This window comes from Streptomyces sp. NPDC002125, assembly GCF_053593715.1.
The window spans coordinates 1-46,969 of the sequence record NZ_JBSFDD010000028.1 but is presented as its reverse complement, the minus strand read 5'-3'; the positions used below and the strand labels follow the sequence as shown (position 1 = coordinate 46,969).

Genomic DNA, 46,969 nt, shown 5'->3' with positions numbered 1-46,969 from the left:
CAAGCCCCGACCGGGCCGTACCGTCAGCCGCGCATGGCCTGCACTCGCAGTGGTGCCCCGGCCGGTGACGGGGCGTACCGCCGCCGCGCGTGGCCCGAAGGCTGAACGACCGCCGGGGCCCGGGACGGCGTACGGTCGGCCGCACACGACACGCCGAAGCTTCAGGCTGCCGCCAGGGCCCGGGGCAGGGCGCCCCGTGGACGGCAGCACGGCCCCGACGCCGGAAAGCCCGCCAAAGGTCGGCAGGCCAGGGCGTGCCGTCAGCCGCGTGCGGCGGCTGTCCGGCGGCGCATCCTCACCACTCCCCCGGCCACTGCCCCGGCGAGCAGCACACTCCCCACGGCGAGCTGTGTGCTTCCGCCGGTGGAGACTCCGAAGCCGGCGTCGACGCCACCGCTGGGTGCGCGGTCGACGATCTGGTACGTGTCAATGATCTTGATCCGTGGCGGGCACTTCACGGTGACGGTATCGGTGCCGGGCTCCGTACCCTTCGGGATCTCGAAGATGCCGACGAGTACGCCCTTGCGGTCGCCCTCGAAGAGGTGGAAGGCGCCTCCTGCCTCCGATGTGCCCTTGCCGTAGGTCTCCTTGCCGCAGGCTCTGGTGGTGACGGTGACCTGTGTGCCCGGCGAGGCCTTCGCCGGGCTGATCCTGATGGTCTGTTCAGGGGCTGGTTCGGCTACCGCGCCCGCGGCCGGAGCCGAGAGCGCGAGAAGCCCTACGGCCAGACAGATACCCGCACCGATGCGTGTGTTGCGCATGTGGTTCCTCCAACAGGAGCAGGGTCCGGCCGGTCTGCGCGGCACCTCTGCTGTGCTCCGATCCCGAGGCAACCGACACCCCGTCACCCCCGCAACACGAGGCGTCCCCCGGCCCTTCACCCGGCCGGTCCCGGGGACGGGCCTTCCGCCGATCGTTTACGCAGGTCACCCGATTCGGAGGCGGATCTGAGGAGGAATCATGTGTGGACGGCGAACGGGTTACGGCGGCTGTGCTCCGCCCGGTGGTCCGTCAGGCGGCAGCAGGCCGACCGGAACCCGTCGGTCCCCCGTCCCCGGGGAGCGGGAGCGGGGGGACCAGATCCCCTCCCTCATCGCCGGTCGCGGCGCGGGACGCGTCGAGCGGACCGAAGGCGGGCTGCTCTCCAGGGAGTTCGGGAGGAACGCGCGAGCAGGCCCCGGTCACTGCGGACGGGGGCCTGCACGCGTGCGAACCGGCGCCGGCCGGGGACTGTCAGGCCTCGGCCCGGCATGGCGGCGGTGCTCAGGAGTACGTGTCGCGCAGCTCTCTCTTGAGGATCTTCCCGCTGGCGTTGCGCGGCAGTTCGCCGACGAACAGGACCTTCTTCGGGGCCTTGAAGTGGGGCAGTTTCTCGCGGGCGTGCGCGATCAGTTCGGCCTCGGACGCCTCGCCACGCAGCACCACGATCGCGGTGACGGCCTCGATCCAGCGTTCGTCCGGCAGCCCCACCACGGCCGTCTCGGCGACCGCCGGATGGGTGTACAGGGCGTCCTCCACCTGCCGGGAGGCGACGAGTACGCCGCCCGAGTTGATGACGTCCTTGACCCTGTCGACGACCGTGAAGTAGCCGTCGGCGTCGCGTACGGCGAGGTCGCCGGAGTGGAACCATCCGTCACGGAAGGCCTCGGCGCTCTCCTCGGGCTTGTCCCAGTAGCCCTGGCAGAGCTGAGGGGAGCGGTAGACCACTTCGCCCGCCGTACCGTCGGGCACGTCCTGGCCGTTCTCGTCCACCACCTTCGCCTCGACGAAGAGCACCGGACGCCCGCAGGAGTCCATGCGGCCCTCGTGCTCGTCGGGGCCGAGGACGAGGGCGAGCGGGCCGATCTCGCTCTGCCCGAAGCAGTTGTAGAACGCCAGCTCCGGCAGCCGCTCGCGCAGGCGTTCCAGCACCGGCACGGGCATGATCGACGCGCCGTAGTACGCCTTGCGCAGGCCGCCGAGCTCACGGGTGGCGAAGTCGGGGTGGTTGGCGAGGCCGATCCAGACCGTGGGCGGCGCGAAGAGGCTGTCCGCCTCGCCGGCCTCGACCAGGTCGAAGATCCGTCCGGCGTCCGGGGCGTCGAGGATGGTGTTCTCGGCGCCCACCGCGAGGTACGGCAGAAGGAACACGTGCATCTGAGCGGAGTGGTAGAGGGGCAGCGAGTGCACCGGGCGGTCGGTGGCGCGCAGGTCGAGGGCGGCGATGGCGCTGACGTACTCGTGGACCAGCGCTCCGTGCGTCATCATCGCGCCCTTGGGCTGGGCGGTGGTGCCCGAGGTGTAGAGCAGCTGGACCAGGTCGTCGGCCCCGGGTTCACGCTCGGGCGTGAAGGGGCGCGGGGTGTCCAGTGCGCCGAGGAGGGAGTCCGGTGCGTCGCGCAGCGCCCGTACAGCGTGCCCCTCGGGGACACGGCCGGCGATGCCGGGGTCGGTGAGCACCAGGGCGCTCCCGGACTGCCTGAGGATGTACGCCAGGTCCTCGCCGGTCAGGTTCTGGTTGACCGGCACATGGACGAGGCCCGCACGCGCGCAGGCAAGGTAGGCGATCAGGTACGCGTCCGAGTTGTGGGCGTAGGACGCCACCCGGTCTCCGGGGCGCAGCCCGTGCTCCCCGGTCAGCACGGCGGCCGCTGTGCTGACCGCGGTGTCCAGGGCGGCGTAGGTCCAGGACCGTTCCGCGTACCGCACGGCGGTGCGCCCGGGGGTGCGCCGCGCGCTGCGCGCCACGACGCCGTCTACTGTGCTGCTGCGTACACCTGTCATGGCGTGATCCTGTGCGGCCGGACGTCGGGGGTCAAGAGTCTGGAATCGCGGTGTCGCCACCCGCGCCAGGCGAACCCTCCCCCGCCGTGACATGGCCCGCCTCGCGTCGCGACACGGCCCGCCTCGGGCCCTTCGACTCGCGCCGGAGCGCATCTCGTCGCGCCAGGCCCCTCGTACGGCGCCTTGCCCTTGCCCTCCGGCGCCTCTGCCCCGGCGCCCTCGCTGATGGGGCGTCAGATTCTTTGTTGTGCGAGAGGCCCACGGGAGGGCTGCGCCGACAGTATCCTCCGCTTCGGCAGGAAGTTTCATCACCGTACGAGAATTCGAAAGTTACTTTCACGCGGGTGCTTTCGACGTGAGGGGAAGGGGTTCCGGATGGCCGGGGACGTGTCGGGCAGGGGAATGAGCCGTCGGAGGCTGGGCGGCGGGATACTGGCGCTGGGCGGAGGGCTCGCTCTCGCTCCGATTCCCTTCGCGGGGGTCGCGGGAGCGGCAGCCGGCGCCGGGCGGGGCACGGAGGCCGCGAGCGGCGTAGCACCATCGGGAACCGGGACGGGTATGGGATCAGGGCGCGGCCGACCGACACTGCGCCGCGGCTCGGCCGCGCGGGCCGGGCTGCTGCCGGACCAGCTCGACCAGCTGGTCGCCGACGCGGAGGCGTTCCTCGCCGACTCCCCCAAGCACCCCTGGTACGCAGGCGCGGTGCTGCTCGCGGGCCGCGGTGACACCGTGGCCCTGCACCGGCCGATCGGGCGGGCGGTGCGCTACGCGGCGTACGACGAGAAGACCGACTCCGGGGTGGAATTCCCCCCGGAGCAGCAGATCGCCATGGCCGAGGACACGGTCTTCGACCTGGCCTCGGTGTCCAAGCTGTTCACCTCGATCCTGGCCGTCCAGCATATCGAGCGGGGCGCGCTGGAGCTCGAGGCCACGGTCGCCTCCTACCTCCCCGACTTCGCGGGCGGCGGCAAGCAGGACATCACGGTCCGTCAGCTGCTCACGCACACGTCGGGTTTCCGTGCCTGGATCCCGCTCTACAAGGAGCCGACCCGCGAGGGGAAGCTCCGTCTGATCTGGGACGAGGTTCCGGCGTCGGCCCCCGGCACGAAGTACCTCTACTCCGACCTCAATCTGATCTCGTTGCAGCTGATCCTCGAAGAGATCACCGGCCGCACTCAGGATGTCCTGCTCCACGAGGAGATCACCGCTCCGCTCGGGATGCACCGCACTCGCTACAACCCGCCCGCCTCCTGGAAGCCTGAGATCGCCGCCACCGAGGACGCGCGGCTCCCCTGGTCGGGACTGGACCGCGGGCTGGTCTGGGGTGAGGTCCACGACGAGAACGCGTTCAGCCTGGGCGGGGTGGCCGGCCACGCGGGGGTCTTCTCGTGCGCCTGGGATCTGGCGGTGCTGGCCCGCACCCTGCTCAACGGGGGCTCCTACGGCAGGGCCCGGATTCTGTCCGAGGAGTCCGTGGAACTGCTGTTCACCGACTTCAACACCGCCTTCCCCGGCGACGAGCACGGCCTGGGCTTCGAGCTCTACCAGCACTGGTACATGGGCGCGATGGCGACCCCGCGCACCGCGGGCCACACGGGCTTCACCGGCACGAGCCTGGTCCTCGACCCGACGACGGACTCGTTCCTGATCGTGCTGGGCAACTCCGTCCACCCCGTGCGCAGCTGGCGTTCGGGCAGCGCGCCCCGGGTCGCCGCCGCCAACCGGATGGCCCGCGCGGTTCCGGTCCGCCCCGTCCGGGGCGGCACCTCCTGGTTCTCGGGCATGGCGAGCGCGGCGAACGCGACACTCGCCCTGCCCGCCCTGCGCCTCACCTCCGCACGCACCGTGCTGAACTGCGCCCTCTGGTGGGACACCGAACCGGCCTCGGACTTCCTCCGCCTGGAGGTGTCCTCGGACTCCGGGGCGAGCTGGCAGCCCGTCCCCTTCACCACCGTGCCGACGCAGGGAGAGCGGCCCCGGGAGCCCCTGCCGCACCCGGACGGCTCGGTCTCCGGCTGGTCGGGGCGTCTCTGGCACCGCGTGGAGGCGGACCTGAGCGGGCGACAGGGCACGGACGTGCGACTGCGCTGGCGTTACACCACGGACCAGTTGTACGTCGGGCGCGGTGTGTACGTCGACGGCATCCGTGTGGAGGGCGGCGGCCGGACACTCTTCGACGGGAACAGGCCGGGTGACGCGGGCCGCGTCGAGGCGACGGGGTGGACGCTCTCCGCGAACTGATGCCCGGCCCGGGCTGGTTGGATGACACCATGAATGGAACCCAGTCCATAGACACCCCGTGGGGCGTGTCGGTGTTCGGAGCGGCGAGCGTGGACGCCGCACCGGACCTGGCACGCCTCCGTGTCGCGATATCGCGGATCGAGAGCAAGCCGGGCGCGGCCTTCGCCGCCACACGGAGCGGGGTCAACCGCATCCGGGAGGTCCTGCGCGGGCATGCGGTGCCCGAGGCCGCCGTCTCCGCATCGAGGCTGAATCTGTCGTCCAAGTGGACCTACGGCGTTGAGCGCACGTTCCTCGGATACGAGTGCACCGCCTCGTTCGTGATCGAACTGCGCGCGCTGGACACGCTGGAGACCGTGCTCGTCGACGTCGTCGACGCGGGGGCGAACGAGGTCAGGGCCGTCGAATTCGACGTACGGGCCAAGAAGGAACTCCGCGCCCGGGCCCGCACGGCGGCCGTGACCGCTGCGCGCGAGAAGGCCGCCCTCTACGCCGAGGCGGCGGGGGCACGGCTCGGGCCCGTCATCCACATCAAGGATGTGGACTCCGAGCAGGTGGAGAGCTACCGAAGTCACAGCAGCAGCCAGAGCGGTGGCGACGACGGCGATCTGACGCCCGGCAAGGTGACCGTGTCGGCGGCAGTCGTACTGGGCCTCGCCCTGATCAGCGGCTGAGGCCGCCGACTCGTCCCGACGCGGGCGCGCGGGCCGTCACCCCAGGCGGCCCGTACGGCGTCCAGCACCTCAAGCCCGCGCCACCCACGCCCGCTCACGGCACCCCGCCCGCCCTGCCCACGCCCGGCCACCGCCGCCCGCCCTGCCCACGCCCGGCCACCGCCGCCCGCACCACCCACGCCCGGCCCGCCGCCGCCCTGCTTCCACACCACCCGCGCACCGCCCTTCGATGCCCTCGACGAGCATCCGAAACTTTCGCCCTTCACCATGAATGTGTTTCGACCAGCTTGAGCCAGAGCCCCGGAAGCGTCGCCAGCCGAGCACGCCCCACCTGCGAAGGCTCGCCATCTACGCAGTTAGAGTCATCAACTCCCTTCAGATGAGCGGGTGTTCGCTCGTAAACATTTCGGAAATACAGCGTTGACCTGACTTCCCGTTGCGCGCATACTCTCCCTCGCTCCCCTTGTTCCACAGCTCGTCTTCCCGTCGGCCACGCCCCTCCGAACGCGTCCGCCGGCGGCTGCACAGCACCTCGAACGGTCCGAACCCCCTGTCCGGGCTCCCCTGTTCGTACGCCCGGCAACCGGAAGAAGAGGCTGGAAAACGTGATGGCCCAGATACCACCCGGCGCAACCCCCACCCGCCCGCATCTGCCGGCCCGTGCCAGACGGGCGCTGTCCCTCGTCACCGCGGGCGTCCTCGCGGCGGCCGGTGTCGTCGCGCTCGCCGGCAGCGCGGAGGCCGTCGGTGCGCTCGGTGACGCCGCGGCCGCCAAGGGCCGCTACTTCGGTACGGCGGTGGCCGCCAACCACCTCGGCGAAGCGGCGTACGCCTCCACGCTGGACGCCCAGTTCGACTCGGTCACGCCCGAGAACGAGATGAAGTGGGACGCCCTCGAAGGCACCCGCAACTCGTTCAACTTCACCGCGGCGGACCAGATCGTCAGCCACGCGCAGAGCAAGGGGATGAAGGTCAGGGGTCACACGCTCGTGTGGCACTCGCAGCTTCCCGGCTGGGTGAGCGGTCTGGCCGCCACCGATCTGCGCTCGGCGATGAACAACCACATCACCCAGGTGATGACGCACTACAAGGGAAAGATCCACTCCTGGGACGTGGTGAACGAGGCCTTCCAGGACGGCAGCACCGGGGCGCGGCGCAGCTCGCCGTTCCAGGACAAGCTCGGGGACGGCTTCATCGAGGAGGCCTTCCGTACCGCCCGGGCGGTCGATGCTGATGCCAAGCTCTGCTACAACGACTACAACACCGATGGCCAGAACGCGAAGAGCAACGCGGTCTACGCGATGGTGAAGGACTTCAAGCAGCGCGGAGTCCCGATCGACTGCGTCGGCTTCCAGTCGCACTTCAACAGCAACTCGCCGGTTCCCTCCGACTTCCAGGCCAATCTGCAGCGCTTCGCCGATCTCGGTGTCGACGTACAGATCACCGAGCTGGACATCGAGGGCTCGGGTTCGGCCCAGGCCGCGAACTACACCAAGGTGGTGAACGCCTGCCTGGCGGTCACCGGCTGCAAGGGCCTCACCGTCTGGGGTGTCACGGACAAGTACTCGTGGCGCAGCAGCGGTACGCCGCTGCTCTTCGACGGCGACTACAACAAGAAGCCGGCGTACGACGCGGTGCTCGCCGCGCTCGGCGGGTCGAGCGGAGGCGGCGACGGCGGTGGTGACGGCGGCACCGGCGCCTGCACGGCGACGTACACCAGGACGGCGTCCTGGGGCGGCGGGTACAACGGGGAGGTGACCATCAAGGCCGGCGGGTCGGGCATCACCACCTGGGCGGTTCCGGTGACCATCCCGTCGCCCCAGACGGTCTCCGCCGTCTGGAACGGCACACCCACGACCTCGGGTGGCGTGATGACGGTGAAGCCCACCTGGAACGGGACCCTGGCGGCCGGTGCGTCGACCAGCTTCGGGTTCACCGTGACGACGAACGGCAGCACCGCGGCGCCCGTCGTCGGCGCCTGCACCGCCTCCTGACGGAGCGGCCACCCGGCCGGAACGGGGCGCGGCGAAGCCCGCACTCGTCCCGTCCCGTTCCTCTGCTCCGCCCCGTCCGGTCGCCGACCGGACGGGGCGGAGCGCTGTCCGGCCACCGTCGGCCCGCGCTCAGCCGGCGGCGGGACGGCCGGCTCCCGTCGAGGCGAGCGCCGGGGCGGAGGCACTCCGGCCCGGTGCGGACGCCGTCGATTCGCGTACCACCAGTCGGGGTCTGATCAGCAGCGACCGGCCGGCCGAGGGAGCGGAGTCGATCCGCGCTCTCAACTGCTGGAACGTCTCGGCGGCCATCTCCGGGAGGGGCTGGCGGACCGTGGTGAGCGGCGGTTCGAAGAGGTCGGCGAGCAGGATGTCGTCGAAGCCGACCACCGAGACGTCCCGTCCCGCGCTGTGCCCGGCGTCCTTGGCTCCCCGGCAGATCCCGATCGCGCACATGTCGTTGATCGCGACGAAGCCCGTGGGAGGGCTCGGCCGCGAGAGGAGCTCCCTGGCCGCGTTCCGGCCGAGCTCGGCCGCGTCCTTGTCCCCGAACTCGGTGGTGTCCGCGCCCGGCCAGACGATCGCCTCCGCCGGGTCGAGCCCGGCAGCCTCCAGGGCGGACCGGAAGCCTCGCAACCGCTCCCGGCGGTTGACGCTGTTGACGGAGCCGGAGACGAAGGCGAGCCTGCGGTGGCCCAGTTCGATCAGATGACGGGTGGCGAGCTCGGCGCCCATCGCGTTGTCCACGCTGATGCTGGCCAGTGACGACGGGTCGCCCGCCTGCGCGGTCCTGTCGAAGGCCACCATCTTCAGCCCGCGGCTCAGCAGCGGCGTCATGTGTTCGAGCGAGGGCAGCGAGGAGCAGAGGACCACACCGCTCACCCCGTCGGCGAGCAGCTCCTCCCCGTACTTCAGCTCACGGGCGGGGTCACGCTCGCTGTTGCAGAGCAGTACGTGATAGCCCTCGGCCAGGGCGATGGCCTCCAGCTCCCTGGCGAGCGCCCCCCAGAAGGGGTTGGCCACGGACGGCACGATCAGGCCGATGACCTTGATCCGCCCGGTGCGCAGCATGCGGGCCGCCCGGTTGGGCCGGTAGTTGAGCTGCTCGATCACCTGCTCCACACGGGCCAGGGTGGCCGCCTGCATACGGTCCGTACGCCCGTTGAGGACGTTGGAGACCGTACTCGCGGAGACCCCTGCGGCCTCCGCGACCTGATGGATCGTTACCCCGCTCATGCCACCTCCGGTTCGGAACGCACTGCCGACGCTAGTGTACCGATTTACTGAACTGGCTCTACCGGTACACCCGTTAACTTCCCTGAAAAATATTGTGCACCAGCTGTTGACGCCACTCTCACGGCGTTCCTAGCATCACTGCATCGATTTACCAGCGTTTCCCAGCCATGGCCGGGACGTCCCCGCTGGATCGATCCACCGACTCCACCTCAAGAGGGGTGTCCCATGGAACTCAACAGACGGTCCGTGCTCACTGCCATCGGCGCGGGCACCGCCGCCGCCGCTCTCGCCGGATGCGGCGCCGGCGGCGCGTCGTCCGCCGGCGCGGCCGACGGCCCCGCCGAGGGCGAGATCACGCTGCTCACGCCGATCTACGAAGGCGCCGACGGGAAGACGCTGTTGGAGCAGAAGATCCTCGGCGGGTTCCGGAAGAAGTACCCGGACGTCAAGGTGAACGTGGACTACACCACGTACGCCCAGCTCAACGAGAAGATCACCACCGGCCTCGCGGGCGGGCTGCTCCCCGACGTGCTGATGATGGGCGTCGGCTGGATACCGCCGTTCGCCGCCAAGCAGGCGATCGCGGAGCTGCCGGAGAAGCTCGCGTCGGCGCACGACTACGAGGAGCGGGTGCTGGAGCCCTCGCGCTACGAGGGCAAGCTCTACGCCCTGCCCGTCGTGCTCGACACACGCATCGTCGTCTACCGCAAGGACCACTTCGCCGAGGCCGGGATCAAGAAGACACCGGCCAACTGGGCCGAGCTGCGCGCCGTGGCGAAGCAGCTGACCAAGGGCGGCCGCGTCGGCTTCGACCCGTTCTCCATCGATCTGCGCCAGTGCTGGGAGACCTTCCTCTTCGCCAACGGCGGTCAGCTGTTCAGCGCGGACGGCAAGAAGGTGCTGTTCACCGACTCCCGCGGGGTCGAGGCGCTGCAGTTCTTCAAGGACCTGATCAAGGACGGTTCGGCGGACTACGCCAAGAAGACGGACGCCGGGGCCCCTTCGAACGTCCAGACGGGCAACGCGTCGATGATGATGACGACCAGCGCCCTGTGGGAGCAGGTCAAGGACCAGAACCCCGACCTCATCGAGGACGGCAAGCTCGGCTCCTTCGTGCTCGCCAACCGCAGGCCGGCGATGCTCCAGGGCGGGACGCTCGTCACCCAGGCCGCGCGTTCCAAGCACCCGGCGGCGGCCCGCGCACTCGTCGAGTACCTCGCGACTCCCGACTCGATCCTCGGGGCGGCCGAGCAGCGCGGGTCGGTCCCGGGTCTGCGCGACCTCGACGACACGAGCTACGTCAAGGAGAACCAGTTCGTCGACCTCTCCCTCCAGAACCTCGAGCACGCCGTCTCCGAGGGCGGAACGGCCGCCTGGATGGAGATCCGCGAAAAGATCAAGCCGACGCTGGAGCCCGCGATCGTGGGCGGTCAGTCCGCGAAGGACGCCATCGCGGAGCTCGGCCGCCTCGCCGAGGCCGCCATCGGCCGGATGTGAAAGGCCCGTCACCATGGGAGCGACAACCGTAGTGAAGGCGAGGCCGGCCCGGCCGCCTTCCCCTCGTCAGACCCCGGCGCCGCGGCGTACCCGCCGCGTGCCCACCGGCCCGGGACGCCGTCGGCGCCGGGCGGGCATGCTCATGGTGGCGCCCGCGCTGCTGCACGCCTCGCTGTGGATCGGTCTTCCGGTCGTGGTCTCGGTGGTCCTGGCCTTCACGAAGTACGACGTGCTGACCGCACCGGAGTTCGTGGGTCTGGCCAACTTCCGGGACATGCTGGACGACGCGGTCTTCCGCAAGTCCATCGTCAACACCCTCCTCTACACCTTCTTCACCGTGCCGTTCGGAATGGCGCTGGGCCTGCTGGTGGCCCTCGCCCTGCACACGGGGCTCAAGGCGCGCGGCATCTTCCGTACCGCCGTCTTCCTGCCCCAGGTCACCGCGACCGTCGCGATCGCGCTGGTCTGGCTGTGGATCTACAACCCGGGCAACGGCCTGCTCAACGCCCTGCTGTCGTTCCTCGGCATCGACGGCCCCGCGTGGCTCTCCTCCACCACCTGGGCGCTCCCCTCGGTGATCCTCGTCGGCATCTGGCAGGGCATCGGCATGAAGATGCTGATCTATCTGGCCGCGCTCCAGTCGCTGCCGAGGGAGCTCTACGAGGCGGCGTCGGTGGACGGGGCCTCCAAGGTCAGGCAGTTCTTCTCGATCACCCTGCCGCTGCTGAAGCCCGCGACGTTCTTCGTGCTCATCACCTCGATGATCAGCGCGTTCCAGTCGTTCGACCAGATCTACATCCTGACCGACGGCGGCCCCGCCAACAGCACCACGATGATGACGTACGAGATCTACAAGTCCGCCTTCCGGGAATTCCGCGTCGGCTACGCGAGCGCGCAGTCCCTGGTGCTCTTCGTGCTGCTAATGGGCTTCACCCTGGTCAACAAGCGGATCATGGGAGGCACCCGTGGCCACAACTGAGCTGCTGAAGCCGGCTCCCGCGCCGCGTGCACGGACCAGGGCGCGGACCGTGTCCGCCGGCCGGATCGCGCTCTATGCGACGCTGTCCGTCGTCTCCCTGCTGATGGTGGTGCCGTTCGTCTGGATGGTGCTCACCTCGCTGAAGACGCCGGTGGAGATCGCGTCGCAGGACGCCGGACTCCTCCCCGAGCACTGGCAGTTCGGGAACTACCTGGACGCGCTGAAGGCGGCGCCCTTCGCGACGTACGCGCGCAACAGCTTCATCATCGCGATCAGCCACACCGTGCTCAACGTGCTGATCGCCTCGATGGCCGGGTACGCGCTGGCGCGCATCAAGTTCCGCGGCAGCGAGATGATCTTCTATCTCTTCATCGCCGCGCTGATGATCCCCACCTACACCAAGGTGCTCCCGGAGTTCCTGATCGTCCGCTTCATGCCGCTGGCCGGGGGGAACGACATCCTCGGCCAGGGCGGCAGCGGCTGGCTGGACAGCTGGTGGGCGCTCATCATCCCGGGTGCCGTCACCCCGTTCGCGGTCTTCCTCTTCCGGCAGTTCTACCTGGATCTCCCTGTGGAGCTGGAGGAGGCGGCCCGGCTCGACGGGCTCGGCGAGTTCCGGATCTACGCCCGGATCATGTCGCCCCAGGTCAAGCCCGCGTTCATCACGGTGGCGCTGCTGACCTTCGAATCCTCCTGGAACAACTTCCTCTGGCCGCTGCTGGTGACCCATACGGACAGCCTGCGGGTGATCCAGGTGGGCCTCTCCGTCTTCAAGACGGAGAACGGCACCCAGTGGCACTTCCTCATGGCCGGCACCACGCTCGCCACCCTGCCCATGGTCGTCCTCTTCCTCATCGGCCAGCGCTACTTCGTGCAGGGCTTCGCAACCGCCGGTCTCAAGTGACCGGTTCCGGCCCCTCGCGGGCCGGTCACCGAAAGGGCTTCACCCATGTCTGCTGATCTCAACGGTTCCCGCGCGCTCGTCACGGGGGCGGGGCACGGCATCGGCCGCGCCATCGCCGTCGCCCTGGCCGAGGCCGGCGCAGATGTCGCCGTCCATTACCACTCCTCCGCCGACGAGGCGGCGAAGACCGTCTCCGCCATCGAGGCACTGGGCCGCAGGGCAAAGGCGTTCAGGGCCGACGCGACGCTGTCGGACGAGGTGGACCTGCTGGTCGAGGAGGCCACAGGCTTCCTCGGCGGCCTGGACGTCCTCGTCTGCAACGCGGGACACCTCATCGGCCGCGAGAAGATCGCGGACATGTCCGACGACCACTTCGAGCGGGTCGTCTCCACCAATCTGACCTCCGCCTTCAGGACCGTGCGGGCCGCCCTGCCACATCTGACGCAGTCGTCCGCCGGACGGATCATCACGATGTCCTCGCTGGCCGCGCACAACGGCGGCGGCCCCGGCTCGGTGGCGTACGCCGCCGCCAAGGCGGGTGTACGGGGCTTCACCAAGGGCCTGGCGAAGGAGCTCGCGGGCACGGGCATCACGGTCAACACCGTCGCTCCCGGCTTCATCAAGGGCACCGCCTTCCACGACACGTTCACCGCCGCCCCCGCCCAGGAGGCGATGGAGGCCGGCATTCCGGTCGGCCGGGCGGGCACGCCCGAGGACGTCGCGCACGCCGTCGTCCATCTGGCCTCGCCCGCCTCCGGGTTCCTCACCGCCACCACGGTGGACATCGACGGTGGCGTATGGCCGCGTTGAGGCGCATCCCCCGGGAGCGGGGCGGCTGGTGGCACGCGTACGTCTGCCCGGCGCACGGCGCGGAGCTCGACCACGGCGACGTGCTCGCCGGGGTCTTCCCGGACGGCGGGGCCCGCTGCGCCCACGGCTGCCGGGTGGACACCCCGGCGGTCCGCGGCGCGTGGGTGGTGCTCTCGCACCAGGCGTGGGCCCGGCATCTGCGGGTGCTGGCCCACCGGGGCGAGCGGGCCGAGGCGGTGGCGCGGCTCACCGAGTACGCCGGGCTGTACGCGTCGCTCGCCACGGAGCGGCACGGCGAGGCGCAGGGCTGGATGCTGCGCGGCCGGCTCTTCCACCAGGCGCTGACCGACGCCATCTGGGCGGTGAACATCGGACACGCCGTGATCACGCTGGCCGAGGACGGCACGGACGGCCTGGCGCCGGTCCTGCCGTTGCTGGAGGAGCTGGAGCAGGCGGCGGCGGAGGCCCGCGGGGTGCTGACCGGCCGGGGCGACCTGGCGTCCAACTACACGGCCTGGCTGAACGCCGCGGGTGCTTCCGCGAGCCGCGCGGCCTCGGCCGCCCGGGGCCTGGAGTGGGACGGCGCGAAGCAGTGGCTGGAGGGCGAGTCCGGGCTGTACGCCCACCTCCGGGTCGCGGTCGCCGAGGACGGCTGGGAGTGGGAGGGCAGCACCTACTACCACGGGTTCGTGCTGCGGGCGGCGCTGCTGGCGCTGCGCTCCGCCGATCCGGCCGCGATCCCCGCGGACGTGGCCGGGGTGCTGGCCGGGATGACGGACGTACTGGCGGCCGTCGCGACTCCCGGCGGAGTGCTGCCGGCCCTGCACGACGGGCCGTACCTCCGGAATCCGCTCGCCCTGGAGTGGCTCGAACTGGTGGCGCTGGCGCAGCAGCTGGTGCCGTCGGACCGGCTGGACGCGGTGGCGGAGCGGGCCCGGGCCGAGCTGGGTACCCACGACGACGGGCTGGACCGCGAGCTGTCCGGATGGTTCGCCGGGCCGCCGCTGCCCCGGCGCCCGGCGCCGGAGGCGGTCACCGTGTTCCCGGTGGCCGGTTACGCGGTGGTGCGGACGGCCGGTATCCACGCCCTGCTCGACTACGGCCCGCACGGCGGTTCGCACGGGCACCGCGACAAGCTGTCGCTGTACCTGTACGGGGACACCACGCCCTGGCAGCCCGATCCCGGCCAGGTGCCGTACGCGCACGCGGAGTTCAGGGAGCTGTACGCGTCGTCCGAGGCGCATCCCGCGTTCCGGGTGGACGGCGCGGAGCAGGCCGAGTGCGCGGGCGTGCTCCTGGCCTCGGACCCCGTCTCGGTGACCGCGGAGGTCACCACCGCGTACGAGGGTGTCCGCGCGGTGCGCAGGGTGGTGGCGGGCGACTGCTGTCTGGTGGATCTGCTGACCGTGACGGGCCGTCAGGCGCGGCGCGTCACGGCCCAGCTGCGCCCGGGGACCGCCCTGGACATCCAGCAGCAGGCCGCCGGTCCCGTGCGCACCACGTGGTACGGCGACGAGACCCTGCACGGCTGGCACACGCACACCCCGGGGGTGGACGTGCGTCCGTTCTCGCGGCCGGGTCCGGGTCCCGCCGACGACCCCCAGCGCACGCGTACCCGGGTCGACTTCGGCGCCGAGGCGGAGCGGATCACCTTCGCCTCGGTGTACCAGGCGGCGTCCGCGGGCCCCGCGGTGACCCGTGTCCGGATCGAGGGCGAGGAGCTGACGGTGGAACTGGCGGACGGTACGGTCACGCGCTTCGGAACGGAGAGCTGACCCGTGCTCCTCTCCGCCACCGCGCCGCCGGGCCCCCGCCCCGCGCAGGAGCTCCGGCTGCGGGAGGAGGCCGCCCGCCACCGCGGCCTCACCCCGCCCCGCACCCATCCCCTGGCCAGCGTCACCTGGCTCGGGCCCGCGGCCTCCAACCCCGCGCTGGCGTACCGCACCACGGGGGACCGCGCGCATCTGGACGAGAGCCGGCGCTGGATCGAGGCCGCGGTGCGGCTGCCGCACTGGGGCCGGGCCCATATGCCGGACCACGATCTGGACGCGGGCTGGCTGCTGCACCATCTCTCGCTCGCCTACCGGTGGATCGGTGACGACCTCCCGGACGAGGTGCGGGCGCTGCTGCGGTACAAGCTGCTGCTCCAGGGCCGCCGGATGTACGAGTTCGCGGTGGCGAGCGAGGGCAGCTGGTGGTCGTCCTCGTACTGGCAGAACCACAACTGGATCTGCTACGCGGGCCTGGCGACGGCGGGCTACGTGCTGGGCAAGGAGGAGTGGACCGACCGGGCCAGGGACAACCTCGGCACGGTCCTGGACCTGATGCCGCCGGACGGTTCGCACGCCGAGGGCGTCGTGTACTGGCGCTACGGGGTGCCGTTCCTGGCGATCCATCTGGATCTGCTCCAGGAGGCCGAGGGCATCGACTGGTGGGGGCGCGGCGGCTTCCTCTCCTCGACGTTCCGCTACCGGCTCCACCAGACCGCGCCCGGCTTCGCCCTCAACGTCGACCATGGGGACTGCCACGACCGGCGCAGCGGCCACAGCGCCGGGCTGTACTACCGGCTCGCGGCCCAGTACGGCATTCCGGAGGCCCAGTGGATGGGCGATCTGGCCTCGGGCGAACTGCTGTGGCAGGAGGCCGCGGAGAGCGGTGTGCGGCCGGGAATCCTGCCGGAGGCGTACCTGGAGTACCTCTGGTACGACCCGTCCGTGGCGGCGGCGCGGCCTTCGGAGACCCATGCCTACTTCCCGGACCTCGGGCTGCTCACGGCCCGTACCGGCTGGGACGACGACGCCACGCTGGTGTCGTTCAAGGCGAGTCCGGGCGGCGGCCGTACGGCGTGGGAGACCTCGGCGAAGCACCGGGCGGAGCTGGGCTGGGAGACCCTGAACCAGGGGCACCACCATCCGGACTCCGGGTCGTTCGTGCTGGTGTCGCAGGGCGCCTTCCTCGCCGTGGACGAGGGCTACAGCAACCGCAAGCGCGCCGCGCACCACAACCTGCTGCTGGTGGACGGGCAGGGGTACGCGGACGAGGACCGCTACCACGTCTACCAGGGCATCCCGTACGAGCGTCAGGCCGGGCAGCGCGACGTGCTCGTGGACGGTGAGGGCGGCTGGGCGCACGCCACCGCGGAGATCGCCGCGATGTACGATCCGGCGCTCGGCGTGCGGCGCCTGGACCGGACCCTGGTGTCCACGCCGTCCGGACGGCTCGTCCTGCTCGACCTCGCACAGGCGCGGGAGGAGCGCGCGTGGACGTTCCTGCTCCAGACCGACCGTCCGACGGAGCCGCTGCCCGACGGATCGAGGCTGATCAGGTCAGGGGCGGCCACCGCCCTCGTGCGGCGGTTCGCACCGCCCGGCGGGCCGGCCGTCCACGAGGCCGCCGCGGTCACCGAGGTCGAGGCCAATCCGACCTCCAGCACGCCCGGACTGCGCCTGACCCGCACGCTGCACACCCTGCGGGCGACGACGACGCCGGTCCGTGACGCTCTCTTCCTGACCGCGATCGCCCCGGGCGGAACGCCGGGCGGCGAACGGGTCCCGTGCGAGCACGGCCACGGGGTCGCCTTCGCGGAGGCCGGGGAGACCGTGCTCCTCTCCCCCGTCGCCCGCCGCATCCGTCACGACGCCCTCGACGCGGACGCCGCCGCCGTCCTGCTCGGCGCCGACGGCACACCGTACGTCGTGCGGTGCACGCGGCTGGAGCTCGGCGGGCGCGTGCTCCTCGACACGACGGAGCCCTACACGGGAAAGGTCGGCTGACCATGCAGGCAATCCTTCCGTCCGGCGGGGCGGCGCTGCTGCGCCGTCTGGAGTTCATCGCCTTCCCGGCCGCCGCGGGCGCCGCGGGCAGCGTGCTGTCACTGGGCGTCGTGACCTGGCTGCCCGCACTCGCGGCGATGGGTCATGCCCTTCAGCTCTGGCGCCGCGACGGGGACGGCCGCGTCTTCGCCAACACCTTCGCGGAGTTCCCCCGCTACTGGCGGGCCCTGTGGCGGCACGGGCTGCTGTCCACGGCGGCGGCGGTCGTCCTCCTCGCGAACATCGCGTATCTGCTGGGCCGTTCCGAGCCCTGGACCTTCGTGCTGCTCGCCGCCCAGGCGGGCATCGGCGCCGCGTTCGTCATCCACCACGTCGCCCTCGCGGCCGAGGCCGGGCGGACCGTTGGGGGGTCGGTCCGGACCTGGTCGGCGGGCGCGCTGGCGCTCGGCTTCGGCTCCCCGGCCAGGGGCACGGCGCTGCTCGGCGCCGTGGTCTCCGCCGTACTGCTCTCCCTCGTCGTACCGCTGGGCCCGCTGCTTCTGGGTCCCAGCGTTCCCGTACTGCTCGCACTGTCCTTCGCCGATCCCAGGAGGCACACCTCATGAGCCGTTTACTGCGTTCCGCCCTCGTCGCCGCGCTCGCCGCCGGCACCCCGCTGCTGCTCTCCCCGCCGTCCTCGGCCGCCGTGGCGGCCACCGCGTACTACGTCTCGCCGTCCGGTGCCGACACCAACGCCGGTACTTCGGCGGGGGCGCCGCTCGCGACGATCCAGAAGGCCCTGGACCTGGCCCCGACCGGCTCGGTGGTGAACCTCGCTGCCGGCACGTACCGCCAGGACGTGGTCACCACGCGCTCCGGGGTCACGATCACGGGTCCCTCGAACGCCGTGGTGAAGGGCGCGGGCGACAGCCGCGTCATCCAGGTGCGGCACGACTCGACGACCCTGAGCGGCTTCACCGTCGACGGGCTGCACGGCTCGGCCTCCGACGTGTCCGGCTACCGCCTCAAGCTCGTCTACGTGATGAGCACGACCCCGGGGAACGGGGTCGGCGCCCTGCGCATCACCGGGATGACGCTCAAGAACGCGGCGGACGAATGCCTGCGGCTGCGCTATCTGGTCACGGGTGCGGAGGTGGACGGCAACACCATCACGGACTGCGGGGTCGCCGACTTCACGTTCGGCGGAGGCGGCAAGAACGGGGAGGGGATCTACCTCGGCACGGCGCCCGAACAGCAGGGCGCGAACGGTGCCCCGGACGCGGCGGCCGACGTCAGCAGGAACAACCGGATCCACCACAACACCATCGTCACCCGGGGCAACGAGTGCGTGGACGTGAAGGAGAACTCCACGAACAACTACGTCGAGTACAACGACTGCAGCGGCCAGAAGGACTCCAGCTCGGGCGGGCTCGACGCACGCGGCAGCGGCAACATCTTCCGCTACAACACGGTGCACGACAACGTGGGCGCGGGTGTCCGGCTCGGCGGTGACACCGCGACCGACGGCATCGACACGAGTGTCTACGGCAACACCATCACCTCGAACGCGGGCGGCGGGATCAAGTTCATGCGGACCCCGCAGGGACCGGTGTGCACCAACACCATGAGCGGCAACACCGGCGGCGACGCGGTCGGCACCTACGCGAGCGAGTACGACCCGACAGGGACGTGCCCGCAGTGAACGTCAGAGGGCCCGCGAGACGCGGGGTGCTGACGGCAGCCGCCGCGGGTGCGGCGGTGGTGGCCGCGGCCCCCGCCGCCCGCGCGGCGGGGTCCGGGGACTCCGGCGGGACCGGGCGCGCCGGCTCATGGTCGACGTCGTGGGCCACCGCCCAGACCGCGCCGACCCCGACGGACGCCGTGGCGTCGGCCGGGCTGACCGACGGAGTGGTCTCGGCGACCGTGCGTCTGTCGGCCGGGGGCGGGGTGCGGCTGCGGTACGGGAACGCCTTCGGCAGCGTGCCGGTCCTGATCGGTCCGGTGACCGCGGGCGGGCGGGCGGTGACGTTCGGCGGGCGGCGGCAGGCGTGGCTGGCCGCCGGCGCCTCGCTCATCAGCGACCCGGTCGGCGGGCTGCGCGTGCCCGAGGGGTCGGCGCTCACGGTGGAGACCCGGCTGCCCGGGCCCACCGGGCCGCTGTCCTTCCACCGCAACACGCATGCCTCGCACAGCGTCGACGGGGTGCGCACGGCCTCGGTGTTCCTCCTGACCGGTGTCGAGGTCAGCGGTGCGTACGGGCCGTCCGTGGCCGTGCTCGGCGACTCGATCACGGAGGGCGTCGGCACGCCCGACGACGCCGATCTGCGCTGGCCCGACCAGCTGGCGCGGCGTCTTCCCGGATCGGCGGTCGCCAATCTCGGCGTCAGCGGCAACAGGCTGCTGCTGGACGACGCCCGGTTCGGGCCCGGCGGCCAGGCCCGGTTCGACCGGGACGTCCTCGCGCTGCCGGGGCTGGGCACCGTGCTGGTCCAGCTGGGCGTCAACGACCTCCAGCAGCCCCCGTCCCAGACGGACCCCGCGCGCGTCCTGGCCGGCTTCCGTCAGCTGGTGCTGCGGGCCCGGAGCGCGGGGCTGCGGATCATCGGCTCGACCGTCACCCCGTTCGAGGGCTGGACCCGCTGGACACCGGAGCTCGACGAGGTGCGGCAGCAGGTCAACCGCGCGGTGCGCACAGGGCGGCTGTTCGACGCGGTCGCCGACTTCGACGCCGCGCTGCGCGACCCCGCACGCCCGTCGCGGCTCCTTCCCGCGCTCGACAGCGGCGACGGCCTGCACCCCAATCCCTCCGGTCACGCCGCGCTCGCCGCGGCCGTGGACCGCCGAACCCTGCTGTGAGGACCCGACCCATGAACCCAGCAACGGGCGCCACGCGCCGCACGGTCCTGGCCGGAGCGGCGGCCCTCGGCGCGGCCGTGACCCTACCCCTGAGCCTCACCCCCACGGCCGCGTACGCCGCCGCCGGGGACGCCGCCGCGCTGCGCAGCCGCTGGCACACCCTGCTGACCGGAGGCGCCGGCCTCGATCCGTCCGACGAGCGGATAGCCGCGGCCGTCGCCCGGACCGGCCGGGCCGCGACGACGGCGGCCAAGGGCCTCGACCCGTCCCGCACCGACGGTCTGTTCGCGGATCTGACCAGCACGGCGCTCTCGAACCACGTCACCACGTCGTTCAAGCGCCTCGCCACGATCGCGACCGCGTGGGCCGTACCCGGCACCCCCCAGCACGGCGACACCGCGCTGCGCGACCTGCTGCTGGCGGGCGTCGACTGGATGCTGACGAACCGTTACGGCCCCGGCCGCACCCGGTTCGACAACGACTGGGACTGGGAGATCGGCTCGGCGCTCGCGCTCAACGACACGGCGGTGCTGCTGTACGACGAGCTCGGTGCGGAGCGGCTGGGCCGGATCACCGAGGCGGTGCGGCACTACACACCCGATCCGAACCTGTGGCGCGCGGACCGCCAGATCGCGACCGGCGCCAACCGTGTGTGGGTCTCCACCGTGGTGGCCGTCAACGCGGTGCTGCGGGGCGACGGAAGCTCCCTGGCGCGGGTCCGTGACGCTCTTTCGGACGTCGAGGGTTCGGGTGCCAACAGCGTCCTGGCATTCAACGACCGTACGGACGGTACGGCGGGTACCGGCGAGGGCTTCTACTCCGACGGCTCGTTCCTCCAGCACTACAAGCACCCGTACAACGGCGGCTACGGCAAGGAACTGCTCAACAGCCTCTCCCGGCTGCTGAATCTGCTCGCCGGCACCGAGTGGATGGTCACCGACCCCGATCTCGACAACGTACGGAGCTGGGTCGTCGACGGCTTCGACCCGCTGCTGGCGCGCGGCGACGTGATGGCGTCGGTGTGCGGGCGCGAGATCGCCCGTCCCAGCAAGCAGGGCCACGCCTCGGCGCAGACAGTCATCGAGGCGGTGCTGCGGCTCATCCCCGGCTTCCCGGGCGAGACGGCCGACGCGTTCACCGCGCTGGTCAAGCAGTGGATCGCCGAGGACACCTACCGGGACTTCCTCGCGGTCACCGACCCGGCCTCGCTGGTCGCCGCCCTGGGGATCATCGGTTCCCCCGTCCCGGCGCGCGGGCCGCTGGTCGCCCACAAGCAGCACCCCCGCATGGACAAGGCGGCGCACCACCGGCCCGCGTTCGCCCTGGGCATCTCGGCGTACTCCAGCCGGATCTACAACTACGAGTCCATCCAGAACGAGAATCTGCACGGCTGGCACCTCTCCGACGGCATGGTGCTGCTGTACACCGGCGACCTCGGGCACTACAGCGAGGACTACTGGCCCACCGTCGACCCCACCAGGCTGCCCGGCACCACGGTCGTGGCCGGACGCCCGGCGGACGCCGCGGGGCAGCGCACGACGAGCGCCGCGGACTGGGCGGGCGGCACGGCTCTGCCGGGCACGACGCTCGGCGCGTACGGCATGGAGCTGCGGGCGTACGGGAGCACGCTGCACGGCCTCAAGAGCTGGTTCTGCCTCGACGACGTGATCGCCTGCGTCGGCTCCGGGATCGGCGCGGAGTCGGGGACGGTGGAGACCGTCGTCGAGAACCGCAAGCTGGGCGATCCGGCCGCGGCGCTGCTGGTCGACGGCAGCCCGGCGCCCACCGGCACGGACTGGTCGGCGGAGCTGGGCACGGTCCGCTGGGTGCACCTGGAGGGGACCGGGGGGTACGTCTTCCCCGAGCCCACCACGCTCCGCGCGCTGCGCGAGGAGCGCACCGCGACCTGGCGGGAGATCAACCTCAAGTACGGCACGGACACTCCCGTCACCCGCCCGTATCTGACGCTGTGGCAGGACCACGGGGCGGCTCCGGCCGGGGCGGGCTACTTCTGGCTCCAGGCCCCGGCGGCCCCGGCGGCGCGGACCCGCCGGTGGTCCGCCGCGCCCCCGGTGGAGCTCGTGGCCCGCTCGACGGCGGTGCACGCCGTGCGCCGCGCGGCGGACGGGCTGCTCGCCGCGAACTTCTGGGCGGCCGGCACCGTGCGGGAGCTGACCTGTGACGGACCCGCCTCGGTGCTGGTGCGCAACGAGGGCAGGACGCTCACCGTGGCCCTGTCCGACCCGACGCAGCTGCGGTCGTCGGTCGTGCTCGACCTGGCCAGGCCCGGTCTCACGGTCACCGCCGCGGACCCGGGCATCCGCGCCACCGCCACACGGCGGGGCCTGCGGATCACCGCCGACACGGCCGGTCTGCACGGCGCGACCCTCACCCTCACCCTGAAGAGGAGCTAGACCCTTGCTGTTCGACATGCCACTGGAGCGGCTGCGGGAGTACCGGCCGGAGCCCGAGGAGCCCGCCGACTTCGACGCGTTCTGGGAGAAGACCCTCACGGAGACGGCCCGCCACGGCCTGGCCGCCTCCTTCGTCCCGTACGACGCCGGGTTCGCGACGGTGGACGTCCTCGACGTGACGTTCGCCGGCTGGGGCGGGCAGCCGGTGAAGGCCTGGCTGATGCTTCCGCGCGTCCGCTCGGGCCCGCTTCCGGCGGTGGTCCAGTACATCGGCTACAACGGCGGCCGCGGCATCCCGTACTCCTGGCTGACCTGGAGCGCGCTCGGCTACGCGCATCTGGTCATGGACAACCGCGGCCAGGGCGGCGGCGGCAAGAACACCGCGGACACCCCGGACATCGGCCCGGACGGCCACGGCTCCTCCTCCCCCGGATTCCTCACCCGGGGCATCGAGGACCCGTACCGGCACTACTACCGCCGCCTGATCACCGACGCGGTGCGCGCGGTCGACGCGGTGCGGGCCCACGAGGCGGTGGACCCCTCGCGGGTCGCGGTACTCGGAGGCAGCCAGGGAGGCGGGCTCGCGCTCGCCGTGGCCGGGCTGCGCGACGACGTGGCGGCGGCCGTCGCCGATGTGCCCTTCCTCTGCCACTTCCGGCGTGCCTCGCAGATCACGGACTCGGGCCCGTACGCGGAGATCGCCCGCTGGCTCTCCGGGCACCGCTTCCGGATCGAGGAGGCGATGGAGACCCTCTCGTACTTCGACGGGGTCAACTTCGCGGCGCGGGCCACGGCGCCGGCGTGGCTCTCGGTGGGGCTGATGGACCGGGTCTGCCCGTCCTCGACCGTGTTCGCGGCGTACCACGCCTACGCGGGCCCGGCCGATCTGGAGGTGTTCACGTACAACGGCCACGAGGGCGGCGCGGAGTACGACCTGCCGCGCAAGCTCGGGGCGCTGCGCGGGGTGTTCGACCGGTAGCGGCGGCGGTCACCGGCCCAGCGCCGCCATGGCGGCGTTGTGGCCGGGCACCCCGCTGACCCCGCCCCCGCGCACCGCGCCGGCCCCGCAGAGCAGCACGTTGGCGTGGGCGGTCTCCACGCCCCAGCGGCCCGTCTCCCCGGTGGCGTACGGGAAGGAGAGGTCCCGGTGGAAGATGTGGCCGCCGGGCAGCCCGATCTCGCGCTCCAGGTCGAGGGGTGTCTTCGCCTCGACGCACGGCCTGCCTTCGGCGTCGAGGGCGAGGCAGTCGGCGAGCGGCTCGTCGAGATGGGCGTCGAGCTGCGCCAGGGTGGCGTCGAGCAGTGCGGCGCGTGTGCCCTCGTTGTCCGCGGCGAAGAGCCGGGCGGGGGTGTGCAGTCCGAAGAGCGTGAGGGTCTGGTGGCCTCGGGCCGCGAGGTCCGGTCCGAGGATCGACGGGTCGGTCAGCGAGTGGCAGTAGATCTCGGAGGGCGGTGCGCCGGGCAGCCGTCCGGCCGCCGCTTCCCGGTGGGCGGTGGCCAGTTGCCCGTACCCCTCGGCGATGTGGAAGGTCCCGGCGAACGCGCGGCGCGGGTCGACCGTGCGGTCCCGCAACCTGGGCAGCCGGGTGAGCAGCATGTTCACCTTCAGCTGGGCGCCTTCGGCCGGGGCGGGCGGTTCCTCTCCGAGGAGCGCGGCCAGGGCCTCGGGCGACGCGTTGACCAGGACCCGGCGTGCGCCGACGACGTGCTCGCCGCCGGGTGAGCGGACGGTGACCTCGGCCCGGGTGCCGTCGGTCTCGATACGGGTCGCCTCGTGGAGGACGCGGATCTCGGCGCCGGCGGCGCGGGCAGCCCCGGCCAGCGCGTCGGTGAGCGCGCCCATGCCGCCGACCGGCACGTCCCAGTCGCCCGTGGAGTTGCCGATCACGTGGTAGAGGAAGCAGCGGTTCTGGAGGAGGGACGGGTCGTGGGCGTCGGCGAAGGTGCCGATCAGCGCGTCGGTGAGCACCACTCCGCGGACGAGGTCGTCGGCGAAGTTCTCCTCGACGGCGACGCCGATGGGTTCCTCGAACAGCGTCCGCCAGGCGTCCGCGTCGCCGATGCGCGTCCGCAGGGCCTCGCGCTCCGGAAGGGGTTCGGTGAGCGTCGGGAAGACCCGTTCGGCGACCCGCCTCGTCATCGCGTAGAAGCGCTGCCAGGCCTCGTACTCGCGGTCGTCGCCGGTGAGCGCGGCGAAGGAGTCGCGGGTGCCGTCGCCGCCGACGAGCAGTCCGGTGGGCCTGCCGCCGCGCACGGCCGGGGTGTAGGAGGAGACGGTGCGCTTGCGTACGGCGAAGTCGAGACCGAGCTCCCCGATGATCTTCTGCGGGAGCAGCGAGACGAGGTAGGAGTAGCGCGACAGCCGGGCGTCGACCCCGTCGAAGGGGCGCGTCGACACGGCGGCTCCGCCGGTGCCCGGGAGCCGTTCCAGGACGAGGACGGACCGGCCGGCGCGGGCGAGGTAGGCGGCGGCGACCAGGCCGTTGTGGCCGCCGCCGACGATCACCACGTCGTAGTGGGAGCGGGCGGGTGTGCCGGGTGAGGCCGTCTCGTCTGCGGGCATGGCCCCTTCGTAACACGGGATGATCGGCCCTGGACAGAGGTACCGCTCCGTGGCGGGCGGGCAGGGGCCGTCGAAAAGCGGTGGGCCGTCGGGCGGCGCTGTGGCAAGGTGCTGGCCCGGACCACGCCCTTCCGCGCCGTCAGGAGAGTTCATGGACACGCCCGCACGCCTGATCCCGTTGCTGGAGCAGTTCGACTGGGCGTGCGAGCGCCTCACCGACCGGTTGGCGGGGCCCTTCGTGGACAGCGGCAACGGCACGGACGTGGCGGCCCCCGTGCTGACCGACGAGGAGTATCTGTGGGAGCCGGTGCCGGGCTGCTGGTCGGTCCGCCGGCACAGCGCGGGGCCCGGGCAGGGCGCGACCGTCCTGACGGGTGCGGGCGAGTGGGGACGCGACACGGCGCCCTTCCCGCATCCCTCGCCGCCGCCGTTCACCACGCTGGCGTGGCGTCTGAGCCATCTGAGCGAGCTGCTGGTCCTGCGCGCCGACCACACGGCGGGGAACCACACCATGACCCGGGACGAGTACCAGGTGCGCGGGGACGCGGCGGGTGCCCTCGCGGACTTCGGTGCCTCGGCGGCCGCCTGGCGCGCGGCGCTGCTGGGCGCCGACGACGCGGCGCTGGACACGGTCGGGCACAGCACCTACCCGTACGGCAGCGACCCCGAGGATCCCTTCCTGGACACCGTCTGGTGGGTCAACCAGGAGGTGCTGCACCACGGGGCGGAGATCGCGCTGCTGCGCGACCTCTACCGCGTACGGGGCGGCCTGGCCTGAGGCCTGACGGTCAGTGCGGCGGGATGCCGCGCTGCCGGCGCAGGTCGGCGACACGGCGGTAGAGGCCGACCGCCTCCGCGCTCCGGCCCAGCTGCTCCAGGCAGTGCGCCTCGTCGTTGCGGCTGGCGAGGGTGTCGGGGTGGTCGGCGCCGAGGACCCGTTCGCGGGCGTCGGCGACCGCGCGGTAGCCGTCGAGGGCGTCGGCCCAGCGGCCGAGCCAGCCCAGTCCGACGGCCACCTCGCGGCGGCTGACGAGCGTGTCGGGGTGGTCGGGGCCCAGCGCGCGTTCCCGGATCGCGCAGACCTCGCGGGACTCGGCGAGCGCCTCCTCCCAGCGCGCCATCCGCCCGAGGTTCACCCCCAAACCGTGCCGGGCGCGCAGGGTCTCCGGGTCCGCGGGTCCGCCCACCCGGGTGCGGTCCTCGACCAGCGCGCGGTAGAGCTCCAGCGCCTCGGCGCTGCGGCCGAGCCTGCCGAGGCTGATGCCCACCTCGTAGCGCGCGGACATCGTGTCGGGGTGGTCGGCGCCGAGGGTGGCCGCACGGGCCTGCGCCACCTCGCGGTAGGTCCCCAGCGCCTCGGTCCAGCGGTCCAGCCGGCCGAGGGTGTAGGCCACCTCGTAGAGCGTGACCAGGGTGTCGGGGTGCGTCGCGCCGAGCAGCCTGCCGCGGGCGTCGGCCACCTCGCGGGCCATGCGGTACGAGTCCTCCAGGCGGCCCAGCCTGCTGAGGTTGAAGGCCAGGTTGTGCCGGCAGCGCAGGGTGTCGGGGTGGTCCGGCCCCATGGAGCGCTCCCGCGAGGCGAGCACCGCGGCGTAGACCTGGTGCGCCTCGAAGTGCTGGCCGAGCTGGCCGAGGACGTACGCGCTCTCCTGACGGGCCGCCAGGGTCTCGGGATGGTCGGGGCCCAGGGCCCGTTCGCGGCCGTCGGCGACCGCGCCGAACTCGCGCAGCGCGTCCTCGGCGCGTCCCGTGCGGCTGAGGCTGAACGCCACCTCGTACCGGCTGGCGAGGGTGTCGGGGTGGTCGGCGCCCAGCGCGTGTTCGCGTGCGGAGGCGACCGTGCGGTGGACGGCGCCCGCCTCCTCCCAGTGGCCGAGGCGCCCCAGGTTGAGCCCGGCGCTGTGCCGGCCGGCCAGGGTGGCGAGCAGTTCGGGGGGCGGGGTCGGACGGGCCGTCCCGCCGGGCGGGAAGGCCCCGGGGAGGGCTCCCGTGACCACCCCCGTGGTCCACGCACCGGTCAGCGCGACCGCCTGGTCGATGACCTCGGTCCCTGGGGCGGAGCCGCGCACCTTGTGACCGGTGGTCATGCCGCGGGTCCAGGAGGGCAGCCGGGGCTCCTGCCCCGCGGGCGCGCGGCCGGGATGCTGGAACGGGACGGGCGGGGCCAGCCGTATCCTGCCCGGCCGGTGCTGCTCTCCGGTGCGCCCGAGCGCGATGCGGGCCCTGAGGTCACCGGCGTCGGACGGCCGCTCCTCCGGTGTCTTGGCCAGCAGATCCAGGACGACCCGGTCGAAGAAGCGCGGGAGTTCGGCGCGGTGGGCGCGCGGCGGCTCGGGAACGGTGTCGCGGTGTCCGACGAGGACCGCCCAGGCGTCGTCCATGTCGAAGGGCGGTACGCCGGTGGCGATCTCGTACAGCACACAGCCCAGGGAGTAGAGGTCGCTTCGGTGGTCGACCTCGCCGCCGCTGATCTGTTCCGGCGACATGTAGTGCGGGGTGCCCATGGCGATGCCGGTGCCGGTGAGGCGCGAGGTGAATCCGATGTCGTGGCCGAGCCGGGCGATGCCGAAGTCGCAGATCTTCACCGTCCCGTCGTCGAGCCGCATGATGTTGGCGGGCTTGAGGTCGCGGTGCACTATGCCCTGGCGGTGGGTGTAGCCGAGGGCGTCGGCGACCTGGTCGGCGATGTCGACGACGTCCGGCACGGGCAGCGGGTGCTGCTTGTTGTCCTCCAGGAGCTGGCTGAGGTTGCGCCCCTCCAGGAGTTCCATGACGAGGTAGAGGACGCCGTCCGACTCGCCGAAGTCATGGACGACGGTGACTCCGCGGTGCTGGAGAGCCGCAGCCACTCTTGCCTCGCGGCGGAAGCGCTCGCGCAGGATGCGGGTGAAGTCCCGGTCGTGCTGCGGCCCCATCGGTTTCAGGCACTTGACGGCCACCTGACGGCCCAGCGATTCATCGCGCGCACGCCATACCTCGCCCATGCCTCCGCGCCCGATCAGTTCGAGCAGCCGGTACCGGCTCTGGATCAGCCTGGTGTCCGCCATCGCCTGTTGCCGCCCCCGTCTGCTCCGCTGCTCGCCTGCCGCTGCGCCCTCCCCGGCCCGTCCAGTATGGCGGCCTGTCTGCGGAGTTTGTACGGGGTGGGCCTGCTGCCGGGGCCGAGCCGTGCCATCGCGTTCACGATGTGCCCGGGCGGCAGGCACCAGCGCAGGCGTGCGGGGACGGCGCGCAGGGCGGTCCCGGTGGTGCGCAGGCGGCGGTCGACGGCCGCCGGGGGCGGCGCGGTCCTGCCGTAGAGCTCATGGGCGTACGGAGGCAGGGAGTCGTAGGCCAGTGCCGCCACGCGCCTCCACAGCAGCGCACGCGCCGGGGTCAGCAGGGCATGGACCGGCGGGCTGCGTAGGAAGTCGTCCACCTCCAGAGCGTCGGGACCGGCGGCGAGCCGGGGGCGGACCCGCTCGAAGTAGGCGGCGAGCGCCCCGGTCGTGGCGGGAACGCCGGACGGATCGAGGCCGACGAGGCGGGCGCTCTCCCGCTGCTCGTCGATGTAGCGGTCGGCCTGGGCGTCGCTGAGGGGGAAGCCGGAGCGGCGCTCGACCTGGAGATAGGAATCGACCTCGGCGCAGTGCACCCAGAGCAGCAGCCCGGGTTCGTCGATGCCGTAGACCTCGCCGGTAGCGGGGTCGGTGGCCTTGAGGAGCCGGTGGATCCTGCGGACCCTGGCGCCGTACTTCTCGGCGGCGGGCACGGTGTCGTAGGTGAGCGTCCCGACGAAGTCGGCCGTGCGCAGCAGCCGTCCCCAGGCGTCCTTGCGGAAATCCGAGTTCTGCATGACGCCGCGGACGGCGCGCGGGTGGAGTGCCTGGAGGTAGAGGGCGCGGATTCCGGCCACCCACATCATAGGATCGCCGTGCATCTGCCAGGTGACGGAGTCGGGGCCGAAGAGGCCCGGATCGGCGTCGTGCATCGGCTCGTGCCCTCCGATCGGCAGTCGCCCCGGCGCCTCAGGGCCCGATGCCGTGCCGGGCCGTGGTCCTGCCGGGGAGACCGGGACTCGCGACAGGCGTTCTCCCTCCCATGCATACAGCAACAGCGCACGTTCCGGGGAGGGTGCCGTCGAAGGTGATCACGAGCCCGGCGGCGCGGAACGGCCCGGGAGGCCGGTGCGCGCCGCCGAGCTGTTCAGCGGCCCCGCCGGCGTCACCGGGCCGGACCGGTGCGGGTCAGACGAAGTAGGACCTGAACTCGGCGCGCGTGATCTTCCGGTCGCCGTCGGTGTCGGCGCTCCGGACGAAGTCGGCGAGCTTCGTGCCCTCGAGCGTGCCGCCGTGGGCCTGGCCGTAGTCCCTCAGCTCCCGCAGACGGATCGTCCCGTCGCCGTCCGTGTCGATCTTCGCGAACAGGTCGTCGACCTCGGCGTCACTCAGCTTGCCCATCGTTTCTTCCCGTCTCTCTGTCGCTCGGTGGCCCGGTTCGGCGATGCGGCGGCACAGGACCGCCTCCGTGGTGGAGACCGGCCGGATCCTGGCCTTCGCACGCCTCTGCCGGGAGCCCGCTACGGCGTCGTAGCGGTTCGACCGTAACCCTCGCGGTCACCGTGCGCACCGGACCGCCTGCGCGGCGTTCACCCATGAGGCGCATCCACCGGCGCGGTTCAGCGCTTGACGGCTCGCAGGACGACGAACTTCGGGTCGCCGGCGACGGTGACGCAGTTGCCGAAGATCCGGCGCAGCTGGGTGTGGTAGCCGAGGTGCCGGTTGCCGACGACCCAGAGCTCACCGCCCTGACGCAGCGCGGCGCGCGCTCCGTGGAACATGTTCCTGGCGGTGGCGTCGGTGACCGCCTGGTGCGAGTGGAAGGGCGGGTTGCTGAGGACGAGGTCCACGCTCGACGGGGGCACGTCCGCCATCGCGTCGCCGACCAGGAAGTGCCCCTCGGTGTCCGGGGCGGCATTGGCCCTGAAGGTCTCCTGGGCGGAGGCGACGGCCTGGTAGGACTCGTCGATGAAGGTGACGGTGGCGTCGGGGTTGGCCAGCGCGGCGGAGGTGCCCACGACGCCGTTCCCGCAGCCGAGGTCGACGACATGGTCCGGGCCCGTCCGCGCGGGGAGGTGCTTCAGGAAGAAGCGGGTGCCGATGTCCAGTCGCTCGGCGCAGAAGATCCCGGCGTGGTTGGTGACCGTGCGGCCGGAGACGGCGCCGACGTCGCCGGGCAGGTCGTAGCGGTACGGCCAGGGGCTGGGTGTCCTCGGCAGGGCCGGGTCCGGGGTGCAGAAGATGAGCCGCGCCTTCTTCACCGCGAGGGAGGTGCGGGTGGGCCCGATGATCCGCTCGAAGAGCTTGAGCGTGGAGGTGTGGATCTCCTTCACCATGCCGGTGCCGATGACGACGGTCCCTGCGTGCACGGCCGGGGCGAGCCGGTGCAACTGGTCCTCGAGGAGCGCGAGGCTCTTGGGAACCCGTACGAGCAGGAGATCCACGCGCTCCGGAGGGGTGTCGCGCACCGACAGCATGCGCACCGAGTCCGGATCGAGGCCGTTGCGCGCGAGGTTGGCCGTCGTGGCGCGCCGCGCGAGGTACGAGTCGGTGATCTGTACGGGGCCGTGGGCGGCGAGCGCGGTGGTGAGAGCGCCCCAGCGGTCACCGACCACCGCCACGGTGCCGGAGGGACGGACGGGCTCGCTCCCCTCGGCGCCGTCCAGCCGGTTCAGCAGATACTCGTCGGCGGCGTCCCACGCACGGAGGGGATCGCGCGGGTTCTCGGGAAAGCGGGCGAGATCGAATTCGCCCTGTGACGTCGTCAAACGGTTCATATTGCGTTCAGGCTAACCGAGTGGCGGGGAGCGCCCTGCACGCTCCCCGCCCCAGGGGCCCCCTGCGCCACCCCACCCGGCCTAGGGAAGCCGCTTCTCCATGGCCGAGCGGCCCTCCTCGGACAGCTTGCGCCGTGCCCACTCCAGACTCTCGGGGGTCACATCCCGCCCGGAGGCGAGCACCAGGTCCTCCGCGGTGGGTTGTTCGCCGCCGCCGGTGTGCAGCAGACGGTCGGGAGTCACCCCCCGGACCTCCGGTACGGATACGGATACGGATTCGGACTCTTCGCTCATACCGCCTCCTCGTCCTTGCGGTAATTCTCGCGCCGGTGCGCGGTCGGCGCATCCGATACCCCGGCGGCCGCCCACGAGGCGTCACTTGACTTGCACATGATGAATACGCAACGTTCACACGACGAGCACCGTGCGTGTGGAAGGCTCCCGGACGAGCAGCCCCCGCACGGCCACCACGACACCGTTCAGCACCTCGGAGAGGACACCCCACATGTCCAGTCGTCGCCGTATCTACGCGCGTCCACTGATCGCCACAGCCGCCTCGATCGTCGTACTCACCGGCGTCGCGTCCGCCGCACCCGCCGCCACCACCGACGCGGCCGGGACCATGTCCCCGGCCGTCGCACTCGACGACACCTACTACCAGGACGCGCTCGGCAAGACCGGCACCGCGCTGAAGAGCTCCCTGCACACGATCATCAGCGACCAGACCAAGCTCTCCTACAGCCAGGTCTGGGACGCGCTCAAGGCCACCGACGAGGACCCCTCCAACTCCTCCAACGTGATCCTCCTCTACACCGGCCGCTCCCAGTCCAAGAGCGAGAACGGGGGTGCCGTCGGCGACTGGAACCGCGAGCACGTCTGGGCCAAGTCCCACGGCGACTTCGGCACGTCGACCGGGCCCGGCACCGACATCCACCACCTGCGTCCGGAGGACGTCCAGGTCAACTCCATCCGCGGCAACAAGGACTTCGACAACGGCGGCAGCGCCGTGTCCGGGGCGCCCGGCAACTACACCGACAGCAACTCCTTCGAGCCGCGCGACGCGGTCAAGGGCGATGTCGCCCGGATGATCCTCTACATGGCGGTGCGCTACGAGGGCGACGACGCCTTCGCCGACCTCGAACCGAACGACAGCGTGAGCAACGGCTCAGCGCCGAACATCGGACGGCTCTCCGTGCTGAAGCAGTGGAGCCAGGAGGACCCGCCGGACAGCTTCGAGCAGAACCGCAACGAGGTCATATTCGACCGGTTCCAGCACAACCGGAACCCGTTCATCGACCACCCGGAGTGGGTCGAGGCCATCTGGTAGGAGCACGGACAGGGTCGGCCACGGCCTGCGCGCAGCGCTCCACGGCTTCCTCGCGGGAGCCGAAGCGCGGCAGGTCCTGGCCGGTCCGCTCCCGCACCAGGTCGGGCGGGCCGAGCCGGTCGCCGGGATCGACGACGGCGGCGCGCCGCCCGTCCCGCGCGAGCCTGGCCAGACCCGCGTGCAGCAGCGCGAGCGCGACCGGGTCCACGCCCGTGACCTCGCGCAGGTCCAGCACGACCGCGCCCACCCGGTCGGGGCCGGACTCGTCCAGGGCGTACAGCACACGCTCGACGGCGGTGAAGTCGAGGGCACCCTGGGCGGCCACGACACCGACCCGCTCGTGCAGGGCCCGCTCCCGCCGGCCGGACGGGGCCGAGGGGAGCACATCGGCGGTGGTGACGAGGGTGACCGTGGAGCCGGGCAGCGCAGGATTCCTCATCAGATGGAGTCCCAGCCGTTCGGACAGGGCACCGAGCGCGGCCTGCCCGCGCACCGATGTCCCTGCGGCGTCGAGGGGCGGGCTGTAGGTGGCCAGGCCGAAGCGGGCGGGCCCCGCGGCGATCAGCCCCCCGGACACACCGCTCTTGGCGGGCAGCCCCACCCTCAGCAGCCACTCGCCGGACGCGTTGTACATGCCGCAGGTGGCCATGACGGCGAGTACCTGTGCCGCGACCTCCAGCGGGACGACGGTCTCGCCGGTCAGCGGATTGACTCCGCCGTGCGCGAGTGTCCCGGCCATCACGGCGAGGTCGACGGCGGTGGCGCGCACGGAGCACTGCCGGAAGTAGGTGTCCACGGCGGCGACGGGGTCGAGCGGCAGGGTCCCGGTGCTGCGGATCAGATAGGCGAGGGCCCGGTTGCGGTCGCCGGTCCCGGCCTCGGAGCGGTACACGTCCTCGTCGACGTCCAGCCTCCGGCCGGCGAAACGGCTCAGACAGGTGAGGATGCGGGAGAACGCCGGCAGGTCCGGGCTGTCGGGGACCAGCGCGGTGGTGACGATGGCACCGGCGTTGACCATGGCGTTGGCGGGCCGTCCGGTACGGGCCTCCAGGCTGATGGCGTTGAAGGCCTCACCGCTGGGTTCCGCGCCGACCCAGCGGCCCACCTCGTCGAGCCCGTGCGTGGACAGGGCGAGGGCGTAGACGAAGGGTTTGGACACCGACTGGAGGGTGAAGGCGGTGTCCGCCGCTCCGGCGCTGTAGCAGTGCCCGTCCATGCTGACGACGGCGATCCCGAAGGCGTCGGGGTCGGACCGCGCCAGCTCGGGGATGTAGTCGGCGCGCCGGCCCTCCCGTACGCCGGCGAAGCGCGCGTGCAGATCGCGCAGCGCGTCCGTGACGGCTTCGGACGCGGTCACCGGCGCCCCGCCCGACGCCGGGGGCGACCGGACACGTGGCCGTCCGTCATTCCGCTTCGTCGCCGAAGATCTCGCGGAGCTTGGCCTCGCGCCCGGTGTCGAGGTTGCTGTGCAGCAGCTCGGCGCCTCCGCCGGGCAGCGACTCCCCGATGCGGCTGGGCACTTCGGCCGTGGTGAGCAGGAAGAGCGCCGAAGTCCCCGGTGTGACCTGCTGCTTGACCTCGGCGATGAAGTCGTCGTCGATGCCGACGTCGGCGAGCTTTCCGCCGAGCGCGCCCGCGGCGGCTCCGATCGCGGCGCCGAGCAGGGGCATCAGGAAGATCAGCCCGAAGAGCATCCCCCAGAAGGTGCCGCTCAGCGCGCCCGCTCCGACGAGGTTGATCAGCTGCTTCGTCCTCGGCTTCGAGCGCTCGGCGGGCCAGGACACGACGGCGGCGTCGATGATCTTCAGCAGCCCTTCCTTCTGGAGGGACTTCAGGGCGGTCTCCACGTTCTCCGCGCCTTCGGCCGACTGGAACTTCCACACGGTGAGCGTGGACATCGCATGTACCTCCGGAAGAGAAAGGGAATAACTCGCTCATATTAGGATCAAAAGGTATGAATTGACTCGTCGAACGACCCGCTCCGCGCCACGGGGGCGGCCCCAGTACCGCGGACCCCGAACCCTCCGGGAGACAACGATGGACACGGACGCCCTGACCCCCGGCCTTCTGCAGGAACTCCGCAGGAACAGGCCGTATCCGGCCCTGTCCCTGACGATGCCCACCCACCGCAAGGCGCCGGACAACGCCCAGGACTCCGTGCGGCTGCGGAATCTCGTGGCCGAGGCAGCGGGCCGCCTGGAGGCCGACCCCCGGGTGACCCGCGAGGCCCGGGCGGCGGTCAAGGCCCAGCTCGACCGCGCCGTGGAGGAGGTGGACCAGCGCCGCGCGCTGGACTCCCTGGTGATCCTGGCCGACGCGGACGAGTACCAGATCTGGCAACTGCCGCGCACCGCCCCCGAACGAGTGGTGCTCAGCGACAGTTATCTGACCCGCAACCTGGTGTCGGCCAAGGCCGGGGCCCGGCTCTTCTGGGTGCTCAGCGTCTCCGCGGAGCATGCCGCGCTGTTCTCGGGCACGAACGACGGCCTGCGGCCCGAGGCGCGGGACGGGTTCCCGCTGGCGGCCCCGCACGAGGAGCCCAACCCGCAGCGCGAGGAGCGCATCGGCGACACCCCGAGCACGTACAGCAGCGAGGACGCGCGCAACTTCCTTCGCACGGTCGACGAGCACCTGCGCGCGGTCATGGCGGCCGACCCGCGCCCGCTGTTCCTGGTCGGTCTGGCACCGGCACTCTCCCTGCTCGACGAGGTGGGCGAGAGCGCGAAGCCGGCCGTCGGCAGGGTGGCGAAGGGCACGACCCCGGGCACCACCGCGCCGGAGCTGCTCAAGGAGCTGACCCCGGCCCTGGAGAGCTGGCGGGAGCAGACGGCCTCCGAGATCCGCGGCAGGTTCGACAACGCCCTGAGCAGCCGCTCCTTCGCCGGCGGGCTCGACGAGGTGTGGCTGGCCGTACGCGAGGGCCGGGCGGGGCTGATCGCGGTCGAGGAGCACTTCGAGCAGACGGTCCGGATCACCGACGGGCACCTGGAGCCGGTAGGACCGGACGTCGCGCCGGCGACGGACGGCCAGGTCCGCGAGGACATCGTCGACGAGCTCGTCGAGGCGGCACTGGACAACGGCTGCGAGGTGGCCTTCGTCGCCGACGACTCCCTCGCGGACCATGGGCGCATCGCGGCGGTTCTCCGCTTCTGACCGCGTGTCCCTACGTGAGGATTATGTGAAGTATGTCTAGGTTTGGCGCTCCGAAGTCGATCTCGCCGCGTTGATCTCACCGATCGCGCGGTGCACGAAGGAGAGCCATTCATGGACCGATTCAGGCGCGCATCGGCGGCAGCCCTGCTGACAGCGGTGGCACTGGCCGGCGCGGTGGGCGGGGCCGCGGCGTCGTCCGGTGTCCCCGCACCGCCGTCCGGGGAGCGCGCGCACGACCTGGCCACGCGCCCGGCCATCTCCGCGCACGCGACCGCGCGTGCCGTCGCGGCGTGGGAGGAGTTCCGTATCCACGGCTCCGCCCGCAACGTCACCTCCGGCACCCCGGTCACGCTCCAGCAGAAGCAGGGCAAGCGCTGGGTGTCCCTGCCCGCCACGATCAGGACGGCCCGCAGCGGCGAGTACAGCCTGCGGGTGAAGCTGGGCATCAAGGGCGAGAACGCCCTCCGTATCGTCGGCGGGGGCGCCGTCTCCCCGGTCGTCCGCACGACCGTGAGCTGAGCGCCCCGCCCCGCGCACCTCCGGCCGGCCTGCGAGGAAGCAGGCCGGCCGGAGTGCGTCGCCGCCGGTGTTCAGCCGTCCCAGGCCCAGTCCGCCACCTCGGGCAGGTCCGTGCCGTGTTCCCGGATCCAGTCGTGGTGACGGGTGCGGACGTCCGTCATCGCCTGCCGTACGGCGGCGGCGCGCACGCCCAGACCGGGCACCCTGTCGACGACGTCCATGACCAGCCGGTAGCGGTCCAGGTCGTTGCGGACCACCATGTCGAACGGTGTGGTGGTGGTCCCCTCCTCCTTGTAGCCGCGGACGTGCAGCTGAGCGTGGCCCGCGCGCCGGTAGGCCAGCCGGTGCACCAGCCACGGATAGCCGTGGTAGGCGAAGATCACCGGCTTGTCCCGGGTGAACAGTGCGTCGTACTCCGCGTCCGGCATCCCGTGCGGGTGCTCCTCGTGCGGCAGGAGCCGGGTCATGTCGACCACGTTCACCACGCGCACGGCCAGCTCCGGAAGATGACGCCTCAGCAGCCCGGCCGCGGCCATCGTCTCCAGCGTGGGCACGTCCCCCGCGCAGGCCAGCACGACGTCCGGTTCGCGGCTGCCGTCCTCCGTGCCCGCCCACTCCCAGATCCCGGCGCCACGGGCACAGTGCGCGCGGGCCTCGTCGAGGGTGAGCCAGTCGAAGCCGGGCTGCTTCCCGGCGACGATCACGTTGACGTAGTCCCGGCTGCGCAGCACATGGTCCGCCGTGGACAACAGCGTGTTGGCGTCCGGCGGCAGATAGACCCGTACGACCTCGGGACTCTTGTTGAGGATGTGGTCGACGAAGCCGGGGTCCTGGTGCGAGAAACCGTTGTGGTCCTGGCGCCAGACGTGCGAGGTGAGCAGGTAGTTCAGCGAGGCGACCGGCGCGCGCCAGTGCAGCCGGCGCGAGGTGCGCAGCCACTTGATGTGCTGGTTGACCATCGAGTCGACGATATGGGCGAAGGCCTCGTACGAGGAGAACAGGCCGTGCCGTCCGGTGAGGAGGTATCCCTCCAGCCAGCCCTGGCACAGGTGCTCGGAGAGCACCTCCATCACACGGCCGTCGCGTGCCAGGTGCTCGTCGACCGGGAGGATCCGGGCCTGCCATGCCTTGCCGGTGGCCTCGTAGAGCGCGCCGAGGCGGTTGGACTCCGTCTCGTCGGGGCCGACGACGCGGAAGTCCCTGCGCCCGGCCGTGGCCGCCATGACGTCCGCGAGCAGGCCGCCGAGCACCCGGGTGGGCTCGTGCAGGACGGTCCCCGGCCTGTCGACCGGGACCGCGTGGTCCTCCAGGGAGGGAAGCGGCAGATCGCGCAGCAGAAGCCCACCGTTGGCGTACGGCGTCGAGCCGAGCCGTGCCGTGCCCTCGGGGACGCAGTCCAGGACCTGGGCGGTGGGCCGGCCCTCGGCGTCGAAGAGTTCCTCCGGCCGGTAGGAGCGCATCCACTCCTCCAGCTGCCGCAGATGGTCCGGGTTGTCCCGGACCCCGGGCAGCGGCACCTGGTGGGCGCGCCAGGTGTTCTCGACGGGGAGCCCGTCGACGTCCTCCGGGCCCGTCCAGCCCTTGGGGGTGCGCAGCACGATCATCGGCCAGCGGGGGCGCTCGGTGGCGCCCTCGGTCCGGGCCGCGCGCTGGTACGCGCCGATGCGGTCCAGGGCGAGGTCCATGGCGGCCGCCATGGCGCGGTGGACGGTCTCGGGGTCGTCCCCTTCGACGTAGACGGGGTCGTGGCCGTATCCGCGCAGGAGGGCGTCGAGCTCGTCCTCGGGGAGCCGGGCGAGCACCGTCGGGTTCGCGATCTTGTATCCGTTGAGATGGAGGACCGGCAGGACCGCGCCGTCGTGGACGGGGTCGAGGAACTTGTTGGAGTGCCAGGACGTGGCCAGCGGGCCGGTCTCCGCCTCCCCGTCCCCGATGACGCAGGCCACGAGCAGCTCCGGGTGGTCGTACGCGGCGCCGTAGGCGTGCGCGAGCGCGTATCCGAGCTCGCCTCCCTCGTGGATGGAGCCCGGGGTCTCCGGGGCGACATGGCTGGGCACGCCGCCGGGGAAGGAGAACTGCTTGAACAGGGCACCCATACCGGCGCGGTCGCGGCCGACATCGGGGTAGATCTCCGAATAGCTGCCCTCGATCCAGGAGTTGGCGAGGACGGCCGGTCCGCCGTGGCCCGGTCCCCAGACGCACAGCGCGGGGCGCTTCCGTGCCTTGACGACGCGGTTGAGGTGGGTGTGGACCAGGTTCAGCCCGGGCGAGGTGCCCCAGTGGCCCAGCAGCCGCGGCTTGATGTGCGCGGGCGCCAGGGGCTCTTCGAGGAGGGGGTTCGCCAGCAGGTAGATCTGGCCGACCGCCAGGTAGTTGGCGGCGCGCCAGTGGGCGTCGAGGGCCGCGAGTTCGGTGTCGGACAGGGCGTCTGTCATGAGGCTTCTCCCGGGTCAGCCGGCGTCGGGGCCGTACCAGACGGTGGTGGCGTTGCAGAACTCGCGGATGCCGTGTCCTGCCAGCTCCCGCCCGTATCCGGAGCGCTTCACGCCGCCGAAGGGCAGTGCGGGATGGGAGGCCGTCATCCCGTTGAAGAAGACCCCGCCCGCCTCCAGGTCGCGCACGCAGCGGGTCATCTCGCCCTCGTCGCGCGTCCAGACGTTGGAGCTGAGTCCGAAGGGGGTGTCGTTGGCGAGCTCCACGGCCTCGTCCAGGTCCGCGACGCGGTAGAGCGTCGCCACCGGGCCGAAGGTCTCCTCGCGGTGGATGCGCATGCCGGGGGTGATGCCGGTGAGCACGGTGGGCTCGTAGAACCAGCCGCGGTCGAGACCGCGCGGCCGGCCGCCCCCGCACAGCGCGGTGGCGCCCTTGCCGAGGGCGTCGCCGACGAGCTCCTCCAGGTCGGTGCGGCCCTGTTCGCTGGAGAGCGGCCCGACGTCGGTGGACTCCTCCAGCGGGTCGCCGACGGTGAGGGCGCTCATCCCGGCGGTGAACCGCTCGGCGAACGCGTCGTACACGTCGGCGTGGACGATGAAGCGCTTGGCGGCGATGCAGGACTGCCCGTTGTTCTGCACCCGGGCGGTCACCGCGGTCGCGGCGGCCTTCTCGATGTCGGCCGAGGGCAGGACGATGTACGGGTCGCTGCCGCCGAGCTCCAGCACGGTCTTCTTCACCTCGTCGCCCGCGACGGAGGCGACCGCGCGGCCTGCCGGTTCGCTTCCGGTGAGGGTCGCGGCGGCGACCCGGGGGTCGCGCAGGACCGCCTCGACCGCGCCCGAGCCGATGAGCAGCGTCTGGAAGCAGCCCTCGGGGAATCCGGCGCGGGTGAACAGGTCCTCGATGTACAGAGCGGTCTGCGGCACGTTCGACGCGTGCTTGAGCAGACCGGTGTTGCCCGCCATGAGCGCGGGCGCGGCGAAGCGCATGACCTGCCAGAGCGGGAAGTTCCACGGCATCACGGCGAGGACCACGCCCAGCGGCCGGTAGTGCACCCGGGCGCGTGAGGCGCCGGAGTCCTTGACGTCGGTGTCGTCGGGGTGCTCGTCGGCGAGCAGGCGTTCGGCGTTGGCGGCGTACCAGCGCATCGCCTTGGCGCACTTCGCGGCCTCGGCTCTGGCGGCCTTGACCGGCTTGCCCATCTCGGTGGTCATGGTGCGGGCGATGTCCGGCTGGTCCGCGTCGAGGAGATCGGCGGCCCGTCCGAGCAGGCGGGCGCGCTCGGCGAAGTCCGTGGTGCGGTAGCGGCGAAAGGCCCGGTGCGCGGCGGCGAGCCTGCGCTCGGTCTCCCGCTCGTCCAGTGCGTCGAATGTCCTGAGCGTCTCGCCGTTCGCGGGGTTGACCGTCGCGATGGGCATGGCAGTGCCTCCTTGCGTCTGTTCTCCGACCGTGCCGCGCCGCACGCCGGTGCGCAACGCGGCCCTCACGCACACGTACCCGGCCGGTGCGGATCATGCGTGCTCCGGGCACGCCGTCCGCACCGGCCGGGCCGGCGACGGGCTGCTGGTCACACGAGTTCGGCGACCGGGGTGCTCAGGAAGCCGCGCCCACCGGGCAGCGGCGTGCGCGGGAGCAGTCCGGTGGTGCACGGCGTCTCGGCGTAGCGCGTGAACCACACGACCTTGCCGTCGGTGGTCCGGCAGGTCCCCCAGCTGTCGCTGAGGGCCATCACGCGGCTCAGACCGCCGCCACCGCCGTCGAGCAGCCGGGGCATCCGGGCGTCGTTGTCGGCCACGGACACCGTCAGGTGCCGGCCGGTCCAGCGGAGTTCGACGACGCAGTGGTTGTCGTCGCCGACATGTCGCTGGACGTTCGTCAGGAGCTCCTCGGCCGCCCGGCACACGGGCCGGACGTGCAGATCGAGACTCCAGTGACGAAGGTGTGCGGCGACTATGCGCCGCAGCTGGGAAATGCGCTCTGCCGACACCTGCAGTTCGACCAGATAGTGCCGGTCGAGTGGAACGGTCATCGTCGAGGCTCCTCACCGCGAGGCCCACGTGCTTCACCCCGTCTGACCAACGACCCCCGAACACGAAGCGTGAGCAGTTATCACTTCTGGGTCACTCATCAGGGTGACCCGAGTGGGCCGGTCGCGCAACCGAGGCGGACCGTCACAGGGAGTCAGGGCAGATAGGGCAGGATCTTGTCCGGGGTGAGGGGCAGCTCGCGCAGCCGGGCGCCGGTGGCGTGCCGCACGGCGTTCCCGATCGCCGCGGCCGTCCCCACGATCCCGATCTCGCCGATGCCCTTGCTGCCCATCGGGTTGAGGTGCGGGTCGAGCTCGTCGATCCAGTGCGCCTCGATGTCCGGGACGTCGGCGCAGACCGGCACGTGGTAGGAGGCCAGATCGCTCTCGGTGAAGTCCCCGAAGACCGGGTCCATGGAGCTGCCCTCGGTGAGGGCCATGCCGAGGCCCATGACCATCCCGCCGATGAACTGGGAGCGTGCCGTGCGGGAGTTGAGGATGCGTCCGGCGGCGTACACGCCCAGGAGCCTGCGCACCCGCACCTCGCCCGTGAGCGAGTCGACGGCGACCTCGGCGAAGTGGGCGCCGAAGGCGTGCCGGGCGTACGGGGACTCCCCCGCCTCCTCGGCGGTGTCGGCGGTGGCGGTGAGGCCCTCGGGCGGGAGCGGCCCGGTGTGCTCGGCCAGCCGGCCCACCAGGGCGGTGGCGGCCTTGTGCACGGCCGTTCCCCAGGAGGCGGTGCCCGAGGAGCCGCCCGCGACGGACCCGGTGGGCAGATCGCTGCTGCCGATGTCGATCCGGACGTCCTCCTGGGGCACGCCCAGGGCGGAGGCGGCGATCTGCGCGAGGACGGTGCGGGCGCCGGTACCGATGTCCGTGGCGTCCACGGCGACGCGGAAGGTGCCGTCGGGCGCGGCGTGCACCGAGGCGGCGGACTTCGACAGGAGTACGGGATAGGTGGCCGAGGCGACTCCGGTGCCGAGCAGCCACGGGCCGTCCTGGACGGTGGCGGGCTGGGGGTCCCTGTCGTACCAGCCGAAGCGGCGGGCGCCCTCGCTCAGACAGGCGGCCAGATTGCGGCTGCTGAAGGGGCGTCCGCTGTCGGGTTCGGCCGACGGCTCGTTGCGCAGCCGGAGTTCGACCGGGTCGATCCCGAGGGCGGAGGCCAGTTCGTCCATGGCGGACTCCAGGGCGTACATGCCCGACGCCTCCCCCGGTGCGCGCATCCAGGACGGGCTGGGTACGTCGAGCGCGGTCACCCGGTGCTCGGTGCGGCTGTGGGGCGAGGCGTACATGACGCGGGCGGGTACGGCGGCCTGCTCGACGAACTCCTTGATGCGCGACGTGTGCGTGACGATCTCGTGGGAGACGCTGGAGAGCACTCCGTCGCGATCGGCGCCCAGCCGGACCCGCTGGACGGTGGGCGCGCGGTGTCCGACGATCGCGGCCATGTACCGCCGGGGCAGGGCGAGCTGGACGGTTCGTCCGGTGTGCCGTGCGGCCATGGAGGCGAGGACGGCCTGCGGGCGCGGCGTGCCCTTGGAGCCGAAGCCGCCGCCGACGTGTTCGGAGACGACGGTGATGCGGTCCCGGTCGAGGCCGAGCGCCTGGGCGAGGCCCTCGCGTACGGCGTCGGCACCCTGGCTGGAGTCGTGCACGGTGAGGTGGCCGTCGGCCCACCGGGCGGTGGAGGCATGCGGCTCCATGGGGTGGTTGTGCAGTCCCCGCAGGGTGTACGTGGCGTCGATCCGCACGGGCGCGGCGTCGAACGCGCGCCCGGCGTCCCCGCGCTCGCGCAGGCCGGGGTGGCCGCCGTTGGCCTGCTCGGGGGTGTAGAGGCCCGGGTGACCGGGGGTGAGGACGACGTCGTGGGCGGTGGTGGCGTATTCGACGTGTACGGCTCCGGCGCCCGCCCGCGCGGCTTCGATGCTCTCGGCCAGGACGAGGGCGACGGGCCAGCCCCGGTGCGGAACCCGGTCGTCCTGGAGCACGGCCAGGACCGGGTCGTCGGGCTCCTGGAGCCTCGGGGCGTTGTCGTGGGTCAGGACGGTGTGCACCCCGGGCACGGCGAGCGCGTCCGCGGTGCGGATCGCGGTGACACGTCCGCGCGCGACGGTGGCGGGGACGATCCAGCCGTACAGGGAGTCCGGCCCGGTGTGCTCGGCGGCGTAACGGGCGGTGCCGGTGACCTTGTCCCGGCCCTCGCGGCGGACGACAGGCGCGCCCAGCGCCTGCGGGGAGTCGCTCATGACGGAGTCCTCGGTTCGTGGGGGTGTGAGGGACCGGCGGGTCAGGCGGCAACCGCCCGGGACGCCAGCCGGGCCAGTGCGTCCACGGCCAGCCTCCGGGCCAGATCCACCTTGAAGCCGTTGTCGCGCAGGGGCCTGGCGGCCGCGAGTTCGGCGTCCACGGCCCGCGTGAAGGCTTCCTCGGTGGCGGGGGCGCCCCTCAGGGCGTCCTCGGCCGCGCGGGCGCGCCACGGCCGGTGCGCGAGCCCGCCGAACGCGAGCGCGGCGTACTCGACGCGGCCCTCGCGCACGCCGAGTACGGCCGCGACGGAGGCCAGCGCGAAGGCGTAGGACGCCCGGTCACGTGCCTTGCGGTACAGCGAGAGGGTCCCGTCGGGAGCCGGCGGCAGCACCACATCGGTGATCAGCTCGCCCGGCCGGATGACCGTGTCCTGGTCGGGGTTGTCGCCGGGCAGCCGGTGGAACCCGGTGACGGGCACGGTCCGCTCGCCCTCGGGCCCGTGCAGCAGGACTGTGGCGTCCAGGGCCGCGAGGGCGACCGCCATGTCCGAGGGGTTGGTGGCCACGCAGTCCTGCGAGTGGCCGAGCACCGCGAGGTCGCGGTGGGCGCCCTCCCGGGCCGGGCAGCCCGAGCCGGGGGTCCGCTTGTTGCAGGGTTTGGAGACGTCCTGGAAGTACGGGCACCGGGTGCGCTGGAGGAGGTTCCCGCCGGTGGTCGCGGCGTTGCGGAGCTGTCCGGACGCGCCGGAGAGCAGAGCCTGCGACAGGGCGGGGTAGCTCCGGCGTACGTCGGGGTGGGCCGCCAGGTCGCTGTTGCGTACGGTCGCACCGATCCGGAGGCCGCCGTCACCGGTGCGGGTCACTCGGTCCAGGGGCAGCCGGCTCACGTCGATGAGCAGGGCGGGCTCCTCCACGCCGAGCTTCATCAGATCGACGAGGTTGGTGCCGCCGCCGAGATACCGGGCGGCGGGGTCCCCCGCGCCGGCGTGGACGGCTTCGGCCACCGATCCGGGGCGCAGATAGGCGAAGGATTTCACGGCGCCACGTCCTGGATCGCCTCGACGATGTGGGGGTAGGCGCCGCACCGGCAGAGGTTTCCGCTCATCCGCTCGCGGATCTCGTCGGCGCCGAGCCGGGCGGGTCCGGGGTCGGCGAGCGCCGTGCCCGGGGTCGCGTGGGACGGGAAGCCGTCTGCGGCCTCGCCGAGCATTCCGGCCGCCGAGCAGAGCTGTCCGGGGGTGCAGTAGCCGCACTGCAGGGCGTCCCGCTCCAGGAAGGCGTCCTGCAGCGGGTGCGGCCGGCCGCCGCGGGACAGTCCCTCGACGGTGGTGATCCGGGCGTCCGCCTGAGCGACGGCCAGCAGCAGACAGCTGTTGGCGCGCCGGCCGTCGATGAGCACGGTGCAGGCACCGCACTGGCCGTGGTCGCAGCCCTTCTTCGCCCCGGTGAGCCCGAGATGCTCGCGCAGCGCGTCCAGCACGGTGGTGCGGTGGTCGAGCGTGAGGGTCCGGGCGGTGCCGTTGACGTACAGCGTGAAGGTGGAGGAACGGTCGGGGGGAGCAGGCGTCTGTGCCGTGTCCGTCCCGACGGTCCCGGGGATGGCATCCATGTGCGCGTACCTTCCGGGTTCGGGGGTGCGTCCGCCGTCAGGCCGGACGGTGGCTCTCGAGGCGCAGCCGGATCTCCTGTTCCTGGTCGCCGGCCGCCGTTCCGACGACCCGTACGGCGAAGGCGTCCGCCAGATGCTCGCGGAGCCGGTCCACCGCCCAGTAGCCGCCCTGTGCCTCGACCGTCACCGGCGCCGAGAGCCGGGCGGGTTCGGGCCCGGTCCTCACCTCGGTGACGTCGACGGTCGCCGTCCACACGGTGGGGCGGGTGTCCGACGCGTCCTCGGGGGCGTCGCTCGCCGGGCGGTCGGAGACGAAGGAGCGCCGCAGCACGTCGAACACGATGCGCGCGTCGTCCTTGGGGCATCCGGTCACCGCGACGACGACATCGCCGCTCTCCTGGTGTTCCTGTGTCTGTCCCTGCGTGCTGTTCACCTGGGTTCCTTTCGCCGGGAGCGGGGTCAGGTGACTCATTCCAGGCTCACCCCGCCACTGCCTGTCTGCGACACGAGCGAACGATGCGCGGACGCCGCATGAAACGCATTCGCTTTTACATCCTCATAAAACATGAATTAGAGCCATTATCTGTCTGCGGTCGATCTCCCGGGGTATGCGCCATGCATGGACGTAACGAATGGAGCAAGGGACTCACTCGCCGCCACCCTCGCCGACGGCCCCGGGGCAGTGGGCGTGACCATCGGCGTCGTCGGCCTCGCCGTGGTGCTGCTGCTGATCGGCGGTTTCTGGTGGGGCATGCGGCGCCGGGACAAGGAACTGCCGCCGCCGCGCCCCGAGGAGCAGCCGCACCGGCCCGCTCACCGCACGGAGATCCAGGAGAGTGACAAGCACGGTTCGGACAGCTTCCCCGACAACGGCAGCGCACTCTCGCCGTACGAGCTCGGCGGTCACGGCAACGAGGTGATCCCGCCCGACCCCGACCGTCCGCGCGACTGAGGGCCGCGCTGGTCCGGCCAGGTCCGGTCGGCGGCTCCGCGTGTTGCGGGAGTCGCCGGGGCCCATGAGGCTGGTCCTGGCCGGGCGGCACCGAAGAAGTCATGCCGCAGAACCGATAAGGCAGTGGACATGACTCCTAGCGAACCGCGGACCGCGCCGGAACCGGCAGTGCTGAGCGGTGCCAGCGCGCCGTGCTGGGTCCACCTGGTCACCCGCGATCTGGAGGACGCGCAGCGCTTCTACGGCGCCGTCCTGGGCTGGACGTTCCGCCGGGGGCCGCTGGGCAGGGACTTCGTGATGGCCCGCTCCGACGGTGTGCCGGCGGCGGGCATCGGCGCGGTCGCCTCCGCCTACCAGGTCGCCGTGGCCTGGATGCCCTACTTCTCGGTCCGGGACGCCGATCTCGTCGCGAGCCGCATCCGTGAACGCAGCGGGACCGTGGCGGTGGGCCCGCTGACCCTCGGGCAGGGCCGCGCCGTCCTGGCCGCCGACCGGGACGGGGCGTCCTTCGGCGTCTGGGAGTGGACCGGACGCGCGGCCACGCTGGCACCGTCCGGGAACCGGGCGCACGCCTGGCTCCGGCTGCGTACCAGGGACGCCTTCGACGCCGCGATCTTCTACGGCGAGGTGCTCGGCTGGGAGAGCGGCGAGCCCGGCGGCTGCGAAGTGGCGTACGTGAAGGAAGAGGTTCTCGTCCGCTGCAACGGGCGCCCGCTGGCCCGGATCAGCTCGGGCGCGGTCGAGTCCGCCCCCGACCCGCAGGTGCGCCCGCACTGGCAGGTGCAGTTCCCGGTGGCCGACGTGGACGCGACGGTCCTCTCGGCGGAGCGGCACGGAGGGACCGTGATGGAGCGGCGCGACGTGCCCCAGGGCAAGGAGGCGACGCTGCGCGACCCGGACGGCGGGCTGTTCACCGTGACGGACGTACGCAGCCCGGCGAGCGCCGACGACGACTGAGCAGCCGGTCAACGGTCCTGGCCAGAGTCCTCGGCGTCCCCGGGGCTGCTCCCGTCCGACGGCCGCCGGCCGTCGCCCCGGGCGATGGCCCACAGCGGGAACACGAACCAGCAGACGAGGAACCACAGGGCCATCCCGCCCACCAGCCACAGGGCCACCGCGTTGTGCAGCGCCACCCGCAGGATGAGCAGCAGGGCACTGCACATGGTGCAGAAGAGCAGGACGAGCCCGATCTTCGTCAGCCGCGAGGCCCATGTGACCGTCTGCGGCTTCAGCCGGCGGCCGGTGAGCAGCCGGTGGTAGGACACGGGCCCTATCAGCGCGGCCGCGGTCGCCGAACCCAGCATCACGGTCGCGACGTAGATGTCCCGGTCGACGGTGGACAGGTCGGCGAAGCGGGGCTGGAAGACCACCGCGAGCAGGAAGCCGAACAGGATCTGCACGCCCGTCTGCGCGACCCGGAGTTCCTGGAGCAGATCGCCCCACTGCCGGTCCGCCCGCTCCTCCTCGGTCTCCTGGCGTCCGCTGTTCGGGTTCGTGCCGGCCCGTTCGCCGCGTCTGTCCGCTGTCCGTCCCATCGGTTCCTCCCCACCTCGTAGAGGTGGTACTGGTTCCCCGCGAAGGCGTCGTGATGCACTCCATGGTGGCAGCCGCCGGAAAATCCACCACAGCGCGGAACGAGGGCCGGGAGAGCCCTCAGCCTCGACGCGGGGTGGGGGCTCGCCTAGGATCGTCGGTACGGCATCGCGCGTCGGTCACCGGCCGGGTGAGGCGTGGAGGTAGCCCGTGAGATGCCTTATGGAGGCATTCCACAGTGTCGGTCGAGCTCAATCACACCATTGTCCACTGCCGGGACAACCGGGAGTCCGCGGACTTCCTGGCACACATCCTGGATCTCCCCACCGGAACCGAATGGGGACCTTTCATTCCGGTCGTTCTCGCGAACGGCGTCACGCTGGACTTCGCGACCGTTCCCGCCGGATCGATCACCGTCCAGCACTACGCGTTCCTGATCTCGGAAGCCGAGTTCGACGCGGCCTTCGAGCGCATCACGGCCCAGGGGATCACGTACTACGCCGACCCCCATCAGAAGCACCCCGGCGAGATCAACCACAACGACGGCGGGCGCGGGGTGTACTTCCCCGACCCCAGCGGTCACGGGATGGAGCTCATCACCCGTCCGTACGGCGGATGGTCGTAGCGGCGCATCCCCTCGGCACCAGCGTGCGGCCCGGCCGGGACTCCGGCC

At 72.0% G+C, this 46,969-nt stretch carries 40 protein-coding genes; 21 read left to right on the top strand and 19 right to left on the bottom strand.

The window, feature by feature from the left end; genetic code table 11:
* Positions 1 to 260: 260 nt before the first annotated feature.
* Positions 261 to 761: a sortase gene (locus tag ACWCQM_RS33310; RefSeq protein WP_450918802.1), complete on the bottom strand. Its 501-nt coding sequence runs from the start codon at positions 759 to 761 to the stop codon at positions 261 to 263.
* A gap of 502 nt (positions 762 to 1,263) precedes the next feature.
* Positions 1,264 to 2,763, bottom strand: coding sequence for an acyl-CoA synthetase (locus ACWCQM_RS33305; protein ID WP_450918801.1), 1,500 nt, complete (start codon positions 2,761 to 2,763; stop codon positions 1,264 to 1,266).
* A 375-nt stretch (positions 2,764 to 3,138) separates the two neighbouring features.
* On the opposite strand from ACWCQM_RS33305, the gene ACWCQM_RS33300 reads away from it, so the two are divergent.
* The 3 genes from ACWCQM_RS33300 (at position 3,139) to ACWCQM_RS33290 (ending at position 7,672) form a co-directional block, all read left to right on the top strand.
* A complete protein-coding gene (locus ACWCQM_RS33300) occupies positions 3,139 to 5,004 on the top strand; it encodes a serine hydrolase (RefSeq protein WP_450918800.1) in 1,866 nt (621 codons plus the stop codon).
* A gap of 29 nt (positions 5,005 to 5,033) precedes the next feature.
* A complete protein-coding gene (locus ACWCQM_RS33295) occupies positions 5,034 to 5,678 on the top strand; it encodes an SIMPL domain-containing protein (RefSeq protein ID WP_450918799.1) in 645 nt (214 codons plus the stop codon).
* A 608-nt stretch (positions 5,679 to 6,286) separates the two neighbouring features.
* On the top strand, positions 6,287 to 7,672 hold the full coding sequence (locus ACWCQM_RS33290) for an endo-1,4-beta-xylanase (protein WP_450918798.1): 1,386 nt from the start codon (positions 6,287 to 6,289) through the stop codon (positions 7,670 to 7,672).
* Between the two features lie 129 nt (positions 7,673 to 7,801).
* On the opposite strand, the gene ACWCQM_RS33285 is transcribed toward ACWCQM_RS33290, so the two are convergent.
* Entirely contained in the window at positions 7,802 to 8,905 is a 1,104-nt protein-coding gene (locus ACWCQM_RS33285; RefSeq protein WP_450918797.1) for a LacI family DNA-binding transcriptional regulator, read from the bottom strand.
* Between the two features lie 225 nt (positions 8,906 to 9,130).
* Between ACWCQM_RS33285 and ACWCQM_RS33280 the strand changes: the two genes are divergently transcribed.
* The 11 genes from ACWCQM_RS33280 to ACWCQM_RS33230 all read left to right on the top strand — a co-directional run bounded on the left by ACWCQM_RS33280 (position 9,131) and on the right by ACWCQM_RS33230 (position 23,096).
* Entirely contained in the window at positions 9,131 to 10,402 is a 1,272-nt protein-coding gene (locus tag ACWCQM_RS33280; protein WP_450918796.1) for an ABC transporter substrate-binding protein, read from the top strand.
* A 97-nt stretch (positions 10,403 to 10,499) separates the two neighbouring features.
* Complete coding sequence (locus ACWCQM_RS33275) at positions 10,500 to 11,381, top strand: carbohydrate ABC transporter permease (RefSeq protein ID WP_450918795.1); 882 nt, start codon at positions 10,500 to 10,502, stop codon at positions 11,379 to 11,381.
* Positions 11,368 to 12,285 carry a carbohydrate ABC transporter permease gene (locus ACWCQM_RS33270; RefSeq protein WP_450918794.1) on the top strand — a complete coding sequence of 306 codons (918 nt, stop codon included), beginning with the start codon at positions 11,368 to 11,370 and terminating at the stop codon, positions 12,283 to 12,285. The genes ACWCQM_RS33275 and ACWCQM_RS33270 overlap by 14 nt, the downstream gene beginning before the upstream one ends.
* A 45-nt stretch (positions 12,286 to 12,330) precedes the next feature.
* On the top strand, positions 12,331 to 13,095 hold the full coding sequence (locus ACWCQM_RS33265; protein ID WP_073749563.1) for an SDR family NAD(P)-dependent oxidoreductase: 765 nt from the start codon (positions 12,331 to 12,333) through the stop codon (positions 13,093 to 13,095).
* Entirely contained in the window at positions 13,083 to 14,870 is a 1,788-nt protein-coding gene (locus ACWCQM_RS33260; protein ID WP_450918793.1) for a heparinase II/III domain-containing protein, read from the top strand. Before ACWCQM_RS33265 ends, ACWCQM_RS33260 begins: the two co-directional genes overlap by 13 nt.
* A 3-nt stretch (positions 14,871 to 14,873) precedes the next feature.
* Complete coding sequence (locus tag ACWCQM_RS33255; RefSeq protein ID WP_450918792.1) at positions 14,874 to 16,868, top strand: hypothetical protein; 1,995 nt, start codon at positions 14,874 to 14,876, stop codon at positions 16,866 to 16,868.
* A 2-nt stretch (positions 16,869 to 16,870) separates the two neighbouring features.
* On the top strand, positions 16,871 to 17,473 hold the full coding sequence (locus tag ACWCQM_RS33250; RefSeq protein WP_450918791.1) for a hypothetical protein: 603 nt from the start codon (positions 16,871 to 16,873) through the stop codon (positions 17,471 to 17,473).
* Positions 17,470 to 18,549, top strand: a complete 1,080-nt coding sequence (locus ACWCQM_RS33245; RefSeq protein WP_450918790.1) for a DUF1565 domain-containing protein — start codon at positions 17,470 to 17,472, stop codon at positions 18,547 to 18,549. The genes ACWCQM_RS33250 and ACWCQM_RS33245 overlap by 4 nt, the downstream gene beginning before the upstream one ends.
* The gene (locus ACWCQM_RS33240; protein WP_450918789.1) at positions 18,546 to 19,703 is read left to right on the top strand and encodes an SGNH/GDSL hydrolase family protein; all 1,158 of its coding nucleotides are present in this window, start codon (positions 18,546 to 18,548) and stop codon (positions 19,701 to 19,703) included. Before ACWCQM_RS33245 ends, ACWCQM_RS33240 begins: the two co-directional genes overlap by 4 nt.
* An 11-nt stretch (positions 19,704 to 19,714) precedes the next feature.
* Complete coding sequence (locus ACWCQM_RS33235; protein ID WP_450918788.1) at positions 19,715 to 22,117, top strand: polysaccharide lyase 8 family protein; 2,403 nt, start codon at positions 19,715 to 19,717, stop codon at positions 22,115 to 22,117.
* 4 nt (positions 22,118 to 22,121) lie between these two features.
* On the top strand, positions 22,122 to 23,096 hold the full coding sequence (locus tag ACWCQM_RS33230; RefSeq protein WP_450918787.1) for an acetylxylan esterase: 975 nt from the start codon (positions 22,122 to 22,124) through the stop codon (positions 23,094 to 23,096).
* Between the two features lie 9 nt (positions 23,097 to 23,105).
* Here the strand turns inward: ACWCQM_RS33230 and ACWCQM_RS33225 are convergent, their stop codons facing one another.
* Entirely contained in the window at positions 23,106 to 24,680 is a 1,575-nt protein-coding gene (locus ACWCQM_RS33225) for a phytoene desaturase family protein (RefSeq protein ID WP_450918786.1), read from the bottom strand.
* A gap of 151 nt (positions 24,681 to 24,831) precedes the next feature.
* Between ACWCQM_RS33225 and ACWCQM_RS33220 the strand changes: the two genes are divergently transcribed.
* Positions 24,832 to 25,458 carry a DinB family protein gene (locus ACWCQM_RS33220; RefSeq protein WP_450918785.1) on the top strand — a complete coding sequence of 209 codons (627 nt, stop codon included), beginning with the start codon at positions 24,832 to 24,834 and terminating at the stop codon, positions 25,456 to 25,458.
* 10 nt (positions 25,459 to 25,468) lie between these two features.
* Here the strand turns inward: ACWCQM_RS33220 and ACWCQM_RS33215 are convergent, their stop codons facing one another.
* From ACWCQM_RS33215 to ACWCQM_RS33195, 5 genes are all read right to left on the bottom strand, one after another.
* On the bottom strand, positions 25,469 to 27,727 hold the full coding sequence (locus ACWCQM_RS33215; RefSeq protein WP_450918784.1) for a tetratricopeptide repeat protein: 2,259 nt from the start codon (positions 27,725 to 27,727) through the stop codon (positions 25,469 to 25,471).
* Positions 27,709 to 28,650 carry an oxygenase MpaB family protein gene (locus tag ACWCQM_RS33210; protein WP_450918783.1) on the bottom strand — a complete coding sequence of 314 codons (942 nt, stop codon included), beginning with the start codon at positions 28,648 to 28,650 and terminating at the stop codon, positions 27,709 to 27,711. Before ACWCQM_RS33210 ends, ACWCQM_RS33215 begins: the two co-directional genes overlap by 19 nt.
* A gap of 256 nt (positions 28,651 to 28,906) precedes the next feature.
* Entirely contained in the window at positions 28,907 to 29,119 is a 213-nt protein-coding gene (locus ACWCQM_RS33205) for an EF-hand domain-containing protein (protein WP_450918782.1), read from the bottom strand.
* A gap of 218 nt (positions 29,120 to 29,337) precedes the next feature.
* A complete protein-coding gene (locus tag ACWCQM_RS33200) occupies positions 29,338 to 30,495 on the bottom strand; it encodes a methyltransferase (RefSeq protein WP_450918781.1) in 1,158 nt (385 codons plus the stop codon).
* 81 nt (positions 30,496 to 30,576) lie between these two features.
* Positions 30,577 to 30,789 (bottom strand): hypothetical protein, encoded by a 213-nt coding sequence (locus tag ACWCQM_RS33195; protein WP_450918780.1) that lies wholly within the window; start codon positions 30,787 to 30,789, stop codon positions 30,577 to 30,579.
* A 211-nt stretch (positions 30,790 to 31,000) separates the two neighbouring features.
* Between ACWCQM_RS33195 and ACWCQM_RS33190 the strand changes: the two genes are divergently transcribed.
* Positions 31,001 to 31,822 (top strand): endonuclease I family protein, encoded by an 822-nt coding sequence (locus ACWCQM_RS33190; protein WP_450918779.1) that lies wholly within the window; start codon positions 31,001 to 31,003, stop codon positions 31,820 to 31,822.
* Here the strand turns inward: ACWCQM_RS33190 and glsA are convergent.
* Both glsA and ACWCQM_RS33180 read right to left on the bottom strand, forming a co-directional pair.
* On the bottom strand, positions 31,785 to 33,179 hold the full coding sequence (gene glsA / locus ACWCQM_RS33185; RefSeq protein ID WP_450918778.1) for a glutaminase A: 1,395 nt from the start codon (positions 33,177 to 33,179) through the stop codon (positions 31,785 to 31,787). The genes ACWCQM_RS33190 and glsA overlap by 38 nt on opposite strands.
* A 46-nt stretch (positions 33,180 to 33,225) precedes the next feature.
* A complete protein-coding gene (locus ACWCQM_RS33180) occupies positions 33,226 to 33,720 on the bottom strand; it encodes a DUF1269 domain-containing protein (RefSeq protein WP_450918777.1) in 495 nt (164 codons plus the stop codon).
* A gap of 139 nt (positions 33,721 to 33,859) precedes the next feature.
* Here ACWCQM_RS33180 and ACWCQM_RS33175 point away from each other — a divergent pair, with 139 nt between their 5' ends.
* A complete protein-coding gene (locus ACWCQM_RS33175; RefSeq protein WP_450918776.1) occupies positions 33,860 to 34,975 on the top strand; it encodes a baeRF3 domain-containing protein in 1,116 nt (371 codons plus the stop codon).
* Positions 34,976 to 35,086: 111 nt separating this feature from the next.
* Positions 35,087 to 35,494, top strand: a complete 408-nt coding sequence (locus tag ACWCQM_RS33170) for a hypothetical protein (RefSeq protein WP_450918775.1) — start codon at positions 35,087 to 35,089, stop codon at positions 35,492 to 35,494.
* 71 nt (positions 35,495 to 35,565) lie between these two features.
* On the opposite strand, the gene ACWCQM_RS33165 is transcribed toward ACWCQM_RS33170, so the two are convergent.
* The 7 genes from ACWCQM_RS33165 to ACWCQM_RS33135 all read right to left on the bottom strand — a co-directional run bounded on the left by ACWCQM_RS33165 (position 35,566) and on the right by ACWCQM_RS33135 (position 44,244).
* Positions 35,566 to 37,929, bottom strand: coding sequence for a phosphoketolase family protein (locus tag ACWCQM_RS33165; RefSeq protein ID WP_450918774.1), 2,364 nt, complete (start codon positions 37,927 to 37,929; stop codon positions 35,566 to 35,568).
* A 15-nt stretch (positions 37,930 to 37,944) separates the two neighbouring features.
* Positions 37,945 to 39,345, bottom strand: coding sequence for an NADP-dependent succinic semialdehyde dehydrogenase (locus ACWCQM_RS33160; RefSeq protein WP_450918773.1), 1,401 nt, complete (start codon positions 39,343 to 39,345; stop codon positions 37,945 to 37,947).
* Between the two features lie 149 nt (positions 39,346 to 39,494).
* Entirely contained in the window at positions 39,495 to 39,956 is a 462-nt protein-coding gene (locus ACWCQM_RS33155) for an ATP-binding protein (protein ID WP_450918772.1), read from the bottom strand.
* Positions 39,957 to 40,108: 152 nt separating this feature from the next.
* Entirely contained in the window at positions 40,109 to 42,202 is a 2,094-nt protein-coding gene (locus tag ACWCQM_RS33150) for a xanthine dehydrogenase family protein molybdopterin-binding subunit (protein ID WP_450918771.1), read from the bottom strand.
* Between the two features lie 41 nt (positions 42,203 to 42,243).
* Positions 42,244 to 43,239: an FAD binding domain-containing protein gene (locus ACWCQM_RS33145; protein WP_450918770.1), complete on the bottom strand. Its 996-nt coding sequence runs from the start codon at positions 43,237 to 43,239 to the stop codon at positions 42,244 to 42,246.
* Positions 43,236 to 43,811 (bottom strand): 2Fe-2S iron-sulfur cluster-binding protein, encoded by a 576-nt coding sequence (locus ACWCQM_RS33140; protein ID WP_450918769.1) that lies wholly within the window; start codon positions 43,809 to 43,811, stop codon positions 43,236 to 43,238. Before ACWCQM_RS33140 ends, ACWCQM_RS33145 begins: the two co-directional genes overlap by 4 nt.
* Before the next feature lie 37 nt (positions 43,812 to 43,848).
* On the bottom strand, positions 43,849 to 44,244 hold the full coding sequence (locus ACWCQM_RS33135) for a hypothetical protein (protein WP_267077575.1): 396 nt from the start codon (positions 44,242 to 44,244) through the stop codon (positions 43,849 to 43,851).
* A 186-nt stretch (positions 44,245 to 44,430) separates the two neighbouring features.
* Between ACWCQM_RS33135 and ACWCQM_RS33130 the strand changes: the two genes are divergently transcribed.
* Together ACWCQM_RS33130 and ACWCQM_RS33125 are read left to right on the top strand one after the other, a co-directional pair.
* Positions 44,431 to 44,763, top strand: a complete 333-nt coding sequence (locus ACWCQM_RS33130) for a DUF6479 family protein (protein ID WP_450918768.1) — start codon at positions 44,431 to 44,433, stop codon at positions 44,761 to 44,763.
* A 129-nt stretch (positions 44,764 to 44,892) separates the two neighbouring features.
* Positions 44,893 to 45,720: a VOC family protein gene (locus tag ACWCQM_RS33125; RefSeq protein WP_450918767.1), complete on the top strand. Its 828-nt coding sequence runs from the start codon at positions 44,893 to 44,895 to the stop codon at positions 45,718 to 45,720.
* Between the two features lie 8 nt (positions 45,721 to 45,728).
* On the opposite strand, the gene ACWCQM_RS33120 is transcribed toward ACWCQM_RS33125, so the two are convergent.
* Entirely contained in the window at positions 45,729 to 46,298 is a 570-nt protein-coding gene (locus tag ACWCQM_RS33120) for a DUF6328 family protein (RefSeq protein ID WP_450918766.1), read from the bottom strand.
* Between the two features lie 236 nt (positions 46,299 to 46,534).
* Between ACWCQM_RS33120 and ACWCQM_RS33115 the strand changes: the two genes are divergently transcribed.
* Entirely contained in the window at positions 46,535 to 46,921 is a 387-nt protein-coding gene (locus ACWCQM_RS33115; protein ID WP_450918765.1) for a VOC family protein, read from the top strand.
* The last annotated feature ends 48 nt before the right edge of the window (positions 46,922 to 46,969 follow it).

What these genes read in the sequence shown, in the direction of transcription:
- ACWCQM_RS33310 (WP_450918802.1), bottom strand. Translation starts at nt 761, where the DNA reads ATGCGCAACACACGCATCGGTGCGGGTATCTGTCTGGCCGTAGGGCTT.
- ACWCQM_RS33305 (WP_450918801.1), bottom strand. Translation starts at nt 2,763, where the DNA reads ATGACAGGTGTACGCAGCAGCACAGTAGACGGCGTCGTGGCGCGCAGC.
- ACWCQM_RS33300 (WP_450918800.1), top strand. Translation starts at nt 3,139, where the DNA reads ATGGCCGGGGACGTGTCGGGCAGGGGAATGAGCCGTCGGAGGCTGGGC.
- ACWCQM_RS33295 (WP_450918799.1), top strand. Translation starts at nt 5,034, where the DNA reads ATGAATGGAACCCAGTCCATAGACACCCCGTGGGGCGTGTCGGTGTTC.
- ACWCQM_RS33290 (WP_450918798.1), top strand. Translation starts at nt 6,287, where the DNA reads ATGGCCCAGATACCACCCGGCGCAACCCCCACCCGCCCGCATCTGCCG.
- ACWCQM_RS33285 (WP_450918797.1), bottom strand. Translation starts at nt 8,905, where the DNA reads ATGAGCGGGGTAACGATCCATCAGGTCGCGGAGGCCGCAGGGGTCTCC.
- ACWCQM_RS33280 (WP_450918796.1), top strand. Translation starts at nt 9,131, where the DNA reads ATGGAACTCAACAGACGGTCCGTGCTCACTGCCATCGGCGCGGGCACC.
- ACWCQM_RS33265 (WP_073749563.1), top strand. Translation starts at nt 12,331, where the DNA reads ATGTCTGCTGATCTCAACGGTTCCCGCGCGCTCGTCACGGGGGCGGGG.
- ACWCQM_RS33260 (WP_450918793.1), top strand. Translation starts at nt 13,083, where the DNA reads ATGGCCGCGTTGAGGCGCATCCCCCGGGAGCGGGGCGGCTGGTGGCAC.
- ACWCQM_RS33250 (WP_450918791.1), top strand. Translation starts at nt 16,871, where the DNA reads ATGCAGGCAATCCTTCCGTCCGGCGGGGCGGCGCTGCTGCGCCGTCTG.
- ACWCQM_RS33245 (WP_450918790.1), top strand. Translation starts at nt 17,470, where the DNA reads ATGAGCCGTTTACTGCGTTCCGCCCTCGTCGCCGCGCTCGCCGCCGGC.
- ACWCQM_RS33235 (WP_450918788.1), top strand. Translation starts at nt 19,715, where the DNA reads ATGAACCCAGCAACGGGCGCCACGCGCCGCACGGTCCTGGCCGGAGCG.
- ACWCQM_RS33225 (WP_450918786.1), bottom strand. Translation starts at nt 24,680, where the DNA reads ATGCCCGCAGACGAGACGGCCTCACCCGGCACACCCGCCCGCTCCCAC.
- ACWCQM_RS33220 (WP_450918785.1), top strand. Translation starts at nt 24,832, where the DNA reads ATGGACACGCCCGCACGCCTGATCCCGTTGCTGGAGCAGTTCGACTGG.
- ACWCQM_RS33215 (WP_450918784.1), bottom strand. Translation starts at nt 27,727, where the DNA reads ATGGCGGACACCAGGCTGATCCAGAGCCGGTACCGGCTGCTCGAACTG.
- ACWCQM_RS33210 (WP_450918783.1), bottom strand. Translation starts at nt 28,650, where the DNA reads ATGCACGACGCCGATCCGGGCCTCTTCGGCCCCGACTCCGTCACCTGG.
- ACWCQM_RS33205 (WP_450918782.1), bottom strand. Translation starts at nt 29,119, where the DNA reads ATGGGCAAGCTGAGTGACGCCGAGGTCGACGACCTGTTCGCGAAGATC.
- ACWCQM_RS33200 (WP_450918781.1), bottom strand. Translation starts at nt 30,495, where the DNA reads ATGAACCGTTTGACGACGTCACAGGGCGAATTCGATCTCGCCCGCTTT.
- ACWCQM_RS33195 (WP_450918780.1), bottom strand. Translation starts at nt 30,789, where the DNA reads ATGAGCGAAGAGTCCGAATCCGTATCCGTATCCGTACCGGAGGTCCGG.
- ACWCQM_RS33190 (WP_450918779.1), top strand. Translation starts at nt 31,001, where the DNA reads ATGTCCAGTCGTCGCCGTATCTACGCGCGTCCACTGATCGCCACAGCC.
- ACWCQM_RS33180 (WP_450918777.1), bottom strand. Translation starts at nt 33,720, where the DNA reads ATGTCCACGCTCACCGTGTGGAAGTTCCAGTCGGCCGAAGGCGCGGAG.
- ACWCQM_RS33175 (WP_450918776.1), top strand. Translation starts at nt 33,860, where the DNA reads ATGGACACGGACGCCCTGACCCCCGGCCTTCTGCAGGAACTCCGCAGG.
- ACWCQM_RS33170 (WP_450918775.1), top strand. Translation starts at nt 35,087, where the DNA reads ATGGACCGATTCAGGCGCGCATCGGCGGCAGCCCTGCTGACAGCGGTG.
- ACWCQM_RS33165 (WP_450918774.1), bottom strand. Translation starts at nt 37,929, where the DNA reads ATGACAGACGCCCTGTCCGACACCGAACTCGCGGCCCTCGACGCCCAC.
- ACWCQM_RS33160 (WP_450918773.1), bottom strand. Translation starts at nt 39,345, where the DNA reads ATGCCCATCGCGACGGTCAACCCCGCGAACGGCGAGACGCTCAGGACA.
- ACWCQM_RS33155 (WP_450918772.1), bottom strand. Translation starts at nt 39,956, where the DNA reads ATGACCGTTCCACTCGACCGGCACTATCTGGTCGAACTGCAGGTGTCG.
- ACWCQM_RS33150 (WP_450918771.1), bottom strand. Translation starts at nt 42,202, where the DNA reads ATGAGCGACTCCCCGCAGGCGCTGGGCGCGCCTGTCGTCCGCCGCGAG.
- ACWCQM_RS33140 (WP_450918769.1), bottom strand. Translation starts at nt 43,811, where the DNA reads ATGGATGCCATCCCCGGGACCGTCGGGACGGACACGGCACAGACGCCT.
- ACWCQM_RS33130 (WP_450918768.1), top strand. Translation starts at nt 44,431, where the DNA reads ATGGACGTAACGAATGGAGCAAGGGACTCACTCGCCGCCACCCTCGCC.
- ACWCQM_RS33125 (WP_450918767.1), top strand. Translation starts at nt 44,893, where the DNA reads ATGACTCCTAGCGAACCGCGGACCGCGCCGGAACCGGCAGTGCTGAGC.
- ACWCQM_RS33120 (WP_450918766.1), bottom strand. Translation starts at nt 46,298, where the DNA reads ATGGGACGGACAGCGGACAGACGCGGCGAACGGGCCGGCACGAACCCG.